At 60.5% G+C, this 53208-nt stretch carries 46 protein-coding genes, 2 tRNA genes, 1 pseudogene and 1 other annotated feature; of the genes and pseudogenes, 42 read left to right on the forward strand and 7 right to left on the reverse strand.

Translation table 11 applies throughout. The features are described from left to right. Positions 1-167: 167 nt before the first annotated feature. The 6 genes from uvrB to AC2VNM_RS08540 all read left to right on the forward strand — a co-directional run bounded on the left by uvrB (position 168) and on the right by AC2VNM_RS08540 (position 7586). Entirely contained in the window at positions 168-2186 is a 2019-nt protein-coding gene (gene uvrB / locus AC2VNM_RS08515) for an excinuclease ABC subunit UvrB (protein ID WP_483165889.1), read from the forward strand. A 68-nt stretch (positions 2187-2254) separates the two neighbouring features. Then, positions 2255-3304, forward strand: a complete 1050-nt coding sequence (locus AC2VNM_RS08520) for an NAD(P)-dependent alcohol dehydrogenase (RefSeq protein ID WP_483165888.1) — start codon at positions 2255-2257, stop codon at positions 3302-3304. A gap of 136 nt (positions 3305-3440) precedes the next feature. After that, positions 3441-5075, forward strand: coding sequence for a CTP synthase (gene pyrG / locus AC2VNM_RS08525; protein WP_483165887.1), 1635 nt, complete (start codon positions 3441-3443; stop codon positions 5073-5075). Then, complete coding sequence (kdsA, locus tag AC2VNM_RS08530; protein WP_483165886.1) at positions 5075-5923, forward strand: 3-deoxy-8-phosphooctulonate synthase; 849 nt, start codon at positions 5075-5077, stop codon at positions 5921-5923. Before pyrG ends, kdsA begins: the two co-directional genes overlap by 1 nt. Then, positions 5920-7200, forward strand: coding sequence for a phosphopyruvate hydratase (gene eno, locus AC2VNM_RS08535; protein ID WP_215871937.1), 1281 nt, complete (start codon positions 5920-5922; stop codon positions 7198-7200). The genes kdsA and eno overlap by 4 nt, the downstream gene beginning before the upstream one ends. Positions 7201-7241: 41 nt before the next feature. Further along, on the forward strand, positions 7242-7586 hold the full coding sequence (locus tag AC2VNM_RS08540; RefSeq protein ID WP_483165885.1) for an FtsB family cell division protein: 345 nt from the start codon (positions 7242-7244) through the stop codon (positions 7584-7586). A 78-nt stretch (positions 7587-7664) separates the two neighbouring features. Here AC2VNM_RS08540 and efp read toward each other — a convergent pair whose 3' ends face one another. Next, positions 7665-8225, reverse strand: coding sequence for an elongation factor P (gene efp, locus AC2VNM_RS08545; RefSeq protein WP_483165884.1), 561 nt, complete (start codon positions 8223-8225; stop codon positions 7665-7667). A 77-nt stretch (positions 8226-8302) separates the two neighbouring features. Between efp and AC2VNM_RS08550 the strand changes: the two genes are divergently transcribed. From AC2VNM_RS08550 to AC2VNM_RS08605, 12 genes are all read left to right on the forward strand, one after another. Continuing rightward, entirely contained in the window at positions 8303-8611 is a 309-nt protein-coding gene (locus AC2VNM_RS08550) for a gamma-butyrobetaine hydroxylase family protein (protein WP_483165883.1), read from the forward strand. After that, a complete protein-coding gene (uvrC, locus tag AC2VNM_RS08555) occupies positions 8592-10469 on the forward strand; it encodes an excinuclease ABC subunit UvrC (protein ID WP_483165882.1) in 1878 nt (625 codons plus the stop codon). Before AC2VNM_RS08550 ends, uvrC begins: the two co-directional genes overlap by 20 nt. Beyond that, complete coding sequence (pgsA, locus tag AC2VNM_RS08560) at positions 10466-11047, forward strand: CDP-diacylglycerol--glycerol-3-phosphate 3-phosphatidyltransferase (RefSeq protein WP_483165881.1); 582 nt, start codon at positions 10466-10468, stop codon at positions 11045-11047. Before uvrC ends, pgsA begins: the two co-directional genes overlap by 4 nt. A gap of 1 nt (position 11048) precedes the next feature. Further along, complete coding sequence (gene recC, locus AC2VNM_RS08565) at positions 11049-14447, forward strand: exodeoxyribonuclease V subunit gamma (RefSeq protein ID WP_486913159.1); 3399 nt, start codon at positions 11049-11051, stop codon at positions 14445-14447. Next, the gene (gene recB, locus AC2VNM_RS08570; RefSeq protein WP_483165879.1) at positions 14444-18022 is read left to right on the forward strand and encodes an exodeoxyribonuclease V subunit beta; all 3579 of its coding nucleotides are present in this window, start codon (positions 14444-14446) and stop codon (positions 18020-18022) included. Before recC ends, recB begins: the two co-directional genes overlap by 4 nt. Then, complete coding sequence (recD, locus tag AC2VNM_RS08575) at positions 18019-19971, forward strand: exodeoxyribonuclease V subunit alpha (protein ID WP_483165878.1); 1953 nt, start codon at positions 18019-18021, stop codon at positions 19969-19971. The genes recB and recD overlap by 4 nt, the downstream gene beginning before the upstream one ends. Next, positions 19964-20422, forward strand: a complete 459-nt coding sequence (locus tag AC2VNM_RS08580; RefSeq protein ID WP_483165877.1) for a DUF3429 domain-containing protein — start codon at positions 19964-19966, stop codon at positions 20420-20422. The genes recD and AC2VNM_RS08580 overlap by 8 nt, the downstream gene beginning before the upstream one ends. A gap of 72 nt (positions 20423-20494) precedes the next feature. Beyond that, positions 20495-20695, forward strand: coding sequence for a heavy-metal-associated domain-containing protein (locus tag AC2VNM_RS08585; RefSeq protein WP_483165876.1), 201 nt, complete (start codon positions 20495-20497; stop codon positions 20693-20695). Between the two features lie 299 nt (positions 20696-20994). Further along, a complete protein-coding gene (locus AC2VNM_RS08590; protein ID WP_483165875.1) occupies positions 20995-22482 on the forward strand; it encodes an OpgD/OpgG family glucan biosynthesis protein in 1488 nt (495 codons plus the stop codon). Position 22483: 1 nt separating this feature from the next. After that, complete coding sequence (locus tag AC2VNM_RS08595; protein WP_483165874.1) at positions 22484-22978, forward strand: hypothetical protein; 495 nt, start codon at positions 22484-22486, stop codon at positions 22976-22978. Further along, a complete protein-coding gene (gene mdoH / locus AC2VNM_RS08600) occupies positions 22975-25020 on the forward strand; it encodes a glucans biosynthesis glucosyltransferase MdoH (protein ID WP_483165873.1) in 2046 nt (681 codons plus the stop codon). Before AC2VNM_RS08595 ends, mdoH begins: the two co-directional genes overlap by 4 nt. A gap of 37 nt (positions 25021-25057) precedes the next feature. Next, on the forward strand, positions 25058-25435 hold the full coding sequence (locus AC2VNM_RS08605; protein WP_486913160.1) for a tetratricopeptide repeat protein: 378 nt from the start codon (positions 25058-25060) through the stop codon (positions 25433-25435). 11 nt (positions 25436-25446) lie between these two features. On the opposite strand, the gene AC2VNM_RS08610 is transcribed toward AC2VNM_RS08605, so the two are convergent. Continuing rightward, positions 25447-26502: a complex I NDUFA9 subunit family protein gene (locus AC2VNM_RS08610; protein WP_483165871.1), complete on the reverse strand. Its 1056-nt coding sequence runs from the start codon at positions 26500-26502 to the stop codon at positions 25447-25449. A gap of 99 nt (positions 26503-26601) precedes the next feature. Between AC2VNM_RS08610 and AC2VNM_RS08615 the strand changes: the two genes are divergently transcribed. Next, a complete protein-coding gene (locus AC2VNM_RS08615; protein WP_483165870.1) occupies positions 26602-27006 on the forward strand; it encodes a DUF423 domain-containing protein in 405 nt (134 codons plus the stop codon). Here the strand turns inward: AC2VNM_RS08615 and sohB are convergent. Beyond that, positions 26998-28023, reverse strand: a complete 1026-nt coding sequence (sohB, locus tag AC2VNM_RS08620; protein ID WP_486913161.1) for a protease SohB — start codon at positions 28021-28023, stop codon at positions 26998-27000. The genes AC2VNM_RS08615 and sohB overlap by 9 nt on opposite strands. Positions 28024-28052: 29 nt before the next feature. On the opposite strand from sohB, the gene AC2VNM_RS08625 reads away from it, so the two are divergent. Genes AC2VNM_RS08625 through AC2VNM_RS08675 form a run of 11 tightly spaced genes read left to right on the forward strand, consistent with a single transcriptional unit; the run spans position 28053 to position 38072 of the window. Further along, positions 28053-28292, forward strand: a complete 240-nt coding sequence (locus AC2VNM_RS08625) for a MoaD/ThiS family protein (protein WP_483165868.1) — start codon at positions 28053-28055, stop codon at positions 28290-28292. 1 nt (position 28293) lies between these two features. Continuing rightward, positions 28294-28764 (forward strand): molybdenum cofactor biosynthesis protein MoaE, encoded by a 471-nt coding sequence (locus AC2VNM_RS08630; RefSeq protein ID WP_483165867.1) that lies wholly within the window; start codon positions 28294-28296, stop codon positions 28762-28764. A gap of 2 nt (positions 28765-28766) precedes the next feature. Further along, positions 28767-29252 (forward strand): YajQ family cyclic di-GMP-binding protein, encoded by a 486-nt coding sequence (locus AC2VNM_RS08635; protein ID WP_483165866.1) that lies wholly within the window; start codon positions 28767-28769, stop codon positions 29250-29252. A 2-nt stretch (positions 29253-29254) separates the two neighbouring features. Continuing rightward, positions 29255-29962: a HugZ family pyridoxamine 5'-phosphate oxidase gene (locus AC2VNM_RS08640; RefSeq protein WP_483165865.1), complete on the forward strand. Its 708-nt coding sequence runs from the start codon at positions 29255-29257 to the stop codon at positions 29960-29962. Next, entirely contained in the window at positions 29959-31086 is a 1128-nt protein-coding gene (gcvT, locus tag AC2VNM_RS08645) for a glycine cleavage system aminomethyltransferase GcvT (RefSeq protein WP_483165864.1), read from the forward strand. Before AC2VNM_RS08640 ends, gcvT begins: the two co-directional genes overlap by 4 nt. Then, the gene (gene gcvH, locus AC2VNM_RS08650; RefSeq protein WP_483165863.1) at positions 31083-31466 is read left to right on the forward strand and encodes a glycine cleavage system protein GcvH; all 384 of its coding nucleotides are present in this window, start codon (positions 31083-31085) and stop codon (positions 31464-31466) included. Before gcvT ends, gcvH begins: the two co-directional genes overlap by 4 nt. Positions 31467-31468: 2 nt before the next feature. Then, the gene (gcvPA, locus tag AC2VNM_RS08655) at positions 31469-32899 is read left to right on the forward strand and encodes an aminomethyl-transferring glycine dehydrogenase subunit GcvPA (RefSeq protein ID WP_486913162.1); all 1431 of its coding nucleotides are present in this window, start codon (positions 31469-31471) and stop codon (positions 32897-32899) included. After that, the gene (gcvPB, locus tag AC2VNM_RS08660; protein ID WP_483165861.1) at positions 32817-34235 is read left to right on the forward strand and encodes an aminomethyl-transferring glycine dehydrogenase subunit GcvPB; all 1419 of its coding nucleotides are present in this window, start codon (positions 32817-32819) and stop codon (positions 34233-34235) included. Before gcvPA ends, gcvPB begins: the two co-directional genes overlap by 83 nt. Beyond that, the gene (locus tag AC2VNM_RS08665) at positions 34232-35143 is read left to right on the forward strand and encodes an AAA family ATPase (protein ID WP_483165860.1); all 912 of its coding nucleotides are present in this window, start codon (positions 34232-34234) and stop codon (positions 35141-35143) included. The genes gcvPB and AC2VNM_RS08665 overlap by 4 nt, the downstream gene beginning before the upstream one ends. After that, positions 35122-36093 (forward strand): hypothetical protein, encoded by a 972-nt coding sequence (locus tag AC2VNM_RS08670; RefSeq protein WP_483165859.1) that lies wholly within the window; start codon positions 35122-35124, stop codon positions 36091-36093. The genes AC2VNM_RS08665 and AC2VNM_RS08670 overlap by 22 nt, the downstream gene beginning before the upstream one ends. Continuing rightward, positions 36012-38072, forward strand: coding sequence for a transglutaminase TgpA family protein (locus tag AC2VNM_RS08675; protein WP_483165858.1), 2061 nt, complete (start codon positions 36012-36014; stop codon positions 38070-38072). Before AC2VNM_RS08670 ends, AC2VNM_RS08675 begins: the two co-directional genes overlap by 82 nt. Here AC2VNM_RS08675 and AC2VNM_RS08680 read toward each other — a convergent pair. Next, positions 38005-39705 carry an ABC transporter ATP-binding protein gene (locus tag AC2VNM_RS08680; protein WP_483165857.1) on the reverse strand — a complete coding sequence of 567 codons (1701 nt, stop codon included), beginning with the start codon at positions 39703-39705 and terminating at the stop codon, positions 38005-38007. The genes AC2VNM_RS08675 and AC2VNM_RS08680 overlap by 68 nt on opposite strands. Next, complete coding sequence (fdxA, locus tag AC2VNM_RS08685; protein ID WP_255790192.1) at positions 39702-40025, reverse strand: ferredoxin FdxA; 324 nt, start codon at positions 40023-40025, stop codon at positions 39702-39704. The genes AC2VNM_RS08680 and fdxA overlap by 4 nt, the downstream gene beginning before the upstream one ends. 167 nt (positions 40026-40192) lie before the next feature. Between fdxA and AC2VNM_RS08690 the strand changes: the two genes are divergently transcribed. The 4 genes from AC2VNM_RS08690 (at position 40193) to rdgB (ending at position 42402) form a co-directional block, all read left to right on the forward strand. Further along, positions 40193-40268: transfer RNA gene (locus AC2VNM_RS08690), tRNA-Glu, on the forward strand. A 73-nt stretch (positions 40269-40341) separates the two neighbouring features. After that, entirely contained in the window at positions 40342-41067 is a 726-nt protein-coding gene (locus tag AC2VNM_RS08695) for a DUF481 domain-containing protein (RefSeq protein WP_483165856.1), read from the forward strand. Positions 41068-41077: 10 nt separating this feature from the next. Further along, positions 41078-41812 (forward strand): ribonuclease PH, encoded by a 735-nt coding sequence (gene rph, locus AC2VNM_RS08700; protein WP_483165855.1) that lies wholly within the window; start codon positions 41078-41080, stop codon positions 41810-41812. After that, positions 41791-42402 (forward strand): RdgB/HAM1 family non-canonical purine NTP pyrophosphatase, encoded by a 612-nt coding sequence (rdgB, locus tag AC2VNM_RS08705; RefSeq protein ID WP_483165854.1) that lies wholly within the window; start codon positions 41791-41793, stop codon positions 42400-42402. Before rph ends, rdgB begins: the two co-directional genes overlap by 22 nt. Here rdgB and AC2VNM_RS08710 read toward each other — a convergent pair. Next, complete coding sequence (locus tag AC2VNM_RS08710) at positions 42399-43277, reverse strand: sigma-70 family RNA polymerase sigma factor (protein WP_483165853.1); 879 nt, start codon at positions 43275-43277, stop codon at positions 42399-42401. The two genes, rdgB and AC2VNM_RS08710, sit on opposite strands and share 4 nt — an antisense overlap. A 261-nt stretch (positions 43278-43538) precedes the next feature. Here AC2VNM_RS08710 and rpsU point away from each other — a divergent pair, with 261 nt between their 5' ends. The 6 genes from rpsU to AC2VNM_RS08740 all read left to right on the forward strand — a co-directional run bounded on the left by rpsU (position 43539) and on the right by AC2VNM_RS08740 (position 50376). Further along, complete coding sequence (gene rpsU / locus AC2VNM_RS08715) at positions 43539-43754, forward strand: 30S ribosomal protein S21 (protein ID WP_215871904.1); 216 nt, start codon at positions 43539-43541, stop codon at positions 43752-43754. Then, positions 43754-44200 (forward strand): GatB/YqeY domain-containing protein, encoded by a 447-nt coding sequence (locus tag AC2VNM_RS08720; protein ID WP_483165852.1) that lies wholly within the window; start codon positions 43754-43756, stop codon positions 44198-44200. Before rpsU ends, AC2VNM_RS08720 begins: the two co-directional genes overlap by 1 nt. 2 nt (positions 44201-44202) lie before the next feature. After that, positions 44203-46542 carry an endonuclease MutS2 gene (locus tag AC2VNM_RS08725; protein ID WP_483165851.1) on the forward strand — a complete coding sequence of 780 codons (2340 nt, stop codon included), beginning with the start codon at positions 44203-44205 and terminating at the stop codon, positions 46540-46542. Positions 46543-46545: 3 nt separating this feature from the next. Beyond that, positions 46546-48282: a DNA primase gene (gene dnaG, locus AC2VNM_RS08730; RefSeq protein ID WP_483165850.1), complete on the forward strand. Its 1737-nt coding sequence runs from the start codon at positions 46546-46548 to the stop codon at positions 48280-48282. Between the two features lie 77 nt (positions 48283-48359). Further along, positions 48360-50261 carry an RNA polymerase sigma factor RpoD gene (gene rpoD, locus AC2VNM_RS08735; RefSeq protein ID WP_483165849.1) on the forward strand — a complete coding sequence of 634 codons (1902 nt, stop codon included), beginning with the start codon at positions 48360-48362 and terminating at the stop codon, positions 50259-50261. Between the two features lie 38 nt (positions 50262-50299). Then, a tRNA-Ile gene (locus AC2VNM_RS08740) sits at positions 50300-50376 on the forward strand. 292 nt (positions 50377-50668) lie between these two features. Continuing rightward, positions 50669-50773: a sequence feature (AL1L pseudoknot), on the reverse strand. Here the strand turns inward: AC2VNM_RS08740 and AC2VNM_RS08745 are convergent. Further along, positions 50738-50919 (reverse strand): annotated as a pseudogene (locus tag AC2VNM_RS08745) (IS3 family transposase); the annotation flags it as partial. (Overlaps the previous feature by 36 nt.) Before the next feature lie 342 nt (positions 50920-51261). Here AC2VNM_RS08745 and AC2VNM_RS08750 point away from each other — a divergent pair. Beyond that, positions 51262-52731 carry an Eco57I restriction-modification methylase domain-containing protein gene (locus AC2VNM_RS08750; RefSeq protein ID WP_483165848.1) on the forward strand — a complete coding sequence of 490 codons (1470 nt, stop codon included), beginning with the start codon at positions 51262-51264 and terminating at the stop codon, positions 52729-52731. After that, a complete protein-coding gene (locus AC2VNM_RS08755) occupies positions 52728-52910 on the forward strand; it encodes a hypothetical protein (RefSeq protein WP_483165847.1) in 183 nt (60 codons plus the stop codon). The genes AC2VNM_RS08750 and AC2VNM_RS08755 overlap by 4 nt, the downstream gene beginning before the upstream one ends. The last annotated feature ends 298 nt before the right edge of the window (positions 52911-53208 follow it).

A 53208-nucleotide genomic window follows, 5' to 3' on the forward strand; every position in this document is an offset into this window, starting at 1 on the left:
TCTATCCGCTCCTGCGTCATTCGTCCTTGCCTCTCTACTCTTCCAGGCGGACATTTCTAACGTGCCGAAAGCGGACATTACTAATTTGCTGCTACAAGAGAATCAGCGCCCTTTCGCCCGTCTGCAACTCGGACTAAGCTTGATGCTTCTGGTAGAGCGAGGGCGAGATGGAAAAACGGCAACTGGTACTGGAAAGCCTCTTTCCCCCCCAGGGCGATCAACCCAAGGCCATCGCAGGGCTGGTACAGGGGCTGCAGGCCGGGGAATTCTTCCAGACCCTACTCGGGGTGACTGGTTCGGGTAAGACCTTCACCATGGCCAACGTGATCGCGCAGACGCAGCGGCCGGCCATCGTCATGGCCCCGAACAAGACCCTGGCGGCACAGCTCTACGCCGAGCTGCGCGCCTTCTTCCCCCATAATGCCGTCGAATATTTCGTCAGTTATTACGATTACTATCAGCCTGAGGCCTATGTGCCGTCCTCCGACACCTTCATCGAGAAGGACGCCTCGATCAACGACCATATCGAGCAGATGCGCCTGTCGGCGACCAAGGCCCTGCTCGAACGGCCGGATGTGATCATCGTTGCCACCGTATCCGCCATCTACGGTCTGGGTGATCCAGCTGCGTATCACCGCATGATTCTGCATCTGCGGGAGGGCGACCAGATGGAGCAGCGCGCTATCCTGCGGCGTCTCGCTGACATGCAATACAGTCGTGATCCTCTCGAGCTCAAACGCAGTACCTTTCGTGTGCATGGCGATGTCATCGATATCTGGCCGGCCGAGAGCGAAGATGAGGCGGTGCGGGTGGAGCTCTTTGGCGACGAGATCGAGCGCGTTTCCCTCTTCGATCCCCTGACCGGCAAGACCATCACTCGCTTGGCGCGCTACACCGTCTATCCGAAAAGCCACTATGTGACGCCGCGGGAGACCATCCTTGCGGCCATCGAACACATCAAGGACGAGTTACGCGAACGTCTGGAAATTCTGCGCGAGGCCAACAAGCTGGTGGAGGCACAGCGTCTGGAACAGCGCACCCGCTTTGACCTGGAGATGATGGCAGAATTGGGTTACTGCTCGGGTATCGAAAACTATTCCCGCTATCTCTCTGGGCGGGCAGCGGGCGAGCCCCCGCCGACCCTGATGGATTATCTGCCGGCCAACGCCTTGTTGTTCATCGACGAATCGCACGTGACGGTACCGCAGTTTGGTGGCATGTATCGGGGCGACCGCTCGCGCAAGGAAACCTTGGTCGAGTACGGTTTTCGTTTGCCCTCGGCGCTCGATAACCGGCCGCTGATGTTTGAGGAGTTCGAGCGCCTCATGCCGCAGACCATCTTCATCTCGGCAACCCCGGGGCCCTATGAGCTGGAACATTCCAGTGCCGTCGTCGAGCAAGTGGTGCGCCCGACGGGGCTGGTCGATCCCGAGGTGGAGGTGCGGCCAGCACAGGGGCAGGTGGACGATCTGGTGAGCGAGATCCACCAGGTGATCGCCGGTGGCTGGCGCATACTCGTCACTACCCTCACCAAGCGTATGGCCGAGGACCTGACCGATTATTTGCATGATTTGGGCATCCAGTGTCGCTATCTGCATTCCGATATCGAGACCGTGGAACGGGTGGAGATCATCCGCGATTTGCGCGCCGGGGTCTTTGATGTATTGATTGGCATCAACCTGTTGCGGGAAGGGCTCGACATGCCGGAGGTAGCCCTGGTGGCCATCCTCGACGCCGACAAGGAGGGTTTTCTGCGTTCCGAACGCTCCCTGGTGCAGACCATCGGCCGCGCCGCGCGCAACCTGCATGGGCGCGCCATCCTCTACGCCGATGTCGTCACCGGCTCCATGGAGCGGGCAATTCGTGAAACCGAACGCCGGCGCGAGAAGCAGCTCGCCTTCAATGCCCAACATGGCATCACCCCCAAAGGCATCCATAAGCCCGTTGCCGATATCATCGAGGGGGTCTACCACCGCAGCGGCAAGGGCCGCGCCAAAGCTGCCGAACCGGTTGCCACCTATGCGACCGATGATCCGCAAAAGCTGGCGAAGCAGCTCAAGGGCCTGGAAGAACAGATGTACCGCCACGCGCGCAACCTGGAGTTTGAGGAGGCCGCGCGCCTGCGCGACCAGATCCACCAGTTGCAGGCCCGCCTCTTCGGGCCTGAGGCCACAGTCGCCGGCTAAGAATTTTGCGAGGGCCGCGTGCTTGCCCTATAATCTACCGACCGGTTGGTATTTATAAGGAGATGCTCATGAGTTCTGTCAAAGCCTATGCCGCCCAAGCTGCCGATACCCCATTGGCCCCCTTTCAGCTGGATCGTCGCGAACCTGGTCCCGAGGATGTGCAGATCGACATCCTCTATTGCGGGGTCTGTCATTCCGACCTGCACACCGCGCGCAACGAGTGGCATAACACCCTCTATCCCTCGGTGCCTGGGCACGAAATCGTTGGTCGGGTAACGGCAGTGGGTAGTGCCGTCAGCAAGTTCAAGGTTGGCGAGCTGGCGGGGGTAGGCTGTATGGTCGATAGTTGTGGCCACTGTAGTTCTTGCCACGAGGGTGACGAACAGTATTGTGAGAATGGTTTCACCGGCACCTACAATGGACCGGTATTCGGCGGTGAGAATACCTATGGCGGCTATTCCCAGCGTATCGTCGTCAAGGAGTCCTTCGTCCTGAAAATTTCCCACGACGGGAAAGATCTGGCGAGTGTGGCACCATTGCTCTGTGCTGGCATCACCACCTATTCGCCATTGCGGCATTGGAAAGTAGGACCGGGGATGACAGTCGGTATCGTTGGTCTCGGAGGATTGGGGCACATGGGGGTAAAACTCGCTCATGCCATGGGAGCGCATGTCGTCCTGTTCACCACTTCGCCGGGTAAGGCGGAGGACGCCAAACGCCTGGGCGCCGATGAAGTTGTCATCTCCAAAGATGCCGAGCAGATGGCGAAGCAGGTAAACCGCTTTGATTTCATTCTCAACACCGTAGCGGCGCCCCATGATATCAATGGCTTTTTGCAGCTACTGAAGCGTGATGGCACCATGACCTTGGTCGGTGTGCCGGAACATCCACATCCCTCGCCGGAGGTCGCGAGCCTGATCTTCAAGCGTCGCAGTCTGGCCGGTTCCCTCATCGGTGGCATTGCCGAGACCCAGGAAATGCTCGATTTCTGCGCTGAGCATGGGATTGGCGCCGACATCGAGGTCATTCCTATGGACTATATCAACACGGCCTATGAGCGCATGTTGAAAAGCGACGTGAAATATCGCTTCGTCATCGATATGGCCAGCTTGAAGTAGCGCAAACCACAGGGGCGAGGCCTTCTATCCCGCTTCGCCCGAGTCCCGAGAGATTTCCGCTTACGGTCGCGACGTTGTTTGTCTGGCCGGATTTGGCTACCATGCAGGCGTTTTTGCAGAGCGACTGAGGGGCACGATGACCAAGTATATTTTTGTCACCGGCGGGGTCGTCTCCTCTCTCGGTAAGGGTGCGGCGGGCGCGGCTCTGGGGGCATTGCTGGAAGCGCGTGGCCTGCGGGTGACCATGCTCAAGCTCGACCCATACATCAACGTCGACCCGGGGACCATGAGCCCCTTCCAGCACGGCGAGGTTTTCGTGACCGCAGATGGGGCGGAAACCGACCTCGACCTGGGCCACTATGAGCGCTTCCTTTCCGCGCGTATGAGCAAGCGCAATAATTTCACGACCGGTTTGGTCTATCAGACGGTCATCGAGAAAGAACGTCGCGGCGACTACCTGGGCCGCACGGTGCAGGTCATTCCGCACATCACCGATGAGATCAAGCGCCGCATTCGCCTGGGCGCGGAAGGGGCGGATGTCGCCCTGGTGGAGATTGGCGGCACGGTAGGAGATATTGAGTCGCAACCCTTCCTAGAGGCCATCCGGCAGATGGCAGTAGAGGAAGGGCGGGGCAATACCATCTTCCTGCACCTGACCCTGGTTCCTTATCTGCCCTCGGCGGGGGAGATGAAGACCAAGCCGACCCAGCATTCCGTGCGCGAGCTGCGCGCCATCGGCATTCAGCCAGACGTGCTGCTCTGTCGCGCCGATCGCCCTATTCCGGAAGACCATCGCGCCAAGATTGCGCTCTTTTCCAATCTGCCCGATCGCGCGGTAATCTCCGCCATCGACACCGACAGCATCTATCGCATCCCGCTGCTTTTCCATGCCCAGGGGCTGGACGAGCTGGTGGTGGAAGATCTGCATTTGCCTGCCCAGCAGCCGGATCTATCGGTCTGGGAAGGCATCATCGATGCCATGGAACACCCGCAGGGAGAGTTGCGCATTGCGCTGGTCGGTAAGTACGTCGGTCTGACGGAATCCTACAAATCGCTTTCCGAAGCGCTGTTACATGCGGGGCTACGGGCCCGGCGCAAGATCCGTTTTCTCTTTGTGGATGCGGAAGAAATCGAAGAAAAGGGGCCGGAGTGTCTGGCGGATGCCGATGCCATTCTGGTGCCGGGCGGTTTTGGCGGACGTGGCACGGAAGGAAAAATCCGCGCCATTCGTCACGCGCGCGAACAGCGGATTCCCTTCCTTGGGATCTGTCTGGGCATGCAGTTGGCCGTCGTCGAATTCGCCCGCCACTGTGCAGGGCTGTCCAATGCCAACAGTACCGAACTCGATCCCAATACCCCGGAACCAGTCATCACGTTGATGCAGGGATGGACCGATCCCGATGGACAGGTGACCTATCGCGAGGCCGGCGGCAACCTGGGCGGGACGATGCGTCTGGGAGCGCAGGTTTGCAGGCTCGAAGCGGACAGCTTGGCCGAACGCGCCTATGGCCGTCGGGAAATCGAAGAGCGGCATCGCCATCGCTTCGAGTTCAACAATCGCTATCTGGCGCCATTGAAGAAGGCGGGTCTGCGCTTTTCCGGGTTCTCTGCCGATGGTGCGTTGGTAGAGGTAGTCGAATTGCCGGATCATCCTTGGTTCCTGGGATGTCAATTTCATCCGGAATTCACCAGTAATCCGCGCGAAGGTCATCCGCTCTTTGATGCCTTTGTCAGTGCCGCACAGAGTTACCGTACCCAGGAGGGCCGCTGATGAAACTGTTGGGATTTCCGGTAGGGCTGCGCGAGCCGTTTTTTTTGATCGCCGGGCCCTGCGCCATCGAGAGCGAGGACTTGGCGCTGCGCAGTGCCAGTACCTTGCGAGAGATTTGCGATCGTCTCGGCATCCATCTCATCTACAAAAGCTCCTACGACAAGGCCAATCGTTCCTCGGGTGGCAGCTTTCGCGGACCGGGAATGGAGGAAGGGCTGCGGATTCTGCAAAAGGTGCGTAGTGAGATCGGTGTGCCCGTGCTTACCGACGTGCACGAGAAGGAAGATGTAGCAGCGGTCGCCCAGGCGGTGGACGTGCTGCAGACCCCTGCCTTCCTCTGTCGTCAGACCGATTTTATCCAGGCGGTCGCTGCAGCGGGCAAGCCCGTCAACATCAAGAAAGGTCAGTTTCTGGCCCCTTGGGATATGGCCAATGTGGTGGCTAAGGCCAAGGCAACCGGCAACGAAGACATCCTCGTCTGTGAGCGCGGTGTCAGTTTTGGGTACAATAATCTGGTTTCTGACATGCGATCGTTGGCGGTGATGCGTCAAACCGGGTGCCCGGTGGTCTTCGATGCCACCCACTCGGTACAGCTGCCGGGGGGGCAGGGTGACCGCTCGGGCGGGCAGCGGGAATTCGTACCGGTACTGGCGCGGGCAGCCGTGGCGGCGGGCGTTTCCGGCCTGTTCATGGAAACCCACCCGGACCCGCGCTGCGCCCTCTCCGACGGCCCCAATGCCTGGCCTTTGGGGCAGATGGAAGCACTCCTGCGGGTACTGCAACAAATCGATCACGTCGTCAAAGCGCAAGATTTTCCTGAAGACCATCCTGAGGAGTTACTACCATGACCGCCATCGTCCAGATCCATGCCCGAGAAGTGCTCGATTCCCGTGGCAATCCCACTGTCGAAGCCGAAGTAACCCTTGAAAATGGTGCCATGGGTCGTGCCATTGTGCCGAGCGGCGCCTCCACCGGCGAGCGCGAGGCCGTCGAGCTGCGTGACGGTGGCGAGCGTTTTGGCGGCAAGGGGGTGCGCAAGGCGGTCGAGAATGTCAATGGCGAAATCCAGGATCTTCTTCTCGGCATGGAGGTCGAGAATCAGGCGGAACTCGATGCTGAGCTCTGCGCCCTGGATGGCACGGCCAACAAATCGCGCCTGGGTGCCAATGCGATCCTCAGCGTCTCGCTCGCCTGCGCCCATGCTGCAGCGCGCTCCTTGGGACTGCCCTTGTATCGCTATATGGGAGGCCTGGGACCGATCCAGTTGCCGGTACCGATGATGAATGTCATCAATGGCGGCGCCCATGCCGACAACGCCATTGATATGCAGGAGTTTATGCTCATTCCCGCGGGTGCGGAGTCGTTTTCTGAGGCCCTGCAGATGGGCGTCGAGGTCTTCCATCGGCTGAAGGCGGTGCTGCATGGTCGGGGTCTGGCGACCACCGTCGGGGATGAGGGCGGCTTTGCCCCCAACCTGCCCTCCAACGAGGCGGCTCTGGAACTGCTCGTCGAGGCCATCAGTCAGGCCGGATATACCCCCGGTGAGGATATCTGGCTGGGTATGGACGCGGCATCCAGCGAATTTTTCCGCGACGGGTACTATCATCTGAGCAGTGAAGGCCGCTCGCTGGACAGTGGCCAGTTTGTCGATTACCTCAATGATTTGGTCGACCGTTATCCCATCCTGAGTATTGAAGATGGTATGGATCAAAACGACTGGGAAGGTTGGGTGCAGCTCACCGACCGCTTAGGGGATCGCCTGCAGCTGGTCGGTGATGATATTTTCGTCACCAATACCAGCATCTTGCGGGAGGGCATCGATCGCGGCGTGGGTAACAGTATCCTGATCAAACTCAATCAGATCGGCACCCTGACCGAGACCCTGGCGGCCATCGAAATGGCCAAGACGCACTGCTATACCGCCATCGTCTCACATCGTTCCGGTGAAACCGAAGACACTACGCTGGCGGATCTGGCGGTGGCCACTGGTTGTGGGCAGATCAAGACGGGCTCCCTGTCGCGCACCGATCGGGTGGCTAAATATAACCGCCTGCTGCGCATCGAAGAAGAACTTGCCGATGCCGCACGCTTCCCGGGCCTTGCAGCTTTTTACAATCTGGACTAATACTGTAACTAGCTCAGTAAGTTTATGTAGCAAAGGATGCCATGGCCGTCGTTTGGGATGCTTCTCTGGATTCGGCTCGCGCTGCGGTTTCCCGCATCGGTGGGCTAAGTCGTGTCGATTGGCTCCTGCTGGCGATTCTGGTGGGCCTGCAGTATTTCCTGTGGTTCGGCGCCGGGAGCTGGTGGACGGTAGCGCAGCTGCATTCGCAGGTGGAACAGCGCCAGAGCGATGCACAGAGACTGGAAAAACGGAACGACAAGCTCGCGGCCGAGGTCCTCAGTCTGCAAAATGATTCTGGTGCGGTTGCCGGCCTGGCACGGCGGAACCTTGGCCTGGTGGGTAAGAACGAAATCTTTGTCTGGGTGATTCCTGCCAAGGCGAACTAAGCCGCCTGGTTCAGCCGCAGTCGTGAAAGCAGAAAGCCCGCCATTGGCGGGCTTTCTGATGTCGGAACCCCGCCTCGTTCAGGCGCGGTCGATATAGGTGCCGTCCACGGTATTGACGCGGATCTTTTCGCCATTGTTGACGAACTGCGGTACCTGCACGGTGATGCCGGTTTCCATGCGCGCCGGCTTGTAGGAGCCAGTGGCGGTCTGCCCCTTGATGGCGGGTTCGGCTTCGACCACTTCCAAAATGACGACGGGAGGTAGTTCGACGCCAATCGGGCGCTCATTGTGCAGGTTGACCTGAATCTCGGTGTTGGGCAACAGGTAGCCAGTTTGGCCTTCCAGCAGATCCTCGCTCAGGGTCATCTGCTCGAAGCTTTCGTTATCCATGAAAACATAGCCAGTACCGTCGTTGTAGAGGTACTGCATCTTGCGCGGTTCGACCACGGCCTTTTCCATCTTTTCTTCCGAGCGGAAGCGCTGGTTGGTCTTGGTGCCGGTCTCGATGTTTTTCATCTCCACCTGCACAAAGGCCCCACCCTTGCCGGGCTTGACGAAGTCAGTCTTGAGTACGCGCCACAGGCCCTTCTCGTATTCGAGGATGTTGCCGGGGCGGATATCGAAAGCGGAGATTTTCATGTGCAGTCCTGTAAGGCATTCCCTTTGCTGGGCGCGGATTGTACCCTAGAGCCATTATTCTGACCAGCGAGGCCCTCATGTCAGCGCGTACCCAGCCCATCGAAATTCGTCCCCTCATGCTCAGCAAGGTGATGGAGATTGATTGGGGCGACGGTCACACCAGTCGTCTGACCTTTGAACACCTACGTGTCGAGTGCCCCTGTGCCGAGTGTAAGGGGCATACGCCAGATCAGGCACAGGTCATTACCGGAAAAGAGGATGTCAATCTCGTGGATATCCAACCTGTCGGTAATTATGCCGTGCAGCTACACTTCAGTGATGGACATGGAACCGGTATCTACACCTGGGACTACTTGCGTCGTCTCGATGAAACCCAGTCCGACTGAGTCGGGAGAGGCTACGCTGCTGCGGGAAGCGGAGCAACCCTTCGTCCTCGCGGACTTTTTGCGCCAGCTGAGTGCTGGCCCCGGCATTTATCAAATGTTTTCCGGCGCTGGACAGATTCTCTATGTGGGCAAGGCGCGTAACCTCAAGCGTCGGGTCAGTTCTTATTTCCACAAGAATCGCCACAGCCTCAAGACCCAGGCCATGCTCCAGCAGGTAGAGCGGGTGGAAGTCATCCATACCCACACCGAAACCGAGGCTCTGGTCCTCGAGGCGCAGCTTATCAAGCGTCACCATCCGCCCTATAATATCCTTCTGCGGGACGACAAGAGCTATCCGTACCTGCTGATCGAGACCAATACTGCGTTTCCGCGCATGGGTTTTCATCGCGGCGCGCAGCGTGCCAAAGGCCATTACTTCGGTCCCTATCCCGCGGTCAGCTCTCTACGCGAGAGCATGGTGCTGCTGCAGAAGGCCTTTCGCCTGCGTACCTGCGAGGACAGCGTTTTCAGCAACCGCAGCCGGGCCTGTCTGCACTACCAGATCCGCCGCTGCAGTGGCCCTTGCGCCGGGCATATCCGTCAGGAGGACTACGCGGCGGATGTCAGGGCCACGTTGCAGTTTCTGCAGGGGCGCAGTGATGAGGTTTTGCAGGGCTTGCAGCAGCGCATGCAGGCCGCCGCCGAAAATCTTGCCTTCGAAGAGGCGGCACGCCTGCGGGATCAGGTGGCTGCGTTGTCCAAGATGCAGGAGCGGCAATACGTCGCCCAGTCTGGCGGTGGAGATTTCGATGTACTGGCCGCCGTCGAGGAAAATGGCCAGTGGTGTATCTATCTCAGCTTCTTGCGTCACGGCAGACAGCTGGGGGGCCGCTCGATCTTCCCCAGGCATGCCGAGGGCGTGCGCGGGCCGGAAATGATGGCCGCCTTTCTCGGACAGTACTACGCCGATCGGGAAATCCCCGGCAATCTGCTGCTCAATCTGCTGCCGCGGGGCGCCGCCGCCTTGCAGGAGGCACTGAGCGAGCTCGCCGGGCGCAAGGTGCTCATCGATCAGCCGCAACGGGGCCCGCGCAAGCGCTGGATGCAGATGGCGGAAACCAACGCGCGCCTCGCCCTGCGCGCCCGGGCGCAGCAGGCTGGCCAGGGGCAACGGCGCATGCAGCTCCTGCAGGAGCTCTTTGCTCTGGAAGAACTCCCACAGCGTCTGGAGTGTTTCGATATCAGCCATACCCGCGGCGAGGCGGCCACGGCCTCCTGTGTGGTCTTCGATGCCGATGGCGCTCGTAAGGACGCCTATCGCCGTTTCAACATCAAAGGGATCACCCCGGGAGATGACTATGCCGCCATGGAGCAGGCAGTCCTACGTCGCTATGCGCGACTGCAGGACGAAGGCCGAAGCCTGCCCGACATCGTCTTCATCGATGGCGGACCAGCACAATTGGCGCGCGCTGTGGCTGCGCTCGCCGAGCTGGGGATCGACAGTGTTCAGCTCTGTGGCGTGTCCAAGGGTACCAGTCGGCGCCCCGGTCTGGAGTCGCTGCATGCACCGCAATGGTCGGCACCCCGGCAGTTCGCCGCCGATGATCCCGCTCTCCTGGTCATTCAGGAGATTCGTGATGAGGCGCATCGTTTTGCCATTACCGGCCATCGCGCGCGGCGGGCGAAGGCACGACAGGAGTCGGAGCTCGATGTGATCGACGGTATTGGACCCAAACGGCGTGGTGCCTTGTTGCGGAGTTTTGGCGGACTGCGGGGTATCCGCGACGCGGGGGTCGATGACCTGCAGCGGGTAGAAGGGATTCGCCGCGAACTCGCCGAGCGGATCTATGACCATTTCCATCCAGGGGCCCGGCCATGATGGCGCGTTTGCCCAATTTTCTGACGATGCTGCGGGTGTTGCTCATCCCGGTCTTCGTCCTGCTGTTTTTTCTGGGTGGCACGGAGCGCAGCTACGGGGCGACCGCCATTTTTGCTTTTGCCGCCCTAACCGACTGGGCGGACGGCTACCTCGCGCGTCGTTATAACGGGGTTTCGCCCTTTGGCACCTTCCTCGATCCGGTGGCCGACAAACTTATGGTTGCCACCGCCCTGATCCTGATTTGTGCCAGCGGCGAGATGCCGGCGATCCTTGCGGGCATCCTCACCAGCATCATTGTGGGCCGGGAGATCACCATCTCGGCGTTGCGCGAGTGGATGGCGGAGCTCGGTGAGCGCAAAAAAGTTTCCGTATCCTGGCTGGGGAAGGTCAAGGCGACTTTGCAAATGCTTGCCATCGTATTCCTGTTGTATGCGGGGCCGATGGCCTGGGGGATTGCCGCCCGCGACATAGGCATAGCCCTGCTCCTGCTTGCGGCGGCGATGACCTTGTGGAGTATGATCGAATATCTGCGTGCCGCCTGGCCGAGCTTGATGGGTAAACGGGTCGCTGACTCATAACATGGCAGCGCCTCAGCTCACCCTCGTCCATAGTCAGCGCGCGGAGGATCTGCGTGACTTATTGGTGCAATGGTGTAGCCAGCATCCCCTGTCGCCCCTCAGCCGCGAGACGATCCTGGTGCAAAGTAATGGGGTGGCGGAGTGGCTGAAGTTGGGCTTTGCCGCCGAGGGGATTGCCGCGGGTCTGGATTTCCTGTTGCCAGCGCAGTTTCTGTGGCGAGCCTACCGCGCCGTGCTGGGCCGCGATGCAGTTCCAGACTCTTCGCCGTTCGACAAGGAGCGGCTGCGTTGGCGACTTTTTCGCCTGTTGGCAGAGCTGCCCGATCCAGTGTATGCGCCGCTGCGTCGCTATTTGCAGAGGGATCCTGAAGGACGAAGGCGCTTTCAGTTGGCCGAGCGAGTGGCAGATCTCTACGATCAGTACCAGGTCTATCGCGCGGACTGGCTGGTAGCCTGGGAGGCTGGCCGCGACAGCTTGTTCAGTCTCGATGGTCGGGCGCGTCCTTTGCCTGCCCAGCAACGCTGGCAGGCGCAACTCTGGCGCGCTCTGCTTGCCGATCTGCAGGCAGCTGCGAGCCCAGGAGAATCGCGCGGCCAGATTCACCAACGATTCATCCGTCGTTTGGCGGAGCCAGGAACTTGGCCGGAATTGCCGCAGCGTCTCGTCGTCTTCGGCATCTCCTCTCTGCCTCAGCAGACCCTCTTTGCCCTGGCAGCGCTGGCGGAGCATTTGCCGGTACTGATCCTGGTGCTTGATCCGTGTTCCTATTATTGGGGGGACATCGTTACCGGGCATGATCTGCTGTGCCAGGAAGCGCGCGGCCGCAAGCGGACGCGCCAAGTAGCGGACGTCGACGCCGCGATCGAACATGGACATCCGCTCTTGGCTGCCTGGGGCAAGACCGGTAGAGACTATCTTGCCGCCCTGGAAATGACCGCCAGCGAGCTGCAGTTGCAGGTGATGGACGAACGTATCGAACTGTTCCGGCCCGGCGAAACGCGAACCCTCCTGCAGCAGCTGCAGGATGACATCCTTTTCCTGCGCCCGGCATCGGAAAGCCGCAATCTGTGGTCGCCCATCGATCTCACTCACGACGATTCCCTGCGTTTTCATGTGGCACATGGTCCCTTACGAGAACTCGAGGTCCTGCAGGATCAGATTCTCGAAGCCCTGCGCCTGGACGCCAGCCTGCGTCCCCGTGACATCCTGATCATGGTACCGGAACTGGATAGCTATGCGGCGCGCATCGATGCGGTCTTTGGCCGCTATCCGGGCTCGGACCCGCGGCATTTGCCCTACCACATTGTTGATGCGCCAGCTGTACAGCAAAACTCGCTCCTCCACGCCTTGGACCTGCTGCTTGGGTTGCCGCATTCGCGACTGCCCGCCAGCATGCTCTGGGACCTGCTCGAGGTATCCGCCTTGCGTCGGCGCTTTGGTATTGACGTCGAGGATGTCCCCCTCCTGCGCTCCTGGCTACAGACGGCTGGTGCCCGCTGGGGGCTGGATGACACCCAGCGGCAAAATCTGGGTCTGGGGAGGGAAGGACAGGGAGCGCACACCTGGTGGTTTGCGCTGCAGCGTCTCTTGCTCGGCTATGCCGTGGCTCATGGCGAGGCCTGCGGTGAGCTAGAACCCAGTTATCTGCCGGTGGATGCGGCAGCGCGTCTGGCTCCTTTCATCGAGTTGTTGGCAAGCATTTCCCAGTGGCAGACGCGCCTGCAGCCCCCAGCCACGCCGAAAATCTGGCAGGGCAAACTGGAGGAACTACTGGCCGATTTTTTTGCGGCACAAGGAGAGGAAGAGCAAGAACTGTTGCTGGCGCAAGGGGCCCTGCAGGCATGGGTCGAAGACTGCGCGGCAGCGGACCTTACTGTGCCGCTCTCCCTTGAAATTGTTGGCGAGGCCTGGCGTGCCGCCATCGTCGTCAAGGCAACGCGCGGCTCCGCCTTCTTTTCCGGTGGTCTCACCTTTGCCACCCTGATGCCCATGCGTGCCATCCCTTTCCGCCGGATCTACCTGCTGGGGATGAACGAGAAAGATTACCCGCGGCGGCAAACCCCGGCGGAATTCGACCTCTTGCGCGGTGATTATCGCCCGGGCGACCGCTCGCGGCGGGAGGATGATCGCTATCTCTTTCTCGAAGCCTTACTGTCCGCCCGCGACGCGCTGCAGATCTTCTGGTCGGGGCGCAGCCCGCGCGACGATAGCGAGGAGCCGCCCTCCGTTTTGGTGGCGCAGCTGCGTGACCACCTGGCGCGGGTCTGGCGGGCGGAACAAGGTGGTGAGGAGTTGCATGGCAAAGACCTGTTGGCGGCACTGACGACCAGCTATCCCCTGCAGGCCTTCAGTCAGCAGTATCTCGGCGAAAATACCCCGTACTTCACCTTTGCGCGAGAGTGGTGGGAGTCTGACTCTGTGCCAGCGCCGGAAACGGTCTTACCGGTCGCGGAACTGCGCTATCTGACCCTGCGCGAACTGCAGGAGCTGGGAAAAAGACCCGCGCGGTATTTCTTGCAGCAGGGGCTGGGTGTTCGCCTACGCGAAAGCGATGAACAAATCGCCGAGGACTGTGAGCCCTTCGCCCTGGATACTCTGCAGCAATGGCAAATCCGCAGCGAGCTGATCGAGGCGGTGCAGCAGGAGGAAGTGGACACCGGTGCCGCCATGGCGGTCCTCCAACGCCAGTCGTTGCGCCAGTCGCGGCGTGGTGACCTGCCTGTCGGGGCCGTTGGCCGCTTGCTTGGTGAAGAATTGGTAGACGAACTGGAACAGCCTCTACAGCGCTATCTCGCACTTGCGGCACAGTATGCAGAAGCGCTTCCACCGCAGGGCCTGTGCCTGCAGCACGCCGGTACGGAGCTGGTAGGAGAGATTGCCGGTCTGCGTCGCAGTGCCGAAGCTGAGCATGCCCTGCTGCGTTGGTCGGCCAGCAAGATCGGCAGAGGCAAGAATATCGAATGGACAAAGGTCTGGCCGTACTGGATCGAGCATCTTGCGTTGCATGCCGATGGCTGGACCGTCAGTACCCATCTCCTGGGCAGGGACAATAGCGATATTCTTCTTGCGCCGATGGACCCCGCCTGGGCGCGCGCGCATCTCGCGGAGCTCGTCGACCTCGCGCTGGAGGCGCGGCGGCGGCCGCTGCCCTTGCTGCTGCCACTGCTGGCCGCAGCTTGGCAAGGGGAGCTGGCGGGGCAGATCGATCTCCAGTCCGTCCGTAGGCTACATGCAGATCTCGTGCAAAAGGACGAAGAGGTACGACGGGTCTGGCCACAGCCGCCGCTGGCAGACGACGTCGGGGAACTGGCAGAGCTTTGCCGGCGTTTTCTGCAACCTCTGCAAGATGCCGTGGAATGTGGCGTGCAGCTACGTAAGCAGGGAGGCGGCAAGGCGTGACCGGCGGCGACCTCCTCGACCCTCTCTGCTTTCCGTTGCGTGCTGGACGACGCCTGATCGAGGCCAGCGCCGGCACCGGCAAGACCTACACCATTGCCGCCCTCTACCTGCGCCTGGTGCTGGGCCATGCTTGTACCCGTCCCTTCCTGCCGGAAGAGATTCTGGTGATGACTTTCACCAATGCCGCTACGCTCGAATTACGCGCCCGCATTCGCCGCCGCCTGCACGAGGCCGCAGGATTCTTTGCCGGGCAGAGCGACAACGCCGACGAATTCCTGCTGGAGCTGCGCGAGAGTTATCCGCAAGAAGCCTGGCCGAGCCTGGCCCGCCTTCTCGATGGCGCCGCGGAAGGGATGGACCAGGCTGCCATTTACACCATCCATGCCTGGGCACAACGGGTCCTGCAAGAATACGCCTTTGCCATGGGCAATGATTTTGCGCTGCAGGTGTTGACCGACGGTCAGACGCGACATGGCGAACTGCTACAGGACTATCTGCGTCTCTTTCTGCATCCCTTGCCCTACCCCGAGATGCAGGAACTGCGGCGTTGGGGAAAGGACCTCCTCGATCCCGTGAAATTCCTTGGCGTGCTGCAGGAATACCTCGATAAAAGCGAAGGGTTTGCCCCTGGAGAGGAACCCGCGGCCCTCCTGCATCGCCTTTGGGAAAATGCCACAAGCGAGTTGGCATCCTTGCGCGGGCGTCTGGCAGAGCAGCTCGATTCCCTGGAGGATTGGCTGGACGAGTTGAACGCCAGCAAGCAGGTTGATGGAAGGAAGCTGCAGTCCCGGTATTATCGCAACTGGCTGGACAGTCTGCGATCGTGGACGGCAGAGCAGGATCTGGCTGGTCCCTCTCTGACGGATTCGGCGTGGCAGCGCCTGAGTCTGGTGGGAATACAGGAAGCCGCTCGTGACAACGCGCAGCTCCGCCATCCGGCGCTGGTGCTGATCGAGGAACTGCATACCTACAGGGATATCCTGCAAAGGCAGCGCGAAGAGACCCGGGCGGCGCTGCTTACCCATGCCTTGGGGTGGCTGGATGAGCGCAAGCAGCAATTGCAGGAGCAGGGACAGATCGACTTTCAGGGGATTCTGCGGCAGTTACGCAATGCCCTGCAAGGGGAGGCCGGAAAGGTTCTCGCCGAGCATTTGGCCAAGCAATATCCTTGGGCCCTGGTAGACGAATTTCAGGACACCGATCCCTACCAATATGCCATTCTCGATAGCATTTACGGGGGCGCGGAAGCAGAGGGCGGGCTCCTGCTCATTGGTGATCCCAAGCAGTCCATCTACCGCTTTCGCGGTGGAGATCTGCACACCTACCTGCGCGCTCAGCAGGACTGCGGCGCGGAAATTTATCGTCTCGGCCGCAATTATCGCTCCAGCGAGCAGCTGGTAACGGCCCTGAATACCTTCTTTCTGACCCTGGAAGAGCGCCACCCGCAGGGCGTATTCGGTCTGCGTCAGAGAGAGGAAAATCCGGTCCCCTACCTGCCCGTAGAGGCTGCGGGGCGGCAGGAGGAGTTTTTTTGGACGGAAGAAGAGACTTCCGCTCTGCAATTTGCCGTTCTGGCGGAGGACGCGGCAGGGAACAAGGGCGAATATAACGATTGTATGGCCGCTGCCTGTGCCGAACGGATTGTCGCCTTGTTGTTGGCCGGGCGCAGCGGGCAGGCGGGGTTTCGTTCCGCATCAGGCGCGCGGGCGTTGCAGCCGGCTGATCTTGCCGTGCTCGTCAATAACCGTGCGGAGGCAGACGTGCTGCGTGCGGCTTTGCGCCAGCGCGGGGTAGCCAGCGTCTATCTCTCCGAGCAACAGTCGGTATACGAAAGCCCGGAAGCCGCAGATCTGGAACGATTGCTTACGGCTTGTCTGGCATACGACGATGAGCAGGCAGTGGGCACCGCCCTGGCCACCTCGCTCCTCGGTCTCGATTGGTCAGAACTTGCTGCCTTGCAGCACGATGATCGCCTGCGCGAAGAGCGCCTGCTGCAATTTCGGCGTTATGCCGAGATCTGGCGGGAGCGCGGTGTGCTCCCCATGCTGCTGCGGCTTTCTCAGGATTTTTTCTTGCCGGCGCGGCTCTTGCGCGGAGCCACGCCGAATGGAGAGCGGCGTTTGACCAATTTCCTGCACCTCGCCGAGCTCTTGCAGCATGCCGCGCAAGAATTGCAGGGCGAGCACGCCGTGCTCCGGTTTCTGGCGGAGCAACGCCAGAGGCAGGCAGGCGGCGATGAAGAAACGCTGCTGCGGCTGGAAAGCGATGCAGATCTGGTGCGGGTGATCACCATCCACAAGTCCAAGGGGCTGCAGTATCCCATCGTTTTTTTACCCTTCCTGCTCAACGCCCGGAGCGATTCCGGCAAATGCTTGCAGATCACCGAAGAACAAGGGCAGCGCACATTGCGACCGGCAGCTGCGGCAGAGCAGGAACGTGCCGAGCGGGAGCGACTGCAGGAGGACATTCGCAAAGTCTATGTAGCGCTGACGCGTGCCCAATTTGCTGTCTGGGTGGGGATTGGCCGCTGCGCCGACACACAACAATCGGCCCTGGCGCATCTGCTTCTGTACGGGGCAGAGGAAGGGAAAGGCTCGCCCGAGCAAGTAGAGGAACTCTTCGCCAATGTCCCAGAGATCGGCGTATCCCCGATTGCTCTGCCGGATACCCCTGCCATCCTGTCGCCGCCGCTTGTGCAGGCGCCCGCCTTGTGCCCGCGTATTGCCAGAGCGCAGGAAAACGACTGGTGGATTGCCAGCTATTCGGCCTTGCAGCGTGGCCATCATCAGCCCCTGGAACGGCTTGCCGAGTTATGGGGGGAGGAGCAGATGGAGGAGTCGGTGGAGCCGTCCACGCACCTGCTTTTCCCGCCGGGAGCCGCGACGGGCATCCTGCTGCATGATCTTCTGCGCTGGATGGCAGAGCAGGGCTTCGCTGCCATTTCCCGGAGTCCGCAGATTCTGCACGAGGAGATCCTGCGTCGTAGCCATGGTCAATCCTGGTTCCAGCACGCCGCCGAGCTGCAGGACTGGTTATTGCAAACTCTCGCCCTGCCGCTCGTCTTGGCAGAAGGGGAAACGGTTCGTTTGCAGGATCTGCAGGAGTACCAGGCGGAAATGGAGTTCTGGCTGCCAGTGCAGAACATCGAGAGCCAGCAGATCGATCTCATCGTCAATGCCCATCTCTTTCCCGATGTGCCGCGTCCGGCCCTGGACAGCCGCCGCCTTGGGGGGATGTTCAAGGGCTTCATCGATCTCGTCTTTTTCTGGAAAGGTCGCTATTACCTTGTTGATTACAAGTCGAATTTTCTGGGTCTGGGGCCTGCCGCCTATCATCGGCAGGCGCTGCGCGATGCCCTGCTCGCGCAACGCTACGATCTGCAGCTGGGACTTTATCTGGTCGCCTTGCGGCGCCTGCTGCGGAGCCGGGGATGGGAGGGCGAGCCGGCAGGGGCCCTGGCACTCTTTTTGCGCGGAATAAGGGAGAAAGGGAATGCCAGTATCTTGCTGCAGCCGGAGCCGGGATTTTATCCCGCCTTGGAACCGGTTTTCCGTGCGACCGAGGTCAGGCCATGAAAATCCCTGCGCTGGACTGCCGGACTCAGGACCGTGATGCACTACGCCGCCTGCTCTGCGAGGCGGTTGAGCAGGCTTGCCTGCGTCCCTGGGATGCACAATTCGCCTTGTTTTTGCGCGGCCTTGATCCCTCCGCGCCGCCTGCGCTGCTGCTGGCGGCCGCCCGGTGCAGTAACGAGGCAGCGCAGGGTCAGGTACATCTCGATCTCCTTGCCGACGCCCCTACCGAAAATTCCTTTCTCCAGGATTGGTGGCCGCGCTTCGCCAAGTGGCAGGCCTGGCTGCACCAAGCCCCGTCACTGGTGGCAGCGGGGGAGGGAACGACGCCCCTGGTCCTAAGCGACGGAAGGCTGTACTTGCGACGTTTCTGGCAGAACGAGCAGCGCATCGTCGAAGGTGTCCGCGCCCGACTCGCAGCCCTGCCACTGCCACCAGCGGATTTGGTAGCCGCCCAGCTAGACCGGCTATTCCCAGCGCGTTCGCTACAGCCAGACTGGCAGCGCATCGCCTGTGCCTTGATGTTGCGGCATCGACTGGGGGTCATCAGCGGCGGTCCGGGTACCGGAAAAACCACGACGGTGCTGCGCCTTCTGTTGCTGCTGCAGGGGCTCGCCCTGCAAGGTGCCTTGCCGCAGTCACAGGGACCGTTACGTATTCGTCTGGCGGCACCGACCGGCAAGGCCGCTGCGCGTCTCAGTCAAAGTCTGGTCCAATCCCTGGACGGGGAGGCGCAGGATCTGGCGCCGCCGGAAGTCATCGCCGCGATCCCGCGGGCGGTGGAAACCGTCCATCGTCTCCTGGGTCTGCGCGCCGATGGCCGAGTCCGCTATCATCGCGGTCAACTGCTCGCTGTCGATCTGTTGGTCATCGATGAGGCGTCGATGCTTAGCCAGGAATTGATGGCGCGGATTCTTGATGCCTTGCCGCCATCGTCCCGCCTGATCCTGCTGGGGGACAAGGATCAACTCGCTTCGGTGGAAGCCGGGGCAGTCCTCGCAGAGCTCTGCGCCAACGCGGAATGGGCGCGTTATGACGAAGACACACGGCGCTGGATTGCCGCTACTTGTGCCTATGTCTTGCCCGTGCCGGAGGCGGAGGGTGGTGCCCGCGAGCAGTCCGTAGCCCTGCTGCGCCACAGCTATCGCTTTGCGCCACATAGTGGCATTGGCCGGCTGGCCGAACAGATTCGCCGCGGGCAGGGCACGCGGATTGCCGCTTTGCTGGAGGAGCCGGAATCCGATCTCCGCCTCTTCCTTCCCACGAACCCGCAGGAACTTGATGCACTTCTCTTGCATGGATGGGGGGAAGGCCAAGTAGACGCGCCCGGTTACCTGCATTTTTTTCGGCAGCTGCAGGCTGGCTTGCGCCGGCGTTTGCCCCCCGAAGAACTCGCGCGGCAATGTCTGCGGGCATTTTCCGAGTTTCAGCTGCTTTGTGCCCGGCGCGATGGCCCCTGGGGGGTCGGCGCCATGAATCGGCAGGTGACACAGCTCCTGCAGCGCCAGGGCGTTGTGCCAGGCAATAGAGAGTGGTTCGCCGGTCGGCCGGTAATCATCACTCGCAATTTATATGGTCTACAATTGATGAACGGCGAAATTGGCATCACCTTGCCGCTCAAGTTGGCGGATGGTCAAATGGAAATGCAGGTCGCCTTTGCCGATGCAAACGCTGAGATCCGCTGGTTTTCACCTCTGCGCCTGCGCGACGTGGAAACGGTTTTTGCCTTGACGGTACACAAATCCCAGGGCTCCGAATATCGTCATTGTGCCTTCCTGGCGGCAGCGGAAGACCGGGATTTTCTCCATCGGGAATTATTGTATACCGCAGTCACGCGGGCGCGCTCACGCTTGAGCCTTGCTCTGGTTGGTGGTCAAGAGCTCCTGCGCGAGATGATCGCTCATCCCCTGCTTCGCAGGCAACAAATGTTTAGTGGAGAAGCATATGAATGAGCAAAAAAGCAGTATGCGCCTAGCCCAGATCCTCGGCGGGACGGGATTGATCCCTCTCATTGTCGCCGATATTGCCGCAGTGCAGGGGTATGGCATCATTGCCGTAAGTCTTGGAAATATCTATGCTGCTATCATCCTCGGCTTTCTCGGTGCCATACATTGGGGCCTTGCCCTGGATCGAACGCAGCGCCCCGATGAAGCCGGACCCTTGCTCCTTTGGAGTGTCATCCCTGCGCTTTGGGGCTTTTTCGCATTGTGGTGGTCGCCTCTACTGGCGACGCTGTTGCTGATGCTGGGCTTCGTCGCCCAGTGGTTGGCTGATTACCGCTTGCAGCGCCGCGCTATCTCCTGGCCCACCTGGTTCTTTCCGCTGCGTAGCGCCCTGACTCTGGGGATCCTGATCCTGTTGGGGATTCTGGCTGTCGAGATCTACTCTCTTGCGGGGCAATGAAAGAGTTGACTCTGTAGCAAGGTATAATGAGTACTATGTCCAAACCAAGTTTCTTTAACATGGAGGTGAAAGGTGGCAGAAATTCAGTTGAAGGTTGCCGGAATGACCTGTGAGCATTGTGTGCGTGCGGCGACCCAGGCGCTGCAATCGGTGCCCGGAGTGGAGCAGGTGGAAGTGAGCCTGCCGGATTCGGCGACGGTGCGGGGAGAGTTCGCGCTTGCCGACCTGCAGGCTGCCTTGGCAGAAGAAGGCTATGAGGCAACATTACGGTAAAGGTTGTGGATTCCTGTCGCTGAAAAGCGACAGGTGATGAGCCGCAAGGTAAACATAACCTGTTGATTTATTGCCTTAGAATCCTATAGTTTGCTGATGCTCTAAAACTCCGCGATCATCTACGGAGAAAACCACGCTTTTTGATGATGCTGAAGGGGTTTTGTCGGGATGCGGCGACGGTTTCTTCGGCACGTTGCAAAAGAATAGCCTGAAAACAATAAGATATATTTTGGCACGTCCTTTGCTTTTATTCGTTCATGAATCATTTTTCCTGCTTTCTAGTCTCGCGCCAGGTGCTCATGGGTCTGGCGCTTCTTGTCTCTGGCACCGCGATTGCGCAAGCCAGCGACTTCGGCTTTGCCCAGGTCGATGCGCGGGCGCGCAGTCTCGCACACGAGGCCTATGATGCGACGCCGCCAAAGTTGCCGGCATTTCTGAAAGATCTCGACCCCGCGCAGTACGCGCAGATTCAGGACATCAATCCTTATTGGTCGGATAGCGACAGTCCGTTCCAGGTGCAGTTCTACATGCCTGGATCTTATTTTCCGCGCCCAGAAAAGATCTCCGTGGTAGCCGATGGCAGCATAAGTCCCATTCCTTTCCAATTGCAGGATTTCAGCTTTGGGGACCTGCATCCGCAAGACCTGCCCAGTGATCTGGGCTACGCCGGATTCCGTCTGCTCTATCCGCTGAATACTCCGCCTAATTATAACGAATTCATCTCCTTTCTTGGAGCCACCTATTTTCGTGCGGTCGGGAAGGATGCAATCTATGGTACCTCGGCGCGCGGAATTGGCATTGATACCGCGCAGCCCTCGGGAGAAATCTTCCCCTATTTCCGCCATATTTGGCTGGAGAAGCCCGCTCCCGGGGCGACGCAAATGACGGTGTACGCCCTGATGGACAGTTCGGTGGTCACGGGTGCGTACCGTTTCGTGATCCATCCGGGAAACGACTGCGTGGTGGACGTCGAGGCGACCATCTACCTGCGCAAGCCAGTGCAGGTTTTGGAATTGGCGCCTCTCACCAGTATGTTCTGGCACGGCCACGGACGCGGAGTTCGTGCCGGCGATTGGCACCCAGCGCAGCACGACTCCAGCGAGCTGGTCATGGCCAACGGCAACGGCGAATGGATCAGTCGTCCTCTCAATAACCCGCTGCAGATTCAGACTACCAGTTACGACATGCAGCAACCCCAGGGCTTTGGCCTCATTCAGCAGCCGCGCGACTTTGCTGCGTACCAGGGCATCGATACCCAGTATCAGCGGCGCCCGAGTGTCTGGGTGAGCCCCGTGGGGGATTGGGGCAAAGGTCAGGTGCGCCTGGTGGAGTTGCCCACCAATAATCCAGATATGGACAATATCGATGTTTTCTGGGTGCCGGCGACCCAACCACAACCCGGCACTGCCTACCATTACGCCTATCAGTTGCGCTTTTTCAACAGCCAGCATGGCCTGATTCCGTTGGCGCATCCTACGGCTACCTACCTCGGCTATGACGTAAAAGAGCCGGAATGGCAGCATGTCGTCATCGATTTTTCTGGTGGTGCGCTCACCCGCCTTCCGGGAAGCATGCCAGTGCAGGCACATTTCAGTGCTGCTGACGGTGCCCAGGTCCGCGCTCAGAAGCTTGAGTATTCCAGCAATGGTCACTTCTGGCGCCTGCTGGCCGACGTCAAGACAGCGGGTCAAACGCCCAGCAATTTGCGTGCGTATTTAACTCTCGATGGTCAGGTGATGACCAACACCTGGACCTTTCTCTTACAACCCGCCAAAGGAGGTCACTGACATGTATGTTGATCACTGGCAATCAGGTTCCGCTGCGGATCTTCCTTTGCCTCAGGCAACAGATCCCATGACCGCCGAAGACGTCGTTCTTTTGTCACGTATGGAGTCCTACTTGTCGCGCTTGCCTTTCGACGATGCGCAACGCTTGTGGCTCCAAGCCGAACTCACCTTGCAGTTGCGGCAGTTGACGGTGGACGATCCGGCAGTGCGTAGCGCGCGTGCCTTTGCCGCCTTGCAAAATCGTATCGCCACCCTGCATCGCGGCGACGAATGGGAAGCGCGTCTGGCGCTGAGCCTGCGTCCGGTGTTGCCAGCGGAAATCGAGCAGCCCAGCCGTTGGCTGCGTGGGCACCAGTTGCAGCCGCAACGCAGCAAAATGGCTTCTGTACCGATGCAGCGCTCTGTCTCTGCTTTTCTGCAGCGCCAGACACAGTCTCTACGCGACTTCTGGAATCGCAGCCGCCGTTTGGTGCCGTTTTTCGGAAATGTGCGATGAACCGCCATCCGACACGTGCCTGGGAGGCCCTGAGTCAGAGCAGAAGACGCTGGTTGACGGCCCTGATCGCGATTCCGGCAGCGGCGTTGGGAGTGCTGTTGCAACATGAGCTGGCACTCTCTCAGCCTCTGTGGTTGGAGATTCTGACCATTGGCATCTTTGTGCTGCTCTTCGCATGGATCTCGGCAGGGTTCTGGACCGCCTTGGTCGGTTTCTTCGTTCTGCTGCAGGGGCGTACTCGCAGCATCGCCCACGATCCCGAGGAGCTGCGTCGTTCCCCGCGGGCAGATGCGCGGGTAGCTGTCATCATGCCGATTTATAATGAGGAAGTGGCACGCACCATAGCAGGATTGCAGGCCTGCTATCGTTCTGTGCAGCGAACCGGCAAGCTCGAGCATTTTTCCTTTTTCCTGCTCAGTGACAGCCGTGACTCCCAGTCCTGGGTCAATGAGGAGTTAGCCTGGGCGAGTCTCTGCGAAGAGCTCAACGCCTTCGGTCGCATTCATTACCGGCGCCGGCCGGTCAACAACCACGCCAAGAGTGGCAATGTCGCTGATTTTTGTCGGCGCTGGGGCAATCAATACGAGTATATGGTCGTGCTCGACGCCGACAGCGTGATGGCCGGCGATACCCTTTACAGGATGCTGGAGATCATGGAGGGGAACCCGCAGGTGGGCATCCTGCAGACCCAGCCCGTCTCGGTCAACCGGTCGACTCTCTATGCCCGTATCCAGCAGTTTTCCCAACGGCTCTATGGTCCGCTGTTCAGTGCGGGGCTGCGTTTCTGGCAGCTTGGCGACGGTCACTTCATTGGTCACAACGCCATGATCCGGGTGGCACCGTTTACGCGACATTGTGCCTTGCCCATCCTTCCCGGTCGTGCACCCCTCGGTGGCCAGTTGCTCAGCCACGATTTCGTCGAGGCCGCCCTGATGGCACGCGCGGGATGGGAAGTCTGGTTTCTGCCGGAGCTGGGCGGCAGCTGGGAGGAGTCTCCCCCCACGCTGATCGACGATCTGAAGCGTGATCGCCGCTGGGCGCAGGGAAACATGCAGCATCTTCGCCTGCTGGCCGCGGATCGCCTGCGCTCGGCCCATCGCTTCCTCTTCATCAATGGCGCCATGTCCTTTCTGGCAGCACCATTATGGGGCATTTTTCTCATACTGGGGGCGATTTCCGGTCTGATTTACTGGGCCCACGGAGGCTCCAGCGACTCCATGAGCCTGTTTCACTACGGTATGGATAATCCGCTGCCAGTTTGGCTTTTTGCCGTCACCCTGACTTTTCTACTCGGTCCCAAGCTGCTCGCGGTGCTCTGGTTGCATTGGTCACGTCAGGCAAAGTATTTCGGTGGAACCGGCGCTATGCTGCTGGGGGTGATCCTCGAGAGTATCTTTGCCATCGTTCTGGCTCCGGTGCGCATGGTTTTCCACAGCGTCTTCGTAGTACAGACTCTGACCGGTCGGGGGGTGAAGTGGGGCGCGCAGGTGCGTGGTGACCAGGAAACCCCCTGGCGGGTCGCTGTGCGTCAATTCGGCGCACTCAGTTTGATTGGCGTCTCTTTTCTGTTTGCTGCCCAGCCATTTCTGGGATTCTGGCACTTTGCCTGGCTGTTGCCGATTTTTCTGGGGCTGGCCCTATCGGTGCCGCTCGCGGTCTTCACCAGCCGCAGCTCTTGGGGCTTGTGGGCTCGGCGTCGCCGCTTGTTCCTGATTCCCGAGGAGATCCAGGTACCGCGAGAATTGCGTGAACTCGCGCCGGAGTATGTGGATTTTCTGCCGCAGGTGGAGGGTGATGCCTTCATCGCCACGGTTGTGGATCCGCGTTTCAATGCCGTCCATGCGGCCTTGCAGCGAGATCGTGCCGGACTTTGGGGAATCACCGCTGCATTGTGCAACAAGGCCATCACCCTGGGCCCCGCAGAGCTGAGTCGGCGGGAAAGAAATATCCTGCTCAGCGACCGGCAAGCGATGTTGACCCTGCACCGCGCTGTTTGGTCGCAGCACGAGCCGGAAAAACTGGCGGCCTGGGGATTGCTCTAGTATCTTTGCTGCCATGGCAGATAATCATGTTGATTTGATGGCAATGGCGGGTTTGCGCGACGAGCTGGAGGCGTTGCGCAAAATGGCGCAGGAGGGTGACCCCGTCGCCCAGTTCAACATGGGCGTGCGGTATGCCAATGGCCAAGGAGTTCCCCAGGATCTTCTCGAGGCGGCGCGCTGGTATGGTGCCGCCGCCGATCAAGGGGATGCTCCGGCACAGTTCAATCTGGGTTTACTTTTTTATCAGGGGCAGGGCGTCGAACGCAGCCTGGAATATGCCTATGAGCTCTTTCGCCTGGCAGCCTTGCAGGGCGATGCCCGTGCCCATGCGGGCTTGGATGCGGTACTACTGGAACTGGACGAGGTAACCCGCGAGCGCCTGCTGCGCGAGTTACCCCTACCCAGCACCCACTGAGCAGGCGCCTGTCAGGCGCTCTTGCCCTGCCCGGGGCGCCGTTGCCGGGCGGCGGAAAACTGGGCCGCGCGTCCCCCACCAATGTACTCCGGTACCACGCTCTCCAATGCCATCGCCTCGATGCCAAAGGCATGTAGCAGATCGTTGTGCTGACAGACGTTATCCACGGACAGGGAGAGGAGATTGTCGCGGGTGATGATCTTGCCTGGCAGTTTTTCGAAGATGCTGGCCTGCAGCGTGGCGAGCAGATCACACAGGGGAACGATGGCCTGGTGTTTGCTAATCAGGCTCTGGGTGTAGCGCAGGAGCTCCGCCAGGGTGTAGACCTTCGGGCCACAGAGATCGAAAGATTTGCCAAAGGTTTTTGGCTCATCGATGGCCTGGACGAAGGCGCTGACCACATCCTCAACCCAGACCGGCTGCAGTTTTGCGTTGGCTTTGGCGAGGGGGATGAACAACGGGACGGAGCGCAGCAGCTTGGCAAACTGATTGAAAAAGCTGTCTCCGTCACCAAAGATCACCGAAGGCCGGAAACTGGTAACGTGCAGTCCGCGCCCCCAGACCAGTTTCGGGCCGTTGAGGTAGGTGAAATGCCCCAGCGCGGCGCTGTTTTCCCCGGCCTGACGCACGATCTCCTCGCCAATTCCTTTTGAGCGCAAGTAGGCGCTCGGCGCTACCGGATTGGCGCCCAGCGCGCTCATATGCAAGAGCCTTTGCACGCCCAGGCGGGCGCAGGTGTTGGCGAGTAGCCGCGGTAGTTCGATATGGGTTTTTTCAAAGTCACCATGGCGCTCCGGGGGCAGATCGTTGCGCCCCGGCCGGCGCTCATGGAGTATGCCCACTAGGTTGATGGCGACGTCGCGATCTTGCAGCTGACGCTCGAGTTCCACGGGGTCGTGCACATTTGCTTGCACTAACTCTAGCCCGGGCAAGACCAGAAGGTCCTCGCGATGACGCTCGCGATTGCGGGTCAGTACGCGAACGTGATGCCCTTGTTGGCACAGTCGTTCGGCCAGGTGCCGGCCAACGAAGCCAGAGCCGCCCAGAATGACGATACGATGAGGCATGGGTGACACTCCTCTACGGTTTATCTATGCCGTTAGAATAGCATGGTCGCTGAGCGCGGTATTATTGCGCCTGTTTATGCGCGGATTAGGAGACATCGAATGCAGCAAAAGGAGCGGAAACAAAAGCATGGCTCAACGTGGGCGGCCCTGGGGGCAGTACTCTGTTCTCTGGCGGTGGTTCTGGCGGCAGCAGGTGACCATTTGGTGGCTGGCGATGTCAGCCAACACGCGTTGCGAATCTATGACATTGCCAATCGCTTCCAGTTTTTCCAGGGGATTGGCCTGATCCTGCTGGGCTTGTCCATAGCGCAGTGGGGACCGCGAGCAAGCTGGACCTGGGCAGGAATCCTGCTCCTGCTTGGAGTATTGTTCTTCAGTGGCGGCCTCTATCTGGTCTCTCTGGTCGGTCAGAGCTGGGCCTTTCTGGCCCCCATCGGCGGCATGGCGATGATTCTGTCCTGGCTGGTTTTTGCCTTTGCCCTCTGGCGCAGCCGCTCAGGGTAGGGGCGGCGTCCAGATGCCGTCCCAGATCTGCTGCGCCTTCAGACCCAGCCGTTGCGCTAGACTGGGGCGCGCCGCAAAACCGAGCAGCAGCACTTTCTGCGTTTCCGCTGCGCGCTGGATCCAGGCATCGCTGGTGGCCAGTTCATCGACCAGCCCCAGTTCCAGCGCCCGTTCTCCCAGCCAGGCCTCGCCGGTGGCGACTTTCTCCAGGTCGAGTTGTGGGCGATAGCGACCGATGAGTTCTCGAAACTGCTCGTGAATCTCGCCGAGTTCCTCGCGTAGCTTTTCCCGACCTTCCTCGCTGTTCTCACCAAAGAGGGTGATGGTGCGTTTGTACTTGCCAGCGGTGAACTGCTCAAAATCGACGTTATGTTCCTTGAGCCAGCGATGAAAATTGGGTACCTGCGCGATGACGCCAATCGAGCCGACCAGGGCAAAAGGGCTGGCAACGATGCGCTGGGCAACGGCGGCCATCATGTAGCCGCCACTGGCGGCGACGGTGTCGACCAGCATGTTCAACTCCAGTCCGGCCTCGCGCAGGCGTAGCAGTTGCGCGGCCGCCAAGCCATAGCTGTTCACCATCCCGCCACCGCTTTCCAGACGTACGCAAACGCGATCACCCTCCTGTCGGGCGGCGAGGATCACGTCAATCTCCTGACGCAGGGTCTCCACTGCCGAGGCGCGGAGATCGCCTTTGAAGTCAAGTACATAGAGGCAGCCTTGCGTCTCTTGCTTGGCGCGCCCCTGGCGGGCCTTTTTGCGTTGCTTGAGGATGGCCTTGGCCTCTTTCTTAGGTAGGCGCTGGCGGAGAAGTTGGGTGGCCCGTTCCTCGTAGCGTTGCCCGAGATCGGTGATCTGCAGGGTGGCGCCCTTGTCGCGCTTGCGCCCGAAGGGCGACCAGGAGAGGAAGATGAGGCTCGCCACGACGACGGTGGCGCTTTCCGCGAGAAAAAGAAGATAGGCAAGGAGCATGCGAGGGTCCGTCTTGCAAGGCCAGGGGCCAACGTCTACCATCATCAAATGGATTGCAAAGGGTGCTCGCCGAGATGATTTCCGTCAAGTTTTTTGCCAGCGTGCGCGAGCGCTTGGGGCGGGCCAACGTCGATCTGGAGCTGCAAGCGGGCAGCACTGTCGCTGAGGTCCTGGCGCAGGTGGAAGGCATTACCGGCGTATCTCTGGCCGGACAGCATCTGCTCGCGGCCCGCAATCAGGTGCACGTGCCTTTCACCGAGCCGGTGGCGGATGGCGATGAAATCGCCTTTTTCCCACCGGTTACCGGAGGATGAGATGACGGTACGGGTGCAGCAGGAGGCCTTCCATCTGGGTGCCGAGCTGCTCGCCCATGCCCAGCCGACGGCGGGCGCGGTAGTGAGCTTTCTGGGTACCGTCCGCGACTACAGCGATGCCGCCGACATCCTGGCGATGGAAATCGAGCATTATCCCGGCATGACCGAGCGCGAACTGGAGCGGGTGGCGCAGGAGGCGCAGCGGCGCTATGACATCCTCGACAGTCTCATCATCCATCGCTACGGGCGTCTGGCGCCGCAGGACCCCATCGTTCTGGTCGCCGTCTGGTCCCTGCACCGTGCCGCCGCCTTTGATGCCTGTCGCTATCTCATTGACGTGCTCAAGACCTCGGCGCCGTTCTGGAAAAAGGAGATTACCCCGGCCGGCGCGCGCTGGGTCACCGACTGCCCCGGTTGTCGGGCGGGGACGCAGCACGGCCATGTCCATCCCGATGTCCTAGAGGAGTGTTGATCTTGCCCAGTTTTGACGTGGTTTCCGAAATCGATCTGCAGGAAGTGGACAATGCCTTGCACACGACCAGCAAGGAAATCGGCAATCGCTACGATTTCAAGGGCAGCAAGGCGAGCATCGAGCGCAAGGAGCATGAGCTGATCCTGCTGGCAGAAGACGAATACAAGTTGGGGCAGATGCTCGATCTGCTTTCCCAGCGTTTGGTCAAGCGTGGGGTCGACCTCAAGGCCCTGGAAATCGGCAAGGTGAGCGATGCCGCTGGCGGTATGCAGCGTCAGGTCTGTACCCTGAAGGCTGGCATCAATGCCGAACTGGGAAAGAAAATGGGGAAGCTGCTGAAGGATGGCCGCTACAAGGTGCAGGGCAGCATGCAGGGCGATCAGCTGCGGGTCAGCGGCAAGAGCCGCGATGACCTGCAGGCTGCTATTGCCGCGTTGCGCGCCGAAGATTTTGGGATTCCTCTGCAATTCAATAACTTCCGCGATTGAAGATGGACGCCGGCACCCATTCGTTACGGGACTTTCTGCGCAGTCACTACCAAGGCGCCATTGCCGTCCTGGCGCCGGATGGCAGTCCTTATACGGCAGTGGTGCACTACGCCTGCGATCACTACGGCAGCCCGCATTTCCTGTTTTCCAACCTGGCGGTGCATCAGCAATATCTGCACAAAGATCCGCGTGCATCCTTCCTGGTTTGGGAGCCCGGCGATGATCTCATGGAGCTGCCGCGGATGGCTGTGCAGGGAGAGATTCATCGCGTGCATCCCGATCCCGCTCTGGAGGGACGCCTGCTCTGCCTGTTACCGGGCGCGGATGGCTATCGGGATATGCCGGATTTCCATTTTTACCGTCTCGACATCCAGCGTATTCGCTGGATTGCCGGTTTTGGCAGCATGGGTTGGCAAGAGGAGGACATCCGTCTTGCCGACGACCTACGCGAGCTGGAGCTAGCGGAGGCGGGAGCGGTGGCGCACATGAATGCCGATCACCGCGAAAATCTGCGCGACTATTGGCGCCACTTCGGTGGCGCAGAAGCGGCAGAGCCCGTACGCCTTTTGGCCCTCGATGCCGAGGGTGCAGACCTACAGGCGGGCAGCCAACGCCTGCGCCTGTCTTTCCCCCAAAGGGTTCAGGGGCCGCAGGGCTGGCGTCGACTTCTCGTGGAAATGGCACAGCAGGCGCGCGGGAGGCAGCCATGAGTGAAGCCCTGGAGCGCACGGCGCTGTATTCCTGGCATCAGGCACATGGGGCGCGGATGTCTCCCTTTGCCGGTTGGGAGATGCCCCTGCACTATGGCTCGCAGTTGCGCGAGCACGAGGCCGTGCGGCAGGCCGCGGGGCTCTTCGATGTTTCGCACATGCGTCCTCTCGACCTGCAGGGACCGGCCGCTCGCTCTCTGCTTCGTCGCGCCCTGGCCAACGACATCGCGCGTCTCGACGCCGAGCCCGGTCGTGCCCTCTATACCTGCATGTTGCAGGAAGATGGCGGCATCCTGGATGATCTGATCGTCTATTTTCTAGGGGGGGACCGTTATCGCATCGTTCTCAACGCCGCCGGGGCACGCGCCGATGCCTCCTATCTGCAGGATTTGGCCGAAGAGGAGGGCGGCGTCGAGTTTTTGCGCCGCGACGACTGGGGCATCCTTGCCTGTCAGGGGCCCAAGGCTGTTGCCTGGGCCGCAGAGGCATTGGCCTTGCCCGAGCTTGCGGCGCTGAAGCCTTTCCGTTCGGTCGCGCCGCGGGCCGATCTCTTCATCGCTCGTACCGGTTATACGGGCGAGGATGGCATCGAGATCCTCGCTCGCCACGGGCACCTGGCAGCAATTGCCGATGCCTTGCTGGCGCGGGGGGTAGTACCCTCTGGCTTGGCGGCACGCGATAGTCTGCGTCTGGAGGCCGGCTTGAACCTCTATGGCCAGGACATGACGACGACCGATAGCCCGGATCGCAGCCATCTCGGCTGGACGGTGGACCTGCGCGATCCCAAAAGAGACTTCATCGGCCGCTCGGCTATCGAATCCGAGCGCGTACAAGGACCCGCACAACGTCTCTGGGGCCTACTCTTGCCGCGCGACGCCATTCCACGCCACGGCTACGAGCTGCTGAGCGCCGCCGGGGAGACGATTGGTACGGTCACCAGCGGCTCCTTCGCCCCCAGTCTGGGCTTGGGCATTGCCCTCGCGCGACTACGGGCCGATGTCGGCCCAGACAGCGCGGTATTTTTGCAGGTGCGGCAGCGCAAGGTGCCGGCCCGCATCGTTGAACCCCCCTTCTGGCGTCATGGCCAGGCCGTTTATCCCGCAGAGGAGAGTCTACCGCAATGAGTCAGGTTCCCGCGCAGCTTCGCTACAGTACCACCCACGAATGGGTCGCCCAACTCGTCCCGGGACGGTATCGCGTCGGCATCACCGATCATGCCCAGGAGCTATTGGGCGATGTCGTCTTTGTTGAATTGCCGCAGACGGGGCAGGCGGTGCAGGCCGAAGCCGCCTGTGGGGTGATCGAATCGGTCAAGGCTGCCTCCGATCTGTACAGCCCCCTGTCTGGTGAGGTGGTGGCTAGCAATGCGGAGCTGACAGATAACCCCCAGTGGCTGAATGAAGACCCCTATGACAAAGGCTGGATCTTTGAGATTCAGGCTGACGAAAAGGACTTTGCGCAGCTCCTCGACGCCGCGGCATATCAGAACAGCATCGGCGAATAAATATGCCGTACATTCCCCACGACAGCGCCGAAACGGCGGCGATGCTGGAGGCGATCGGCGTCGCTCGCCTCGAAGATCTCTTTGACGAAATCCCGCAGGCTTTACAGAGCGATGTTTCCGCACTGCCCGAAGGGTGCGGTGAGGCGAGGCTCCGCCGGGAGATGGAAGAACGCGCGGCCGAACAGGCTCCGCTGCGCTGTTTTGCGGGCGCTGGTGCCTATGCACACCATATCCCCGCCATCGTCTGGGAGATCGCCCGACGCGGGGAGTTCTATTCGGCCTATACCCCGTACCAAGCCGAGGCCAGCCAAGGTACCTTGCAGCTTCTCTACGAATTCCAGAGCTTCATGACCCGGCTCACGGGGATGGAGATCAGCAACGCCTCCCTCTACGACGGCGCCTCGGCCCTGGCCGAGGCCTGCCTCATGGCCCTGCGCTTGCGTCCGGCGGCGCGGGAAATCCTTATCCCCGAGGGGTTGTTGCCACACTGGCGGCGGGTGCTGGATGCGCTGCTGCCGATGCAGGGGATTCGTCTGCGCAGTCTGCCACAGGATCCGCAAAGCGGTCGCCTGCTGCTGCCCGGAGAGGATTTTCCCGAGGCGGCGGCGCTGATTCTGCCGCAGATCAACCGTTTTGGTGTACTGGAAGAGGTCGATGCGCTGGCGCACTGGGCGGAGTCCCACAACCTGCTGCGCATTGCCGTCGTCAACCCGCTGGCCCTGGCCCTACTCAAGGCGCCTGGGGACTGGGGCGAGCAGGGCGCCGATATCGTCGTGGGTGAAGGACAGCCCTTGGGCGTGCCTCTGGCGGCCGGTGGGCCCTACTTTGGCTTTTTGACCTGCCGGCGGGACTACGTGCGGCAACTGCCCGGTCGCCTGGTTGCCAAGACCGTCGACGCAGCAGGTCAGGTCGCCTACTGCCTGACCCTGCAGGCCCGGGAGCAGCATATCCGGCGTGCCGGAGCCACGAGCAACATCTGCACCAACCAGGGGTTGCTGGTGACTGCGGCTACCATTCATCTTGCCACTCTGGGGGCCAACGGCTTGCGCGCCGCGGCTGCGCGCGCGCATCAGCAGGCGCAGCGCCTGCGCGCCCTGCTAGCCAGGCTTCCTGGAGTGGAACTTCCCCATGCCGGGCCGGTGTTCAACGAGTTCGTGTTGCGCCTGCCCCGGCCAGCGCCAAGCGTCCGCGATGGCCTGCTTGCCCATGGTTTTCTTGCGGGGGTGCCGCTGATCGAGTTGAATCCGGCGGACGATCCCCACGATTTGCTGGTGGCCTGCACGGAATTGAGCGAGACGAGGATCTGGACGGCTACGCAAGCGCGCTCGCTGGCGTACTGGGAGAGGCGTGATGGAAGAAACGATTTTTGCTTGCCAACACGAAGGAACGCCGGTGGAGCTGGAGCTGGCGATTCCCGCGCATCTGCTGCGTGATGATCTCCCTCTCCCTAATCCCTCCGAGCTCGAGGTCTTGCGCCATTACACCCGTCTCAGTCAAAAAAATTTCTCCATCGATACCAATTTTTATCCCTTGGGCTCCTGCACCATGAAGTACAACCCGCGCATTGCCCACGAAGTGGCGACGCTGCCCGGTTTTTCCCGCCTGCATCCGGCGACCCCGGCGGTGGCTGCCCAAGGGTTGCTGCGTAGTCTGGCAGAGTTACAGGGCTGGTTAGCGGAGCTGACCGGCATGGCGGCGGTGAGTCTGAGCCCTGCCGCTGGTGCCCAGGGGGAGCTTGCCGGGGTGGCGATGATCCGCGCCTATCATCAGGCGCGCGGCGATACCCAGCGGCAGCGCATTCTCATTCCCCAGGCGGCGCATGGCACCAATCCCGCCAGTGCCCGCATGGCCGGCTTTGCGGTCACGGAATTACCCAATCTGCCTAATGGAGATCTCGACCTCGATGCCTTGCGCGCGGCCCTGGGCCCAGAGGTTGCCGGGATCATGCTGACCAACCCGTCCACACTCGGTGTTTTCGAGCGCCAGATTCAGGAAGTCGCTGCCCTGGTCCATGGCGCCGGTGCCCTGCTCTATTACGATGGTGCCAATCTCAACGCCATCCTGGGCCGGGTGAAGCCCGGCGAGATGGGCTTTGACGTGATGCACCTGAATCTGCACAAGACCTTCGCTACCCCCCATGGCGGTGGTGGACCCGGTTCCGGGGCGGTGGCGGCGGCGTCACGTCTGGCACCCTATCTGCCAGTACCCCGGGTCGTAGGCGAAGCCGGCTCTTATCGCTGGGAGAGCCATGCGGAGCGCCCGGAGAGTATTGGTCAGCTCAGTGCCTATGCTGGCAACATCGGCGTACTCCTGCGCGCCCATGCCTATGTCCGGCGCCTGGGACACACCGGTCTGCAACGGGTCTCTGCCTATGCGGCCCTCAATGCCAATTATCTGATGCACGGCTTGCGGCGCCAGGGCTATACCGTGGCGTTTGCCGAGCGGCGCGCTACGCATGAGTTCATCATTTCCGTACAGGACCTGCACAAGGCCAGTGCGGTGCGGGCCCTGGATGTCGCCAAGCGTCTGCTCGATTTTGGTATCCACGCGCCGACCATCTACTTCCCTCAGTTGGTACCGGAATGCCTGCTCATCGAACCCACGGAAACCGAAAGCAAGGCAAGTCTGGATCGCTTCCTGGAAGTGATGGCGCAGATTCGTCGGGAGGCGCTGGAAGAACCCGAGCGCCTGCGTAACGCACCGCATGATCTGCCGGTGCGGCGCGTCGACGAAACCCTGGCGGCCCGGCGCCTGCAGGTCGCGGAGTGACGGAAACGAGCCCTGCTGCGCTGCTGCGGCAGCTCGCACAGATCGTTCTCGACAAAGAACCCCAGATCCGTCTGGTGCTTACTGCCCTGATTGCGGGCGGACATGTGCTTCTAGAAGACTTGCCCGGACTGGGTAAAACCACCTTGGCCTTAGGGCTCGCACGTTCGCTGAATCTTGCCTTTGCACGCCTGCAGATGACGGCAGATACGCTGCCGGGTGACATCTTGGGTGGCAGTTTCTACGACCCCGCGCAGCAGGCCTTCGTCTTTCGCCGCGGCCCCATTTTTCACTCTCTATTGCTCATCGACGAGATCAATCGCGCCCCACCGCGGGCGCAGTCGGCCCTCATGGAGGCTATGGCCGAGGGACAAGTCTCCCTGGAAGGGGCGAGTCATCCCTTGCCCAACCCATTTTTCGTCATTGCTACCCAGAACCCGCAAGAGTTCGATGGGGTATTTCCCTTGCCAGAAAACCAGTTGGATCGTTTTTTGTTGTCTCTCTCTCTTGGGTACCCAAGTCGGATGGCGGAAGAACGTCTACTGCAGGGAGCAGCCCTTGCGCCAGAGGCAGTGCCAATCCTGGCAACGGAGGCGACCTTGCTGGACTGGCAAAGAAGCGCACGACAAGTCTTCCTGAGCCCCGAGATTCGCGCTATGTTGCTCGACCTCGCCGAGTATAGCCGCCGGGAAAGCAGCCTGCGTTTTGGCGTTTCCCCCCGTGGGCTCTTGGCTTTGCAGGCAGCGCTGCGGGGGTGGGCCTTTTTGCAGCAGCGGGACTTCGTCGCGCCGGAAGATCTCCCTGCTGTAGCCCCTGCGGTATTGGGACACCGTCTGCGCTGGCGCGATCCTGGCGAACCGCGTGTCCAGCTGGCAGGACTGTTGAAACAATGCTTGGGTTTGGGCGGGTAAAACGGCGGGAGGTAAAACTCTCCCGCGCTGGCAAACTCTTTGTGGCATTCACCTTGGCAGTAGGCTTTGCCGCCGTGAATACCGGCAACAACATGCTGTTTCTACTGGTGTCGATGATGCTGGCGCTGATGATTCTGTCGGGTCTTGCGGCCTTGCTGAATCTCCGCGCTCTGGACGTTTCCCTGCTTCCGGGACAATTGTTGACGGTGGGTGAAGCTGGACAGCTTCGCTTCCAAATCGCCAATCCGCATCCCTGGACGGTTTGGTTACTGGAGCTGCGTCTGCCCCCGGCGCACGGGCAAATCGCCAGGCTGCCTGGGCGCGGTAGCAGCGAGCTAATCCTGACTTGGTGTCCAGAGCAGCGTGGGCCGCTCATCCTGCCGCAGCTCTTACTTGGGTCCTCGTTTCCGTTTGCCTTCGTCTGGCGTGGCCAGCAGATCGATCTTCCCGATGCCGATGCCCCCTGGGTCGCCCCCGCCGCCGCGGACAGCCACGCCTCGGTGCGGTCAGACCGAGATACGGAAACCCGCGCGCAGCACGAGCGGTGGCAGGGAAGCGGGGAGGTGATTGCCCTGCGCCCGCGTTTGCCCAACGAGAGCCTCAACCGCGTCTATTGGCGGCGCAGTGATTGGCGGGGCGGTTTTCTCCTGCCGCCGGCTTTGCCGGTCCTGCAGCGTGAGGAAGAAGAGGGCAGCGTAGTGGTCTTCGATTATCATGCGCCAGAACTGCAAGATCGCGATCATGAACAGCGCCTTTCCGCGCTGCGTGCCGGGCTAGAAAGCGCACAGTCGCAAGGTATGCGCTGGCGTCTTCTGCTGCCGTCCGGAACTTGGCAGGGACGTGGCCCTAGTGGCTACCGAGAGGCATTGTGGGCACTGGCACGGCTCGCGCCGTTCCCGATCTTGCCCATCATCTCAAAGAAACCGCGGCGCTGGCGGTTTTGGCAATGAAGATGCCAACTCTCATCCCTACCTTGCTCTTCATGATCGGCGCGATCCTCTTTCTCGCCCTGGAGCATCTTGCTTGGCAATGGCCGACTCTACTCTGGTTGTTGGCCGAACTCTGGGTGTTTCTGCGGGGCGGCGCGTTGCCGTTTGCCGCATTGAAGGGTGGCACGCGTTTTCTGATCACCATCGCTCTCCTCTTGCTGGCAATTTTTACTGCGGGTTGGGGGAACTGGCTGGAAATGGGTGCTGCGGCCCTCTATGTGCTCCTTGCCGTCAAGACCCTGGAACTACGGGGTACCCGCGACCTCTTTCAGATTGCTGCACTGCTGTTGTTGGGTATGGGGCTCGCTGCCTGGGTCCGGGTGGACCTCGCCCTGGGGATCTATTTCCTGCTCGAACTGTTTCTGTTGCTGTTGGCGCTACTCTGGCAGGGGTTTCTCGATGCCCGACGGGAAGAGGGAAGAGCGGTGGCGAGCGCCGATCTGCTCCGCCTTCTGCTCTTTTCCGTCCTGTTTCTGCTTCTTCTCTTGCCGATCATGGGGCTGTTCTTTTTCTTGCTGCCGCGCACACCTACACCGCTGTGGCATTGGGGAGGCGGCATCGGGGCTGTAGCCAGCGGCTTCTCGCCCAGCCTCGATCCGGCGCATATCCAGTCACTGCAACTTGATCCTGCCGTCGCCTTTCGCGCCCAGATCCAGGGGCCGTCATTGCCCGCCGAGCAGATGTATTGGATGGGGGCAATTCTCTGGCAGGATGATGGTGGAGTCCGCTGGCAGCCCGGTCCCGCGCTCGGCATGGACTGCCGGAACACCGGGCAAGCCGTGTGGCAGCAGAAGATCCTCCTCAGCTCCGGTCGTCATGACTACCTCTTTGCCCTGAGCAATCCACTGCGTTTCGCCAGTCCTCTGCCGCTACGGCAAAACGCCTCCGGTATCCGCTTGCAAAGTGCGCAGGATGGCGCCTTGCGCTACGATGCTTGGTCGGCCAGATCCGACCACTGTATTTCCCCAGCGCAACGGCAGGCAGCCATGCAAGTCCCTGCCCGGATCGATCCGCAGATCCTGCGCCTGGCCAAACACCTGCGCGGCGATACACCGGAACAAACAACGCAAAGGGTTATGGCTTGGCTGCGCGGTCCTTCTTTCCATTATAGCCTGCAGGCCCCGGCGGCCTATCCCCAGGGGCAAAGCCTGGCCGACTTTCTTCTGCACAGCCATACCGGCTTCTGTGAATATTATGCGGCAGGTCTCGCCACGTTGCTGCGTCTGGATGGCGTGCCCGCCCGAGTGGTGGTTGGGTACCATGGCGGGCAGTATGACGCATATGGCGATTTTTGGGTGGTGCGGCAAAGTATGGCGCATGCCTGGGTACAGGCTTGGTTGCATGGCGAGTGGGTCTTGCTCGATGCCACACCTGCCGCCAGCGTGAGAAAGACAAGGGGAGACGGCATTGCCGCGGCCGGGGGTCGATTATCGACTACCGGACAGCTCTGGAGCTGGCTGCAATGGGAGTGGCTGAACTGGGTGATCAACTTCAGTCCCGCCAAACAGCGTGAGGCTTGGCTGGCTGCCGGTAGTATGCTGCAGGGAGCGACACAGGAGCGCCACTCAGCGGCACTGGACCTGCATCAGCGATGGTCTGCCTCCTGGCTCTGGTATCTATCGCTGCCGCTGTTCGCCGGGCTGTTTTGGTGGTGGCGACGCACGCGCAGCCTGGAGAGCGATTCCGCTGCGCGCTACCGGCGGCGAGTGGTTCGCCTGCTGCAACGCAGGGGGTTGCGTGATGTCCGTCCGGGGCAGGAGACGGCCTGGTTGCAACAGTTGCCCCTGGCAGAAGCCGAGGGCGGTAAACTGTATGCGGCAATTCTCCGGCAGCGCTATGGCCGTCATCCCGACGCCGCCGGTGAGGAGGAGCTCAGGTACTGGCTGCACAAGATACCGCGCTGGCGCCGGAGAGAATGCGCCCGCGCTCCAGGCGAATGACCTGGTCTGCCAGAGTCAGGCTGGCCTCCCGATGCGCCGCGACGATGATGGTTATCCTGCCGCGCAAGTTCGCCAGGGTGTCCAGGATGCGTTGTTCGCTCTCGTTATCAAGGGCACTGGTCGCTTCATCGAGCACCAGAAAGGGCCGTCGCTGGTAAAGGGCGCGGGCAATTACCAAACGCTGGCGCTGGCCGCCGGAGAAGTTGCTGCCATGTCCGTGCACCGCCGCATCCAGGCCGCCTGCGTCCTGCAAAAACTCCCAGCAATGCGCGGCGCGTGCGGCATCTTCCGCCCGCTTACGGTCCGGCTTGGGATCGGCATAGGCGATATTCTCCAACACCGTGCCGGAAAACAGCAAGGGCTCTTGCGCCACATAGGCAAAATGCTGGCGATAGCTACGCAGGGAAAATTCGTGGGCAGACCGCTCGCCAATCCAGATCTCTCCGGCATCGGCCGGCAGCAGTCCCAAGATGACCCGCAGCAGACTGGTTTTGCCACTGCCACTGGCGCCCGCAATGGCGGTAAAACTGCCAGCAGAGATCGCGATGTCGAGGTCCTGCAGCACCGTTTCACCGGCATAGCGCAGGCGTAGACCGCCGCAGCGCCAGGACCCGGCACTTGTCTGCGAGACTTCCTCCGTGGCGCTTGCCATCTCGGCTTCCTGGTCCAGCCAGTGAAACAGGCGGTCCGCGGCGGATAGTCCCTGCTGCAACTGATTGTTGGCGGAGGAGAGCTGACGCAGAGGCTCGTAGACCATGGCCAAGGCGGTAAGAAAGGCAAAGAAAGCGCCCGTTGTCATTGCCCCGCTCACCACCTGATGACCGCCGAGATAGATGGTAACGGCAATGCCGAGGGCGGCAATCAGCTCCATCACCGGCGTGCTGGCTTTTTGGATACGGACGATGCGCATCATCAGTTGGTAATAGATCTGCGCCAGTCCCGCAAAGCGCCGCGCCTCGAAGTCTTCGGTTCCTTGGCTCTTGATGACCTCCACCCCGCGCAGGCTCTCGGCAAACTGACCCAGGATATCGCCCATCTGCTCCTGCTGTTCATGCCCGCGGCGCCGCAGACTCTGCCCGAAGCGAATCAATGGATAGAAGGCCAGGGGCAGGGTGCCGAGGCTGATCAACGCCAGCGACCAGCTCATATAAAAAGCAACGCCGATCAGGGCGAGGATCTGCACGCCGGAGAGGAAAAAACGGGCGAGTACGGAAAGGCTCTGCTGCAGCAGGGTCAGATCCAGACTCATGCGTGACAGGGTGCTGCCCTGGCTCTGTTGCAGCAGGGCCGGCAAGGGCAGGCGGAGGGTGTGGGCGTAGAGCTGCTCGCGCAGCTGGCGCAGGATGTTTTCTTCCATGCGCGCCAGGATCACCCCACCGGAGTAGTCAGAAAACCCCTTGATGGCATAGATGGCGATGACCAGTAGCGGCAGCCACAGCAACATCGCTGCCTGGCGGTCGATGAAGATGTGGTCGAGTATGGGTTTGACGACATAGGCGCTTGCGCCACTGGCGAGGCCCGAGAGGGTCATGAAAAACAGCGCAGTGGCGATGGAACCGCGATAGGGCTGGAAAAGCTGCAAAAACCGCCGGAAATTGGCGGAGCGCAGCCAACTCCGCCGCTGACCTTTCACTCTTCGAGCAGGGCCCGTTTGTCTTGCACTTGTGCCCATTCGTCGGCATCGGCGGGGGCATCCTTCTTTTGGATGATGGCCGGCCAGACCTTCGCCAAGCGGGCGTTGATGGCAATGAATTCCTCCTGGCCCTCGGGCAAATCATCGTCGCGAAAGATGGCTGCTGCCGGACACTCTGGCTCACAGAGCGTACAGTCAATGCACTCATCAGGGTCGATGACCAGGAAATTGGGTCCTTCGCGAAAACAATCCACGGGACATACGTCCACACAATCCGTGTATTTACATTTGATGCACGACTCGGTAACCACGTAGGTCATAGACAAGGGCTCCTGATTCTATAATGGGCTACGCCACGAATAGCCGCGTATTCTATCCTACGCGCTAGCACTTTGCCTACTGTATGAACTTCATTCAGTCCTGTGGGTCGCTTGCACAGGGTCTCGGAGATGGTGTATCTTTTGCGCCTCTTGAATTTGAGGCCATCGCTCCCATCGTCTAGTGGCCTAGGACACCGGCCTCTCACGTCGGTAACAGGGGTTCGAACCCCCTTGGGAGCGCCAAAACAAGGTTCTTTTGGTATCTTGCGCCAAACATGCAAGGGTTCTTTCGGTATTTGGCCAGGTGGAGGGAATCTTGCGAAAAATTGTGCTGTCGGCTCTAACGATATCGGTCTTGAGTACTCCGGTGTTGGCTTGGGCAGCATCAGCATCGCAGGCGCAGGGGTTCAGTGGCAGTGTCGGCTTGGGGTTTAGCAACAGTACCGGTACCAGCCAGGCTCTCAGCATTAATACGGAAGATGCCCTGAATTGGGTGCGGGGGTCGTGGTCCAACGATACTTCCTTCGCCTACAATTACGCCCGCAATAGTGGCGTGGTTTCTGCCGATCGTCTGGCCGTGGGCAACAGCACCAAATACCGCTGGCGAAAAAATACCTACGCATATGGCACGCTGGATTACGTGCGTAACCATTTCGACGGCTATTTTTACCGCGTCGATGAATTTGCCGGTATCGGTCATTATCTATATCCAGACGAGAACATGCGGCTGGCTCTGCAGGCCGGTGTGGGTGCCCGGGAGTCGCATCGCATCGGCTATGCTGCCGTCATCAATCCCAGCGCCCAGCTTGCTGCCAAGTATCGCTGGCAGATCAGTAAGGGTGCGCTTTTGACCGAAAACGTCGAGGCGGTGCTGGTGGATGGGGGTGCCAACACCTACCAGTCACTTCTAGGGCTGAATACTCCCCTGGTGGGTGCTCTGGGCATGCGCTTTTCTTTTCTGGCGACTTACAATACCCAAGTGCCCGTCGGCTACAAGGTTTTTAATACGCTGACCGCGGTCAATCTGGTTTACCATTTTTGAGGGGGAAGCTATGCGTCATTCTGGTCGCGCCGGTGATGAATTACGCCCACTGCATGCTGAAAGAGGTTACACCAAGCATGCCGAGGGTTCCGTACTGATTGGTTTTGGCGATACTCGTGTCTTGTGTACGGCGACCGTCGAAGAGAAAACCGCACCGTTTCTGCGGGGTTCCGGCCAAGGCTGGATTACCGCGGAATACAGCATGCTCCCGCGGGCGACACATACCCGCATTTCCCGAGAGGCCGCCAAGGGCAAGATTGGCGGGCGCACTCATGAAATTCAGCGACTCATTGGCCGTAGTCTGCGCGCAGCGATCGACCTCAAGGCCCTGGGGGAGCGCACGATCTGGCTGGACTGTGACGTCCTGCAGGCCGATGGTGGTACCCGCACTGCCAGCATCACGGGCGCCTGCCTTGCCTTGGCCGAGGCCATCGACGGTCTCTTGCAGCGCGGCGTCCTGATCACCAATCCCTGGCGTCATTGGGTAGCCGCAGTATCCGTAGGTATCGTGGCGGGAGACGCCGTGCTTGATCTCGACTATGCGGAAGACAGCTCGGCCGAGGTCGATCTGAATCTGGTCATGACCGATACCGGACACTTTGTCGAATTGCAGGGTACCGCCGAGGGAGACCCGTTTTCTGCAGGGCAAATGGCGGACATGTTGCTTCTCGGACGCAAGGGAATTGACGAAATTATTACCTTCCAGCAACAGGTGTTTCCCGCTTGGCCGGTACCGGCACGCTAGTACTGGCGTCCCGCAATGCCGGCAAACGGCGGGAGCTAGAGCCGGCCTTCGCGGCCCTCGGTTTGCGCCTGCTCGACCTGGCGCAGTTGCAGATCGAGAGTCCGGAAGAAACAGCATCGACCTTCCTGGAAAATTCCTTGCTCAAGGCACGGCACGCTGCCCAATACTGCGATCACTGGGTGCTGGCCGAGGATTCAGGGCTCTGTGTTCCGGCGCTGGATGGAGCGCCCGGAGTACGCTCTGCCCGCTTCGCTGGCGATAGCGCCTCCGATCGGGAGAATAACGAATTGCTACTGCAACGCATGCAAGACCTGAGCGCCAAGCAGCGCGATGCGTATTTTTTGTGCGTGATGGTGTTGTTGCGTGGCCCAGAGGATCCCGATCCGTTGTTTGCTCGCGGCATCTGGCAGGGAGAGATTGCCGCCAAGATGCAAGGGGAGGGCGGCTTTGGCTATGACCCAATCTTTCTGCCCCGTGGTGTAGCGGGGCGCAGCGCGGCGCAATTATCTTTGGAGGAAAAACAAACCCACAGTCATCGCGGGCAAGCGCTACGGAAGCTGCTGGCGGAAATGCAGCAGAGCGTTGGTTAGGGCCTCTCGTCTTCCCAGCCGCTATCTACGAGCAATTGCCGCAACTTCCCGAGAGCGCGGACCTGCAACTGGCGCACCGCTTCGCGGCTGACGCCAAGGCGTTCGGCCACTGCTTCCAGGGTCATCGGGCTGTCACCGTGCAGGCCAAAGCGATAGATCATCACCTCGCGCTGCTTGGCATTGAGCTCCGACAAAAATCCGCGAAGGGCCCGCGCGCAGGATTCGCGGTCGTATTCCTGGCAGGGGGAGGCCATCACCCCCATGATCTGATCGATCCGGTGGAAACCCTCCTGCGTTTCCTCGTCGAGAGAGGAAACCCGGATATCGGCAAATTCCAGGGCGCGCACGGTACTCTCGCGCACGCCCAGGGCCTCCACGCGTTTTTGCCGAATTTCATCGCTGCTGCTTAAAGCGCTTTCGTCTTCTCTCTGTGTATGGGCATGCAGGGATTTTGCGAGATAATCGGGCAGGCGAATGAAGCGCGAGCGAATCAGTGCCCGTTGCATGGCTTCGCGAATCCACCAGGTAGCATAACTGGAAAAACGCGTGCCGAGGCCCTCCCGATAGCGTTCAGCGGCCCGCATCAGACCCATATAGCCCTCCTGAAAAAGGTCCTCTTGGCTGAGACCCTTGTTCCGGTAGCTGCGGGCAATGGAGCGGACCAGCGGCATGTGCGCGGCGATGAGCGATGCTCGGGCGCTGTCATCGCCTTGGTGCAGCCGCTGAATCAGGCTGGCCTCCTGCTGCGCACTGAGAAATGGGCCGGACTCGGCGATGGTGTCCACCGGGATTTCCGGCGCCGCTGCCTGGGGCAGATCCGGTATCTCCGTGGCAAACTTCGATGCAGTTTTCTTCGCGCTATGGGTCTTTGGCATACAATCTCCGAGATGGTTACCGATCCTGCAGAACCGAGTTCAGCATTGTCAGCTAATATCCTAATTCGACTAAGTTTCTTTCATAGTGTATTAGGAACCTCTGGCGTACTCATGTCAAGAAACTGTTGCGTCTGTAACAATTATGATGTTGCGCTTTGGATGATGGCAATGAACCTGCGGCTATGTTTTGACTCATCATCTGCGAGCGGGTATCCTTCTGCGCCTCTAGACCAGACCTTTTTTGGAGAGGACCAGCTTTTCATGCCAACCATTCGCGTCAAAGAAAATGAACCCTTCGAAGTCGCCCTGCGCCGATTCAAGCGCTCTTGCGAGAAAGCCGGTGTGCTGACGGAAGTTCGTCGTCGTGAGTTTTACGAAAAGCCCACCGAAGAGCGCAAGCGCAAGGCCGCGGCAGCGCGCAAGCGGTCTCTCAAGCGGATGCGGCGGCAGCAGATGCGTTTGGTGCGGATGTACTGATGTCCCTGCGCGAGCAGATTCAGGAAGACATGAAGGCGGCGATGCGCGCCCGAGATACGGAGCGCCTCGGGACCATCCGTATGCTGCTTGCCGCTATCAAACAACGGGAAGTCGATGAGCGTCGAGAACAGACTGACGTTGATGTCCTGACGGTGCTTGAAAAACTGATCAAGCAGCGCAAGGAGTCTGCACGGCAGTTTCGGGAAGGCGGCCGTCCCGAACTGGCAGAGAAGGAAGAGGCCGAGATTGTCTTTTTGCAACCTTACCTGCCCGCAGCCCTCAGTGATGCAGAAATCGATGCGCTGATCCACGCCGCGGTCACCGAGAGCGCTGCCCAAGGGCCGCGCGACATGGGCAAAGTACTAGGTATCTTGCGCCCACAGGTACAGGGCCGCGTTGATATGGCGGTCCTTTCCGAAAAGGTCAAGGCACAGCTCAGCGCCTGAATATGGAGTCGGGGATCGCTGCGCCCGGGAGTCCCGACGCGCTGCGGCTGGCAGCGCAGAGCGCCCTGGAGTTACCCCTCTTCCGCCAGCACTGGCTCGACCGGTGCGCCCATGTATATGCCAGGCGCCATGTCTCGAGGCTGGACCCGGCGGTCTCTGCGCAAGAAATCCGCCTACGCCTGGAGCGCAGCGCGGCCTTACAGCGGCGGCTTGCCGATGGTCCGAGTATGCCGACCGTGGAACTTCCGGATATCGCAGATCTTGTCCTGCTCGCCAGTCGCCCCGCCGCTGTCCTGACCGGGATGGAACTGGTGCGGGTGCGCCGGGTCCTCGAACTGGCGGCGGAGTATGCCCGTTTTCTGACGGCTGCAGAGGATATTCTGAGTAGCGACGCGGAACTCCTGGCGCCGAATGGCGTTCTTCTCGGCCGGCTCCAGGATGGACTCGATGTGGACGGCGTGTTGCTGGATACCGCCAGCCCGGAACTTGCACGCCTTCGTCAACAGCTGCGGATACAGCGCGCGCAGGTGCAACAGCAGCTGAAGGGATTGCTGCAGGAACGGGAGCGGCGGGACATCTGGCAGGATCCGCATGTAGTGCAACGCGGCGGACGTTTTCTTTTACCGGTCAAGGCCAACTTCAAGGGACGTTTGCGCGGCATTGTGCACGACCGCTCGGCGAGCGGTGAGACGCTCTTCATCGAACCGCTGGCGGTGGTAGAGCAGAATAATCTGCTGGTCGAATTAGAGGCGGCACAGCGTCAGGAAGAGGAGCGTATCCTGCGCTCCCTCACCACCCTGCTGGGGAGCGAGGCGGAGCGGCTGCAGCTCACTCTCCAACGCATGGGCCGCCTGGAGGCGGTCCGCGCCGGGCTAGAGCTCGGTGCGGCCTGGGACGGAACGATCCCGCTGCTGCGTGACTCGCCGTCCTTTGGTTTGCGCGCTCTGCGCCATCCCCTACTGGTCCTGCGGCACGGCAGCGCGGTCGTGGCCAACGATCTCGCGCTGGGTAGCGAAGCCAAGCAGCTTCTGATTACTGGGCCCAATACCGGCGGCAAGAGTGCCTTGCTCAAGGCAGTCGGGCTAGTGCATCTGGCAGGCTATCTCGGCTTGCCCATCCCGGCGGAGGGCGAGCTGGGATATTTTTCCTCGCTCTATGCCGTTATTGGCGATGCCCAGGACCTGCAGGCCGATCTCTCCAGTTTTTCCGGGCAGATGCGGCAGGTGCGCGACATTCTTGCGCAGGCGACCTCGAACAGCCTGATACTCCTGGACGAACTGGGTAATGGTACCGACCCGCGCGAGGGTGCGGCGTTGGCACAAGCCGTGGCCGCCAGTCTGCGCGACCGCGGCGTGGTCACCATTCTCACCAGTCATATGGCGGTGCTCAAGCGCTATGCCTTGCGCGAGGACGGAGTGCTCTTGGCTGGCATGGGTTTTGACATCGAGCAGCTGCGGCCGACCTATCGCCTGCAATTAGGGCGCGCCGGTGCGAGTCAGGGCCTGCTGATCGCACGCAAGATCGGTCTGCCAGATCAGGTCATGGCCCTGGCGGACGCTATTCACGCTGGCGAACAGGAACATTGGGAAAGCTGGGAGGACCGTCGTGACGCCCTGCTGCGCGCCGCTGAAGAGCAGACAGCCCGGGCGCAGGCGGCAGCCGAGGAGCAGGATCGTTTGCGTGCGCAATTGCACAGAGAGGTAGAAAAGGCAGCGGCCCTGCGTCTACGCGCGGAAGACGAGGCGCGTCAGGAATGGCAAAAAATGCTTGCCGAAGCGCGCTCGCAGGTGCGCGCAGCCATTGCCGGGCTCAAGCAAGGGCGCGATACCCAGGCGGCAACGGATACTCTTGATCGACTTGACCAGCAGCTTGCTTCGCCATCCACGGAAGCGCAGGCGCTGCCAACTCCGGGAACCCGTGGTCTGTTCCTGCCGCTGCGGCAGGTGGTGGAGGTACAGCGTCTGGACGCAGGCGGGCAACGTCTTCAGGTTGATCTGCGCGGCAAGCAGTTGTGGATTCCTCTCCAGCAGTTCCAGCCGGACGAAAAACTTGCCCTGCCGAAAGAACAGGGGCGTAGCCAGTATGTTGCGCCGGAGGAGCATCCCTGGCGCCTTGATCTCCGCGGTCAGCGGCGTGATGTTGCCGAAGCGGCCTTGTTACGCCATCTCGATGCTGCGGTAGCGGCTGGACGCAGTCAGGTGGAAGTACTGCATGGCAAGGGCAACGGCGTCCTTGCCGAACTGGTACGCGAATTTGCCGAGCAGGATCCGCGGGTAGTGGCATGGCGCATGGCCCGCCCGGAGCATGGCGGTGGCGGCGTGTCTGAATTGGAACTACGCTGAAACATGGCCCGTTACTCCCGGCAAGTCATCGACAGTGTTATCGAGCGCACCGATCTGGTCCGCCTGATCGATGCTCGCGTCACTCTCAAGAAAAAGGGCAAGGATTATTGGGCCTGCTGTCCTTTTCATCACGAAAAAACCGCATCCTTTTCGGTAAGTTCCGACAAGCAGATTTACTACTGCTTTGGCTGTCACGTACACGGCAATGCCCTCGATTTTCTCATGGCCTATGAGCGCCTCAGTTTCGTGGAGGCGTTGGAAATGCTTGCCGATCAGGCTGGAATAGAGCTACCAAGGGACCAGCAGGCGGCAGAGCCAGACCGGCGTCTACCGGCTTTGCGGGGTATGTTGGAGCGAAGTCTGGAAGTGTATCGGCAGGCTCTGGCGCAGGCACCCCAGGCGCAGCAGTACTGGCAATCGCGTGGGGTAAGCGCCCAGACTATCGAGGACTTTGGCCTTGGCTACGCGCCGGAGGGGCAGTGTATCCTGGGACAGTTGGGAAAATCGCCGGAGGATCGCGAGCTGCTGGTCGACGCCGGTATTTTGGGGAGGGCTGATGACGGGCGGCTCTATGAGCGTTTCCGTGGCCGCGTCATCTTTGCCATTCGCGATGGTCGCGGGCGTCTTTGTGGTTTGGCCGGACGTAGTATCGACGGTCGCGAACCAAAGTATCTCAATTCCCCCGAGACCCCGCTCTACCACAAAGCGCAAGTCCTATTTGCCCTGGATCGCGCGCGCGCGGGGATTCGTCGCACGGGGAAGGTGCTCTTGGTCGAGGGCTATCTGGATGTCATTACCCTGCACCAAGCGGGAATTGATAATACCGTGGCGGCGAGTGGCACAGCACTCGGTGAAACCCAGTTGGAGATCCTGTTTCGTGCCAGTAGCGAAGTGATTCTCTGTTTTGATGGGGATCGTGCCGGCAGAGCCGCAGCGCAGCGAGCGGTGGCCCTCAGCCCGACGCACCTGCGCCCCGGTCGTTTGCTCCGCGTACTCTTTCTGCCCGAGGGGGAAGATCCGGATTCTCTGCTGCGGCATCAAGGTGCTGAGGTCTTTACCCAGCTTCTTGCCGGTGCCCGGCCTGCGGTCGATGTCTTTCTGGAATTTCTGGCGACAGAATATGATCTGCGGCAGGGAGATGAGTTGGCACAGTACCGGCGCCAGGCCCGTGCTTTCCTCGACAAGCTCGCCGATCCGGATCTGCGCGAGGTCTATCGACAACGCTTGCAACTGGCGTCCGATGTGCCGCAGGTGACCCCCGGGAGCCGCTCGCCGGTGCTGGTCCGGAAGTCGACGAGTTGGCGCGGTGAGTGGGCCCGCTGCCTAGCCCTCTTTTTGCGTAATCCTGCGGCGCCTGCCTGGGCTGCCCTCGATCGAGAGCTTTTGCAGCGTTTTGCCGGCGAGCGCGCAGAGCTCGCCGCCCTCGCTCGCGCCCTTGAAATTTCTGCCAAGATCACCCATCTAAGTAGCCAGGCATTGTGTTTGGCATTGGCCGAGGAACCCGATGGTGAGCGCTATTTGGCCCTGGCAATGACGGGTGATAGCGAGGCGGAGGTGGCAGAGGGGTTGGAAATTGAAAAAACGTTGGCGCGGGCGAATGCAGAATTGCGGCGTCTGCGCAGCCTGTCGCTTGGTAGGCTCGGCGATCGCGCCGGAATTGGTGCCCTGAGCGCCGAGGAGCGCGCAGAGCTGCGGCAACATCTACAACAGAAACGCGGGATAAAGACCGCGAGGAGCTAGGAAACCATGCCTGGCATCTTTTCATCTGCCTTGGTTTTTTTCTATAATGGCCGGCTATGCGTGCCGTTGGATCCTCTATGACAGACAACGAAACTTCTTTGGATGCAGAATCCCAGCGTTCCGAACTCAAGGCCTTGATTGCACGGGGCAAAGAGCAGGGATATCTGACCTATCGCGAGATCAACGATCTCCTGCCGGAGGAAATCTTCGACCCGGAGCAGATGGAAAACGTCATTTCCATGATCAACGACATGGGGATCGAGGTTTTTGAAGAAGCTCCGGAAGATGATGGCCTCCTCCTCGGCGATAGTGAGGGAGGGGCGGTCATCGCCTCGCAGGAAGTGGAAGAGGCGGCGGAAGAAGCCCTGGCGGTGGTGGAGGCCGACATTGGCCGCACTAGCGATCCCGTGCGCATGTACATGCGCGAGATGGGTAGTGTCGAACTTCTCACCCGCGAAGGCGAGATCGAAATCGCCCGCCGCATCGAAGATGGGCTTCTTCAAGTGTTACGTGCGGTATCCACCTGTCCCACCACGATCGCTTTGCTTTTGGAGGCAGCGGAACGGGTGGAACGTGGGGAGCTGCGCCTTGATGAAGTCGTCGATGCCTTCATTGACCCCAATGCCATCGAAGAAAGTGCCGATGCCGAAGACGAAGACCTCCGTCTGGAGGCCGGTGACGAGAGCGCCGACGAGCAGGATGACGAGGAAGACGAAGAGAACGGTGGCTTGTCTGCGGCAGATAAAGGACCGCAGATGGAAGAAGCCCTGGAGCGCTTTGCCGCGATTCGTGCCGATTACGAAGTATTGATGGCGTTGCGAGCAAAAGGTGCAGGGCGCAGTGCAGACTATCAGGAACAACGCCAGGTGCTGGCGGCGCGCTTTCTGGAGATCAAGCTCAATGTGCGGCAGATCGACCTCATGGCCGACGCCTTGCGCGCCCTCACCGAAGAGGTACGGCAAGCCGAGCGCAGTATCATGCATTTGTGCATCGAACGTGCCGGATACCCGCGCAAGGACTTCGTGCGGAGTTTTCCCGGACGAGAGAGCGATCCCACCTGGCTGGATGAGCAGATTGCCGCGGGTAAGGGCTTTTCCACCAAATTGCAGGCCATGCGGGAGGACATCCTTGCCGTTATGCAGCGCATGGGCAACATCGAGGATCGGGCCGGCTTGCCTATTGCCGAAATCAAAGAGGCCAGTCGGCTGATGTCCATTGGTGAGGCCAAGGCCCGCCGGGCCAAGAAGGAAATGGTCGAGGCCAACCTGCGTCTGGTCATTTCCATTGCCAAGAAGTACACCAACCGTGGCTTGCAGTTCCTCGATCTGATTCAGGAAGGCAATATCGGTCTGATGAAGGCCGTCGATAAGTTCGAGTATCGTCGCGGCTACAAGTTTTCTACCTATGCCACCTGGTGGATTCGCCAGGCGATCACCCGTTCGATTGCCGATCAGGCGCGCACCATCCGCATCCCGGTGCACATGATCGAGACCATCAACAAACTGAACCGCATCAGTCGCCAGATGCTGCAGGAAATGGGGCGTGAGCCGAGCCCGGAAGAGCTTGCCGAGCGCATGGAAATGCCGGAAGACAAGATCCGCAAGGTGCTCAAGATCGCCAAAGAGCCCATTTCCATGGAGACCCCGATTGGGGATGATGAAGATTCGCATCTTGGTGACTTCATCGAAGACCGCAATGTCCCGGCACCAACGGATTCCGCAATCCATGCTGCCATTCGGGAAGTGGTCGAAGAGCTTCTCGACAACGGTCTCACCGCGCGCGAGGCGAAGGTATTGCGGATGCGTTTTGGCATCGGCATGAATACCGACCACACGCTGGAAGAAGTCGGTAAGCAGTTCGACGTCACCCGTGAGCGTATTCGGCAGATCGAGGCCAAGGCCCTGCGCAAGCTGCGCCATCCCTCACGCTCAGACCGCCTCAAAAGTTTCGTGGATGGGGAAGTCACCATCCTCAACTGATGTTTTTGTGCGCCCCTCCAGCAGGAGCGCACAGCTTTGGGCCTATAGCTCAATTGGTTAGAGCAGCGGACTCATAATCCGTTGGTTGCAGGTTCAAGTCCTGCTGGGCCCACCATCTCTGCTTACGCTGGCGTGGCGGTACACGAGCCCTGCTCTGGAGCAACCGAATGGCGACCATCGTCAAGACACCCTCAGGCACTATCTTTCCGAAGTCTCCCCAACCGAGCGCCCAGCACCCGCCGACAGCGACGCGAGACACGCGAAGCCGTTGATGCGGAACGTGGGCAAGTATTCGCTGGCCGCGCTGACGCCGGAGCTGATGGCCAAGAACCGTGACGACCGGCTCGCTGGCCTGGATTGCAGGGATGCTAAGGGCAAGCCTGCCCCCAAACCCCGTTCGCCCAACACGGTACGTCTCTTTTGGGCTCGATCCCATAGTCTCCCCGATATTGGTCTACGAAAGTCCTTACCGTTTACATCGGCGGTCGAGCTCCGCCTGGGCAAAAAACGCGCTGGCTAGTTTCAGAAACTCATTTGCACGACGGAGCTCTTTGACTTCTCGCTCCAACTCCTGGATTCGTTGTCGCTCCGACGCCACCCTGCCGGGCCGCTTGCCAGCTTCTACTGCCGCCTTATTCACCCACTCTCGCAGCGCCTTGCTATGCTGGAAGACGCGTGCATGTGGTGCCGGTGGCGATGCTCAGACGGATACACGACCCATACAGATGGGTTGTGGTCTTCTTACAGAGTTCTTAGAGTGATGGTGAAACGAACTTGGGTGGATATCCCCACCGTTGATCGTGCATACCTTCAGGGTGTGCTGGACAACTTCGTCTGGGCAGTCATCAACCGCGTCTCTCACTCTGGCGACATGGAGCACGCGTTGGGGCCGAGTATGGCCAGGGAAGGGCTTCGTTCGACATTTCTTCGGCGTTGGCAGCGGCCATGGAGATGTTCCGAGCAGAGACAACTAAAAGTACCCCATCAGTGAGGATATGGAATGCTCCAGCAACTAAACACCGCAGACAGTGTGCGCCGCGATGTGGCATCTCGTACCGCGCAGAAACACAAAGCCGAGTTCGGCCAGTTCATGACGCCTTCGAGCGTGGCCCGCTTCATGGCGACCCTGTTCCCACCCAGCACTCTGCAGACCTGCCGTCTACTGGACGCAGGTGCTGGCGTGGGCGCGTTGTCCTGCGCCTTTCTCGACCGCTGGGTGACGGGCGGCTTTGGCTTTGAGTCTGTCGAGGCGACGGCCTACGAGATCGACGAGAGGCTGCGCGGCCACCTTGCACAGCACTTGGCCGGATACAGCCGCGTGACGCCCCGCATCATCGCGGGTGATTACATCGAGCTGGCGACCGCTGAAGGTCTGCAGGATCGAGGCTATACCCATGCGATCCTCAATCCGCCTTACAAGAAGATCAACAGCCAATCAGACCACCGGCTGGCCCTGCGCACTGTCGGCATCGAGACGGTGAATCTGTATTCCGCCTTTGTCGCGTTGGCCGTAGGCGAGGCTGCACCGGGTGGGCAGATCGTGGCCATCATCCCGCGCAGCTTCTGCAACGGGCCGTATTACCGCCCGTTCCGTGACTTTATCCTTGAGCGGGCGGCGATCCGCCACATGCACCTGTTCGCGTCGCGTAACAAGGCTTTCAGAGATGACGAGGTGCTGCAGGAAAACATCATCATCCGCTTGGAGCGTGGCGGCCAGCAGGGGCCGGTCACGGTCACGACTTCGACCGATGACAGCTTTTCCGACCTGACCACCCACGAACACCAGTTCGACCGGATCGTGTTCCCGGATGATCCGGAGCGATTCATTCATGTGCCGACCACGAGCGAGAAAAGCGCCATCGAGCTATCGCCCGCCGTGCGCTACTCGCTGGCCGACATTGGCGTGAGGGTATCGACCGGGCCGGTAGTCGATTTCCGGCTGAAAGAGCACCTGCGCGACATGCCAGAGCCGGGCACCGTGCCATTGATCTACCCCAGTCACCTGAGCATGATCGGCACCGTCTGGCCCGTGACGGGCTTGAAGAAGCCCAACGCGATCATGTGCAACGACGAGACGGAAAAGTGGCTTTACCCGAACGGGTTTTATTGTGTGGTGCGCCGCTTCTCGTCGAAGGAGGAAAAGCGCCGCGTGGTGGCAGGCGTGGTTGATCCTGCCGCCTTTGGCGATTATTCCGTGCTGGGCTTCGAGAATCACATGAACCTCTTTCACGAGGACAAACACGGCTTGCCCGAGGCGCTGGCCCGTGGGTTGGCCGTGTTCCTCAACACGACCGCAGTAGATGAGCATTTCCGGCGCTTCAACGGCCATACACAGGTCAATGCAACCGACCTCAAGCTGATGAAGTATCCGAGCCGTGACACCCTGATCCAGCTCGGCGAGTGGGCCATGAAGCAAGGAACACTCACGCAAGACCAGATCGACGCCAAGCTAGGAACCCTGGCCGAATGAACGACAAGAACGATTACATCGAGGCTGTGCACCAGATCATCGTCTGCGATGTCGGCATTGCCCTTTACCATCCGGACCAGCCCGGCCGGCCTATCGGGCAGACCGGGAAACGCTGGTTGCCCACTACGCCAAGGAACGAGAGCAGAACCGTATCCCTGTCGAGATTACGGCGAGCATAGCGAGTTGATCCGGGCTATCATTCTCCATGGGCGGTATCCTACCGAGGGTTGAAGCGTTGACGAACAGTCAAATCCACCCGCAAGGCTGGATTTCTCTCTTGATCGCGCCAGAGCACGAAGCGCGGGCCAAACAGATGCGAGCCGAGCGTGACCGCCTGTACAGGAACATTTACAGCGAAGCCGCAACCGATAAGCGATGGGTTGCATATTCTGGACCATCGTGGGCACCGATTCTGATGCATCGTGGGCGGTCATTCTGATCGATCGTGGGCACTGATTCTGGTGTGATCGTGGGCAC

It is taken from the genome of Acidithiobacillus sp. TH-A67, from assembly GCF_057473545.1.

Coding starts and splice junctions, on each gene's coding strand:
- uvrB (WP_483165889.1), top strand. CDS start 168: ATGGAAAAACGGCAACTGGTACTGGAAAGCCTCTTTCCCCCCCAGGGC.
- AC2VNM_RS08520 (WP_483165888.1), top strand. CDS start 2,255: ATGAGTTCTGTCAAAGCCTATGCCGCCCAAGCTGCCGATACCCCATTG.
- pyrG (WP_483165887.1), top strand. CDS start 3,441: ATGACCAAGTATATTTTTGTCACCGGCGGGGTCGTCTCCTCTCTCGGT.
- kdsA (WP_483165886.1), top strand. CDS start 5,075: ATGAAACTGTTGGGATTTCCGGTAGGGCTGCGCGAGCCGTTTTTTTTG.
- eno (WP_215871937.1), top strand. CDS start 5,920: ATGACCGCCATCGTCCAGATCCATGCCCGAGAAGTGCTCGATTCCCGT.
- AC2VNM_RS08540 (WP_483165885.1), top strand. CDS start 7,242: ATGGCCGTCGTTTGGGATGCTTCTCTGGATTCGGCTCGCGCTGCGGTT.
- efp (WP_483165884.1), bottom strand. CDS start 8,225: ATGAAAATCTCCGCTTTCGATATCCGCCCCGGCAACATCCTCGAATAC.
- AC2VNM_RS08550 (WP_483165883.1), top strand. CDS start 8,303: ATGTCAGCGCGTACCCAGCCCATCGAAATTCGTCCCCTCATGCTCAGC.
- uvrC (WP_483165882.1), top strand. CDS start 8,592: ATGAAACCCAGTCCGACTGAGTCGGGAGAGGCTACGCTGCTGCGGGAA.
- pgsA (WP_483165881.1), top strand. CDS start 10,466: ATGATGGCGCGTTTGCCCAATTTTCTGACGATGCTGCGGGTGTTGCTC.
- recC (WP_486913159.1), top strand. CDS start 11,049: ATGGCAGCGCCTCAGCTCACCCTCGTCCATAGTCAGCGCGCGGAGGAT.
- recD (WP_483165878.1), top strand. CDS start 18,019: ATGAAAATCCCTGCGCTGGACTGCCGGACTCAGGACCGTGATGCACTA.
- AC2VNM_RS08580 (WP_483165877.1), top strand. CDS start 19,964: ATGAATGAGCAAAAAAGCAGTATGCGCCTAGCCCAGATCCTCGGCGGG.
- AC2VNM_RS08590 (WP_483165875.1), top strand. CDS start 20,995: ATGGGTCTGGCGCTTCTTGTCTCTGGCACCGCGATTGCGCAAGCCAGC.
- AC2VNM_RS08595 (WP_483165874.1), top strand. CDS start 22,484: ATGTATGTTGATCACTGGCAATCAGGTTCCGCTGCGGATCTTCCTTTG.
- mdoH (WP_483165873.1), top strand. CDS start 22,975: ATGAACCGCCATCCGACACGTGCCTGGGAGGCCCTGAGTCAGAGCAGA.
- AC2VNM_RS08605 (WP_486913160.1), top strand. CDS start 25,058: ATGGCAATGGCGGGTTTGCGCGACGAGCTGGAGGCGTTGCGCAAAATG.
- AC2VNM_RS08610 (WP_483165871.1), bottom strand. CDS start 26,502: ATGCCTCATCGTATCGTCATTCTGGGCGGCTCTGGCTTCGTTGGCCGG.
- AC2VNM_RS08615 (WP_483165870.1), top strand. CDS start 26,602: ATGCAGCAAAAGGAGCGGAAACAAAAGCATGGCTCAACGTGGGCGGCC.
- sohB (WP_486913161.1), bottom strand. CDS start 28,023: ATGATGGTAGACGTTGGCCCCTGGCCTTGCAAGACGGACCCTCGCATG.
- AC2VNM_RS08625 (WP_483165868.1), top strand. CDS start 28,053: ATGATTTCCGTCAAGTTTTTTGCCAGCGTGCGCGAGCGCTTGGGGCGG.
- AC2VNM_RS08630 (WP_483165867.1), top strand. CDS start 28,294: ATGACGGTACGGGTGCAGCAGGAGGCCTTCCATCTGGGTGCCGAGCTG.
- AC2VNM_RS08640 (WP_483165865.1), top strand. CDS start 29,255: ATGGACGCCGGCACCCATTCGTTACGGGACTTTCTGCGCAGTCACTAC.
- gcvT (WP_483165864.1), top strand. CDS start 29,959: ATGAGTGAAGCCCTGGAGCGCACGGCGCTGTATTCCTGGCATCAGGCA.
- gcvH (WP_483165863.1), top strand. CDS start 31,083: ATGAGTCAGGTTCCCGCGCAGCTTCGCTACAGTACCACCCACGAATGG.
- gcvPA (WP_486913162.1), top strand. CDS start 31,469: ATGCCGTACATTCCCCACGACAGCGCCGAAACGGCGGCGATGCTGGAG.
- gcvPB (WP_483165861.1), top strand. CDS start 32,817: ATGGAAGAAACGATTTTTGCTTGCCAACACGAAGGAACGCCGGTGGAG.
- AC2VNM_RS08670 (WP_483165859.1), top strand. CDS start 35,122: ATGCTTGGGTTTGGGCGGGTAAAACGGCGGGAGGTAAAACTCTCCCGC.
- fdxA (WP_255790192.1), bottom strand. CDS start 40,025: ATGACCTACGTGGTTACCGAGTCGTGCATCAAATGTAAATACACGGAT.
- rph (WP_483165855.1), top strand. CDS start 41,078: ATGCGTCATTCTGGTCGCGCCGGTGATGAATTACGCCCACTGCATGCT.
- AC2VNM_RS08710 (WP_483165853.1), bottom strand. CDS start 43,277: ATGCCAAAGACCCATAGCGCGAAGAAAACTGCATCGAAGTTTGCCACG.
- rpsU (WP_215871904.1), top strand. CDS start 43,539: ATGCCAACCATTCGCGTCAAAGAAAATGAACCCTTCGAAGTCGCCCTG.
- AC2VNM_RS08720 (WP_483165852.1), top strand. CDS start 43,754: ATGTCCCTGCGCGAGCAGATTCAGGAAGACATGAAGGCGGCGATGCGC.
- AC2VNM_RS08725 (WP_483165851.1), top strand. CDS start 44,203: ATGGAGTCGGGGATCGCTGCGCCCGGGAGTCCCGACGCGCTGCGGCTG.
- dnaG (WP_483165850.1), top strand. CDS start 46,546: ATGGCCCGTTACTCCCGGCAAGTCATCGACAGTGTTATCGAGCGCACC.
- rpoD (WP_483165849.1), top strand. CDS start 48,360: ATGACAGACAACGAAACTTCTTTGGATGCAGAATCCCAGCGTTCCGAA.
- AC2VNM_RS08750 (WP_483165848.1), top strand. CDS start 51,262: ATGCTCCAGCAACTAAACACCGCAGACAGTGTGCGCCGCGATGTGGCA.
- AC2VNM_RS08755 (WP_483165847.1), top strand. CDS start 52,728: ATGAACGACAAGAACGATTACATCGAGGCTGTGCACCAGATCATCGTC.